Below are 57671 nucleotides of genomic sequence, written 5' to 3'. Positions count from 1 at the left end.
AAATTACAATCATTATTTTAATCACCACGATACTCATTCTCTGTATCATCAACCTTTACCTCAGTTTCCGCGACGAGAAAAGAAGCCGGGAAAACCAAGAGCAATATATCCATCACATCGTTCACGACTTGAAACGTCCCGTGGAGAATCAGATCAAAGCGAATTACCTCCTACGCCATCTGCAAGGAGAAGCACAAGCAAAAATCATCGAACAACGAGAACGGGAATCAAAAGAAATGTTGCGTTCCATTAACAGAATGTTGCTCCAATCTACTGACGCACACGGCTTACGATTGAACCCGAAAGAATTCAACTTACAGGAGATGCTTGAAACGTTAGCCCAGCCCGACCGATGGAGCATGGAAGAAGGTAAGGGATTCCACATCCGCTCCCGCTTCCTCGTGTCCGACAAGATGATTACCGGAGATCCAAACTTCCTGCATGCCGTTTTCCAAAACCTCATTGACAATTCTTTGAAATACTCAAAGGAACAAACGGAAATTATTATCACCTGTAGCGACTCGGGTGATAAACACGTGCGAATAGAAATAAAAGACAACGGACTGGGAATTAGCCCCGAAGCCTTGAAACACATATTTGAGCGTTATCACCGGGGAGACCATCAAGAGAACAAAAAAATCAAGGGACACGGGCAAGGCCTGTACTACGTCCGGCAGATTATTAAAGCTCACCGGGGTAAAATCAATATAGAAAGCACCTTAGGAGAAGGGACAACAATTATCATTACATTGCCGAAAACTATCAAAAAGAAAAATCACTGACAAGATGGAAAACAAAGCGCAAATCAAAGTCTTATACGCGGAAAATGATAAGGAAGGAGCCGATTTAACCCGGGCAATCCTCGAACTGCACGATTATTTCGTTGAGATCGCCCCCGACGGGAAGAAAGCATGGGAAGCCTATAAAAAAGAGAAGCCGGACATCCTGCTCTTAGACCTTGATATGCCTGAAATAGACGGCTTGGAACTCACCCGGCTTATCCGTGAAAAAGACCCCGGGACTCACATTATCATCTACACCTCGCACGCCAAACAGGAAAACGAGATCGCTGTCCTTGACGCCGGTGCCGACGAATTTTTCGGCAAAGATAAAGAGCCCGAAATGTTAGTAAAACATCTCAACCGCCTTCGGGAAAGGATCGTGAAGAAACTAAACAGCCCGAACTTATATCAACTTTCTCGCTACACCACTTACAACAGTACGACTCGTGTGATAACCATTCGGAGCGAGAGGAGGCAAATGCCAAGGGTGGACGGTCGCTTCCTGCACTTGCTGTGCGTCAAAAATCACGAAATCGCCGATAAAGACTTTCTTATTCAAGGGATATGGGGTAAAGCAAGCGCCAACAAAGAATCCGAACTAAAAAAATATGCCAGCCGGGTACGATTGTACTTGAATGCAGATCCCACGTTGCAAATCGAATGTCGGGACGGAGGATACATTCTCCTCTCCCTAGAGCAGTAATATCCCCAATTATACACCGACACCATGAGTGTTTAAGATGTATTGCTACCCTAAACCTACATGAATTCAGGAGGAATACCACATCACTTCCGGTGCAGTAGTACTTGAAAAGTTATTTATAAGCTATTAATTCCCTATTAAAACGCTATTGTTGTATAGGGTTTTAATAGCGTTTTAATAGGGAACTAATAGCGTTTTACACGGAAGTGAAGCGGAATTCATATGGAATTGCACCGAAATTCACCATGGTAATGAAGAGTATTACACCATGCCTTGATTTTAGATTCCACACGTTTGCCAATGCTATTTTTAACTCGAAATTTAAAGAAACTCCTCCGGCACTTCGTGCCACCTCCTCTATAAACAGAGGAGGAGCTGGAATACCACCCCTGATGCAGGAAAAGCAACCTGCAACTTGCCGAAGGCAAATGCAACCTGTAACTTGCAACTCGCCGCAGGCGAATCAATGAATCCCGGTGCGCCCGAGTTTCTCGTTCAACTTGCGGCGGATGGTGTTGATGGCATTTTTGCGGCGGAGAAGCTCCATGATCTGTTGGGGATCGGGGTTATTTTGCGATTCGAGGATACGATTGTCGATGTCACGGGAGAGCATTTCCACCCGACGCATCTTGTAGTTATCCAGAATTTTCGGGAGAAGCTCGGCAAGCTTCATTTGCTCGGTTTCGACGTAATTATCCATCTTGTACCAGATTTTACTCAACTCGTAGGGCTCGCTTAAAATGTTGGCAGCGACGGTGCTAATCTTGATATCCGGGTGGGCGATGAAATAACGAGCCGGAATAAAGGAAGGCGACTCGTATTGCTGTTGGTATTCGGTCTGAATGACACGAAACAGGGGATTCAATAGTTCCAGATCATCTTCAGCCAATTCGCGAACGATAAATTCTCCCACGGAAACACTACGCATGAAACCGTTGTGTTCCTCCTCGTATAATTCGTTGTTGCCGAACAACAGCAAGTAACGAACGAGTACACTTTCCTCCAAATCACAGGGAGTGGCACCCCGCACGGGAGTAGTCGTAACCTGTATTTCGGGGACAGCTGAAGCGGAGTTTTTAACAGGTTGTTCCTCGTTTTTTAAACGTACTTTGGCGATCTCCGTGTAAAGCACCCGTTCCTCGACGTCCAACTGGTGGGCGGTTTCCCGCACGTAGACCGAACGCACGATGTTATCGGGTATCTTGGCAATACTTCGCACGATGTCGGTAATCAGGCGTGCCCGTTCCACGGGATCATCCCCGGCAGAGCCTAAAAGCAGCTTCGTTTTGAAGTTGATAAAGTCCGTTTCATTGTTAGCGATAAAGTCTGCCAAGTCACGCGGCGTGTGACTCCGGGCAAATGAATCGGGGTCTTCGCCGTCCGGGAGTAACAATACCCGCACGTTCAACCCTTCCTCAAGCACGAGGTCGATACCCCGGAGAGATGCCTTGATTCCGGCAGCATCCCCGTCGTAAATGATCGTGACGTTAGGTGTCAGACGGCGAATCAGACGTATCTGCTCGATCGTGAGCGAGGTACCGGAAGAAGCCACCACGTTCTCGATACCCTTGGCATGAAAGGAGATGACGTCAGTGTATCCCTCCACCAGAATACAACGGTCTTGTTGCACGATCGACTTCTTCGCGAAAAAGATACCGTAGAGGGTTTTACTCTTGTGGTATATCTCGGATTCGGGGGAATTGAGGTATTTCGATATCTTCTTGTCGGTAGTCATGGTACGCCCGCCGAAAGCGATAACCTTCCCCGCAAGGTCCTGCACGGGGAACATCACGCGGGCACGGAAACGGTCGAAAAGTCCCCGGTCGTTCTCGATAGTGAGTCCCGTTTTCACGAGAAATTCCTGCTTGTATCCTTTTTCCTGTGCCGCTTTGGTGAAAGCACCCCACGCCTCGGGATTATACCCCAAACCGAATTTACGGATCATCTCGTCGCTGATACCCCGCTGGCGGAGATAACCCAAGCCGACGGAACGCCCCTCGTCAGTGTTCCAAAGCTGATACTGGAAATACTCGTTGGCGTAAGCGGACACGATAAGCATACTTTCGCGCTCGGTCTGTTCCCGCCGCTGTTCGGGGGTAAGCTCTTTTTCCTCGACGGGAATATGATATTTCTCGGCCAAATATTTCAACGCCTCGACGTAAGACATCTGCTCGTGCTCCATAATGAAATTCACGGCATTCCCCCCCTTCCCGCAACCGAAGCATTTATATATGCCTTTTGCCGGGGAAACGGTAAACGAACCCGTCTTCTCGTTGTGGAACGGACATAATCCCAAGTAATTGACTCCCCGCTTTTTCAAGCTCACGAAGTCAGAAACCACCTCGTATATATCCGCCGCGTCAAAGATTTTCTGTATTGTAGCCTGATCAATCATACGACAAAGATAGGTATTATGGAATTGAAAATTGAAAATTGAAAATTGAAAATGATGTATTAGTATTAAAATCTCTGAAAAGTTACGCCGCCCAAGCGTTTTAACAATACTTTAACATGTTTGTAGTATTAGTGGAACGATATTTGTATACTTTTGCATGCGGAAACGTTTTGAGGTTACATCGTTTCCGTGTACAACAATTAAATAGATCACCTATGGATGAGAATATGAATCAGAAAGAGGAGCTTTTAGTGGCCATCTCGGATCTTTTCCTAAGATTCGGGCTGAGAAGTACCTCCATGGATGATATAGCGAACCATTTGAAAATTTCGAAGAAAACGCTCTATCAACAATTTGCCAATAAAGACGACGTGGTAGAGCAAGTGATGCTATACAGGAGACGGGAAAGAATAAAAAGTGTCGAGGTGAAAGAGTTGGAAAACTTGAACCCGATCGAAGTGATCAGCCGGATACGGGATTTCATGGAAAGTGACTTGGGCAGCCGATTGCCCGCCAATTATTTCGACATGAGAAAATACCACCCCGCCGTGTACCAAAGAATAGCCGAGAAGGAAGAGAACGTGACGAAACAATTTCTGGTCTCCCTGCTGGATGACGGAATGAAAAAGAAGTATTTCAGGGAGGATATCGACAAGGAGTTGCAATTGTATTTGCTAGGCAAACAGTTACACTTTTTGAGGGACCCGGATATCGTCGGTAAGCTCGAATACCCTCTTTCGGTAATCATCACGACGATTTTTATCAATTTTGTTTACGCTATATCCACGGAAAAAGGTATAAAAGAGTATGAACGATTAAAAAATGAGTCAAAACAAGTGAAAGAGAAGTAAATTTATCCTACCGAAGTTTTTTTTGGTATGAGATTTGTATTGAGAGAAAAAACGCGTGAGAATTTCCCGGAAAATATAAATAATTAAAAACTATAATCTATGAAAAAAGGAATGACACTCTTCCTACTAATGCTTATCGTGCCTTGGATGCTTCACGCACAAGAAGCACCGCAAACGATCTCGCTGCAACAAGCAGTAGAGTTTGCCATCAAGCACAACAAAGAATTACAGGCCTCGCAGATGAACATCGAGCTGTACCGCCAAAAGGTTCGGGAATCCGTATCACAGGGATTGCCACAGATTAACGGTACAATGACGTACACCACGAATTTCGGGTACAAGATGGACTTTGGCGGACAAACTATCAAAATGAAAGACCAGTCGAATCTCGGAGTCAGCCTGCAACAATTGTTGTTCAGTGGTGAATGGATACTGGGAATGCAGACCAGTAAGATTGCCGTGAGAATGACGGAACAAGAAGTTGAATCATCGGAACTGGATATCGTCGAGAATATCTATAATTCATATTACACGGTACTCGTGACGGAACGGATGTTGGAAATCCTGCGCCAGAACCTGGAGAATATGAACGAGATTTACAAGCACACGGAAAACATGTATAACGCCGGAACGGTTGAAATCACCGATGTAGACCAAATCCGTATCAACGTGGGACAGCTGAAAAACAGCATGCTGTCAATGGAAAGAACCGTAGCGGTGAACTACAACCTGTTGCGCCTGCAACTCGGATTGGAAGCCGGGGCCCCGGTTAAACTTTCGGACGGGTTGGAAGTGTTCCTCGATAACGACAAATCCAGCCGTCTGTACTTGGAAAAATTCGATATCAACAACAACGTGAGCTATCAGTTGATCAACACGCAAACCGAGTTGAACAAGAAGTTGCTGGGCATCGAGAAATGGAGTTACGCTCCCACGATCGCCGGTTCGTACAATTTCAATTACAAGATTTTGAAACCGGCTCTGGACATGAGCCCGAAGCACACGGCAGGCTTGACCATGAATATCCCGATCTTCTCGGGTATGCAGCGCGACTCCAAAGTAAAACAAGCTAAAATCACGCTGGAGCAAACTTACTTGCAGAAGAGCCTGTTGGAAGACCAGTTGAACGTGCAGGACGAGCAATTGAAATTCAACTTGAAAAATGCCATGGAGAATTACAGTTTGCAAAAAGAGAATATCGACGTTGCCACGCGGGTATTGCAGAACTACCAGAGGAAATACGAACAAGGGGCTGTATCCAGTTTGGATCTGACTCAAGCAAACACGAACTACCTGCAGGCAGAAACAAATTACACGGAGGCCGTTCTCACGTTGTTGCAAGCACAGGTAAGTCTGGAAAAATTGTATAACCAACTTCCGCGATAAACAACTTTGAATAATAAAAACAAAAAAGAAATACAATGGTAAAGAATCTTATTCTATCGACAATAGCGTTAGCTATGCTTGCCGGTTGCTCCGGTAACAAAGATAAAGCGTCACAAAAAGACGTTGACGAAGCTATTCCCGTGAAGGTGCAAAAACTGGAAAGAACGGATATAGCCAAAACCTTGGATTACGCCGCCAACTTGGAAGCCGACAAACAGGTTTTCTATGCCCCGGCAGCCACGGGAAGAATTGAAAAGATTTACGTTGAAGTAGGCGACCGGATCAAGAAAGGACAACTGTTGGTCGAAATGGATAAAACAAACCTTATCCAAGCCGAAGTTCAATTGAAAAACTTGGAAACGGAATACAATCGTGCCGTTCAGTTGAATAAAACGGGAAGTATTTCCAAACAGGCTTATGATGCAGCCGTAACCCAATACGAGGTGGCAAAATCAAACGTGGCATTCTTGAAAGAGAACACGCGCATGGAGGCTCCTTTTGACGGTATCGTTACCGGGAAATATTTCGAGGACAAGGAACTTTACACCGGCGGTTCGTTCGGTGGAGCGACGAAGCCTTCTGTCATCGCTATCGAGAAAATCAACCCGGTAAAGGCATACGTGAATTTGTCCGAGCAATATTACCTAACCGTGAAACCCGGAACGAAAGTTCAATTGAAGAGCAATATTTATCCCGACCGTGTGTTCGAGGGTACGGTAAGCATTGTTTACCCGAGCATCGACCCGGCTTCCAGAACGTTCACCGTTGAGGTCAAAATACCGAATAGTGACGAAGCGTTAAGACCGGGTATGTACGGAACTATCAATTTCTTCATCGGTAACACGGAAACCGTGGTTGCCCCGGCTATCGCCGTGTTGAAACTACAAGGTTCTAACGACCGCTACGTGTTCTTGAACAAGGACGGTAAGGCAAAACGCGTGGCAGTGAAACTCGGCAGACGTTTCGAGGATCAGGTAGAATTGATCAGTAACGACATTCACGAGGGTGACGAACTTGTTGTTGTCGGACAAGGTAGATTGGTGGACGGTTCTCCGATTTCTATCACGAAATAAATCATTTGGATCGCGGATTTACCCTCGAGCTAAAATTTAAAATCTAAAATTTAAAATTCGAAATATGAGTATATACAATACAGCGGTCAATAAACCCATTTCTACCTTAATGGTTTTCCTTGCCATCATGGTATTGGGTATTGCCTCTTATATACAATTGCCGGTGGACCAGTACCCCAAAATGGACCCGCCTTACATCACGGTAATGGCTACCTACCCGGGTGCGAATGCCGCGGATATTGAAGAGAACGTTGCCAAAATCCTCGAGGACCAGTTGAACTCGGTGGACGACTTGAAAGAAATGACTTCCACTTCCTACGATAACCTGGCCGTCGTGTCACTGGAGTTCGAATGGGAAGTAAACCTTGACGAAGCATCTAATGACGTGCGGGATGCCGTGGATAAAGCGATGAACAACCTTCCGGATGACATCGACCGCCCCACGATCATGCGTTTCAACACGTCGATGATGCCTATCTTGATATACGCTATCACGGCAGAAGAGTCCTACCCCGGTATCGACAAGATTCTGGACGATAAGTTAATCACCCGGTTGAACCGCGTGGACGGAGTAGCATCCGTTATCGTTGCCGGAGCCCCGGAACGTGTGGTTTACGTGGATCTTGACCCAAACAAACTGGACGCTTATAACTTGACGCTGGAACAGATCGGTAGTAAGATTCTCGCGGAGAACAAGGACATTTCTTCCGGTAACGTGAAAATGGGTGACATGGACTATACCCTACGCGTGGAAGGAGAATTCGAGGAAAGTGACCAGATCAAGAATATTGTACTGGGAACCCAAAACAACAAGATTATTTACTTACGCGACGTGGCAAACGTTCGTGATACCTTGAAAGATATTACCCTTGAACAATCCATCAACAGAGGTCGGGGTGGTGTATTGATGGTAACTAAACAAACGGACGCGAATGCCGTTGCCGTGGCAAAACAAGCTAAAAAAGAGATCGAGCAAACCTTGAAAGAGTTGCCGACAGATATCAAATTCCAGATCATCTCGGATAACTCGGACTTTATCGTTAAGTCCATCAACAACTTGCAGGACTCTTTGATGTACGCTTTGATTTTCGTGGTTTTGGTTGTGTTCCTGTTCTTGGGACGCTGGCGTGCTACTTTTATCATCGCGCTGACAATCCCGATTTCTTTGATTGTTGCCTTTATCTACTTGTTCGCGACAGGAGAATCATTGAATATCATCTCACTGTCGTCCCTCTCTATTGCAATCGGTATGGTGGTGGACGACGCCATCGTGGTACTGGAAAACGTCACGAAACATATCGACCGCGGTAGCCGTCCGCGTGAAGCGGCAAAATACGGTACGAACGAGGTTTGGTTGTCTGTAATCGTGACCACGCTGGTTACCGTAGCCGTGTTCTTCCCGTTGACGCTGGTAAGCGGTATGACAGGTATCCTGTTCAAGCAATTGGGTTGGATCGTTTGTATCACGGTATGTACTTCAACCGTAACGGCTATCTCGTTAACCCCGATGCTTTGTTCTCAATTGATGAAGATTCAAGAAAAGACGGACGGCAAAAAATTCAGTTTCTATCATTTCGTTTCCCGGATGCTAGAGAAATTGGATAACGTGTACGAACGTTTGATCCGTTGGGTACTTGTTCACAAATCGGTAACTATCATATCTATGTTCTTGTTATTCGGAGCCTCCCTGTTCCTGATGAAATTTATCAAGACGGACTTTATGCCCCAGAATGACCAGAATTACATGAACGTGTATGTAAAAATGCAATCCGGTCAACGCGTAGAGATAACGAAAAAAGTGGCGTTGGATATAGACTCGGTGATTCGCAATAGCATCCCGGAAGTCACGTTGATCAACCTTTCATACGGTAGCGAAGAAGAAGCTTCTTTCGCTTCGATGATGAACAGCACGGGTAATAACATCTTGAACATGCGTATTAGAACGGTAGATATCAAAGAACGTAAACGCAGCGTGTTCGAGATTGCCGACCAAGTACGCGGTATCTTGAAACAATTCCCTGACATCTTGCAATACACTGTAACCACATCAAGCGGCGGGTCGATGAGTAGCAACTCTGTCGATATCGAAATCATGGGACATGATTTTAACACGACGACCAATCTGGCTCACAAAATTGCCACTGAAGCCCGCTCCATCCCCGGTGCAGAAGATATCAAGGTCAGCCGCGACGAGGATAAATCGGAACTCCGCGTAGTACTGGATCAAGATAAACTGGCCCGCCACGGGTTGACAACTTCCGAGGTCGGTTCGTACTTGCGTAACCGCATCTACGGGTACCGGAATAGTAAATACAAAGAAAACGGTGAGGAATATGATATTATTGTACGTTTCGACGAAAAATATCGTTCAACCTTGTCCGAGATCGAGAATATCATTATTATTGACGGTAAAGGAGAAAAGGTTCGTTTACAAGAACTCGGAACGATTGAGGAGTTTTTCTCTCCACCAAACATCGAGCGCAAGAGTAAACAGCGTATCCTGAAAGTATCTATCACCCCGGCAGCAGGAGTAGCATTGGGAGATATAGCGCAAGCGGCACAAACGCTTATCAATAACTTGGAAGACGTTCCGCAAGACGTAACCTTGTACATCGGAGGTAGTTTCGAGGACCAACAGGAATCGTTCGGCTCTTTGGTTATGTTGTTGTTACTGTCATTGATGCTGGTATACATCGTGATGGCAGCACAGTTTGAGTCATTTAAGATGCCGTTTATCATCATGTTGGCTATCCCGTTCGCGTTTACCGGTGTGATCCTCGCCTTGTTGCTCACGAACACGACACTGAGTATCGTTGCCGCCTTGGGAGCCGTTATGTTGGTGGGTATCGTGACAAAGAACGGTATCGTGCTGATCGACTTTATCAACTTGATGCGTGAACGCGGCATCCGCTTGTACGATGCTATCGCCCAAGCTTGTCGTTCTCGTTTGCGTCCGGTATTGATGACATCGTTGACGACTATTCTGGGTATGGTGCCGATGGCATTGAGCGTGGGTGAAGGTTCTGAAACATGGCGCCCGATGGGTATCGCCGTGATCGGTGGTATGATTTTCTCCACGATCATCACCATGATTATCGTGCCCGCCGTATACGCGGCCATGGACAAGAGCGGAAGCCGTGACAAACAGAAAAACCTCAGAAAACAATTCAAGTTCATGAGTGATTTCGACGCGGAAAGAGATCTCCCGAAGAAAAAATAAATCACATTTATGATTTTAGATTTACGATTTTGAAAAGACCCGTCCGGTTGCTAATCGTAAATCTAAAATCAAAAATTAAACATAGTCAATATGAAAAAAGCAGTATTTATCACATATAACCAAGCCTTGACAGAGCGTGTCGCTTATATCCTTGACCAATTGCAAGTGCGGGGATTCACGCAATGGCCGTTAGTCAACGGGGCAGGGACCACGGATGGCGAGCCCAGAATGGGTAGCCATACATGGCCGGAAATGAACTCCGCCACTTTAACCGTTGTTGAAGAAGAGATGGTTCCCTTGATTCTGAAATACGTCAAGAATCTGGACGAGGTAAACAAAGAAAACGGAATCCGGGCTTTCGTCTGGGATATCACGGATATGTATTAAAAAAAGAGCCTTTCGGCTCTTTTTTTTTAATCTGCATCTAACGATTTGAATCCTTTCCCCAATATCTCTTTAGAATCTATCACGTTGATAAAGGCTTCCGGATCGATTTCACGAATCTTGTGACGCAAAACCATCATCTCCCGGCGAGTCAGAATAGTGTAAATAACATCCCTTTGTTCACCCTTGTAAGCCCCGATGGCAGGTAATAAAGTCGCCCCTCGGTTGATGTCGTTCAAGATAACATTCTTCACGTTTTCGACTTCTTTCGTCACGATCATCAATGTCTTGTGAACGGAAGCTCCTTCCACTATCAAATCGATTACTTTACCCTCGATAAAGACAATAATCCAAGAGTACATCGGCAATCGCCAATCACCGAAAGCAACAACGGTTGAAAGCGTGATAGTACAATCCACGATGATAACCAAAGTACCCAAAGAAATATGGGTATACTTGTTCAAAATCATCGAGATAATATCCGACCCCCCGGACGTGGCACGAGCTTTAAAAATCATACCGATACCGATACCGTAAACAATACCCCCGAAAATGGCAGAAAGCAATTGCTCGTTCAACATCGTACGATCTGCGATGCCCGGTTCCAAAAGAGCGTCATACCCGTAAACATAGTGTATCAGACGCATGAATGCCGGAATGGCAAAGGTGCAAATGATGGTTTTTACCCCGAACATTCCTCCCAAGAAATAAATCCCCAAAAGCAACAAGGGTACATCCATGCATAAGGCCGCAATCTCGGTTTCCCATCCCCACAAGTGATGGAATACCATTGACAAACCGTAAGTTCCTCCCGGTGCAAAACCATAAGGCTCGGCAAACATCACCGCCCCTAACGCAAATACAAAACAACCACCTAACAACCAACCGTAGGTGATAAAGAAATCTTTAGAGAATAATTTCTCCTTAGTTACAAATCCCATACTAAATTTATTTATTATTCGACGTATTAATCGCACTCGTTAACGGCACAAAAGTACAACTTGTTTTCGACTTTTTACAACGTTTTCGCGGCTTGCAAAATTACCGTATCACACTATATATCAATACAATAAAAATTAAATGACTCGCATAATTATACAATCCGCTTCATAATTATACAAAAACCAAAAAAGTCCTTCAGAAATAATTTTCAATTCTCCATTTTCAATTTTCAATTATTTTCCCTACGTTTGTGAATGTATTGGAGAGTTAATGTTAGTCGTAACATTACAAGGGAATCCCGTGAGAGTCGGGAACTGTACCCGCAGCTGTAAGCTTCATAACTTTAGTCTCTACTGCCACTGTCTGTACATAGATGGGAAGGCGACGAAAAGGAAGCAAGTCAGAAAACCTGCCAAGACGTAACTGTTTATGTGGCTTTCGGGAATTGAAGCTGGCAAGAGTTTTATTTCCAACAAGCATTGTTCTGTGAATAAGTGAGCACGTAATTGGATGTAAAATATCTCTGCCAACTTGTTTTACGTTGAATTTACAAGCTCACTTATTTTTATAGACTACCCGTAAAATTCTTTCACCAGCGACAAAATCGCATCCGGAACCAAGCCGGTAATATCTTTCTTTTGAATAATCATTTCCCGGATTTCTGTCGCGGACAAGGGAAACAAAGGAGCATCTATCATCCGCATTCCCGGGAATTGCCCGACAGTCACGTCTATTCCTAACCGGGGATACACGAAAATAGGGCAATGTTGCACGATCCAACGATAGTCTTTCCACTTCGTAAAATTCTCGACATTATCCCCACCAATGACCAAAACGAATTCCCGCCCCGGGTATTTCTCGAACAATAAATGCAGTGTATCCACCGTGTAAGAGGGTTTAGGCATGGTGAACTCAATGTCACAGGCTCGCATCCGGGGATCGTCGGCAATAGCTGCCTCAACAATTCGCAGACGGTCTGCCTCCAACAAAAGGAACCGATTGATTTTAAAAGGATTACAGGGACTGATAACAAACCATACCTCGTCGCACAATTTATTATCCAATAAATAGCGGGCAATTCCCACGTGACCGTTATGGATCGGGTTGAACGAACCGAAAAAAAGAGCCGTCACGGGCTGCCTGTATCCCTTTTCATCCTGCACCGCCATAACTATTTCAAAAAATCTCTTACCGCTTTTTCCGCCTGCTCCAGAGCACTTTCCAGCTTATCGTTCACTACGACGATATCAAATTTATCGGCAAAGGTCATTTCATATTCCGCTTTCGCCACCCGCTCCTCGATCTTCTCCGCGGAATCGGTACCCCGGGACTCTAATCGCTGACGTAAAACCTCCACGGATGGCGCTTGCACAAAAATAGAAAGAGCCCGTTCCCCGAATATCTTCTTGATATTCACGCCCCCGACAACATCCACGTCGAATACGACCGTATGCCCCTTCGCCCAAATCCTTTCCAACTCGCTCTTCAGTGTCCCGTAATAACAACCCGGATAAACCTGTTCCCACTCCAAAAAATCATCCTTATCGATCTTCTGTCTAAATTCATCCGTCGAAAAGAAATAATATTCCTTCCCATGCCGCTCTTCCCCTCTCGGCGATCTGCACGTCGCTGAAATCGAAAATTCCAATCCCAAACCCCGGGAGAGCAGATAATTCACAATAGTACTTTTCCCGGAACCACTGGGAGCTGAGAAAATAATCACTTTTTTCATTATTAATTATAAGTCTATAAGGTCCATAAAGTCCATAAGGTCTATAAGGTCCTTCTTTGTTAATCTAACATTTTTATAAAATTCGATAACATTTTGGAGATTCTTTCTGTTTCCAAAATCAAATCGGCACAAGTATTCTTTTCTATATAATCCAATTCTTTGGCTAATATTAACATTGAACGAACCTCTCCACAAGATCCTTTAGCAACAAAAAGGAAGTGCTTAAATTCTTTATCTGATCGACGTTCAAAACCTTCTGCAACATTATTCATGACAGAAACAGCAGCCCGTTGTATCTGATCTTTAAAACCATAGTCCTTTATTGGAGCCAACAATTTATAAATATTTTTTGTTAACTCCTTAGCTTTCTGCCAAGCAAGAATTTCTTCAAATCTCTCTATTTTCATGACCTTATGGACTTTATGGACCTTACAGACCTTACGGACTTATAACACATTAAGGCTCTGTTCTTTTATCTTTTCAAGTTCATCTTTCATGCGGACGACGAGCTTTTGAATGTCGTGATCGTTAGCCTTGGAACCCATGGTGTTGATTTCACGACCGATTTCTTGGGCTATAAATCCGAGTTTACGACCGGGAGCAACTTCTTTCTCGACAGTTTCGATAAAGTATTTACAATGGTTGGCAAGACGAACTTTCTCTTCCGTGATATCAAGTTTCTCAAGATAATAGATGATTTCCTGCTCTAAACGGTTCTCGTCGATATTTTTGATTTCGCCCCACTCTTTCATTTTGTCCTGCAAACGCTGTTTAATCGTCACCACGCGTTGTTTCTCGAAGCGGGGGACTTCGGCAGATAGACTCTTGATTAAATCTACACGTTTCAATATATCGGCAATCAATACCTTTCCCTCCTGTACGCGGAATTGATCCACGTCGGACAAGGCTTTCTCGATAGCACTTCTCAAAGCATTCCAAGCTTCCTCATCCAATTCATCCATCTTCACCTGCATGGTATCCGGGAAACGCATCACGGTTTGTAGTAATTCCCCTTTATCTATCTCAATACCCAAAGACGAAGCCACCTCGTTCATCTGGTTGTAATATTGTTTCACCACCGCCTGATTCACCGCGACTCCTTTTTCTTCCTCCGCGTTATCAAAATAGATATACATATCCACCTTACCGCGTTCCAACACATTTTTAATCATATTCCGGATCTCGATATCTTTCTCCTTGTAAAGACTCGGGGTTCTAAGATTAATATCCAATTGCTTTGAATTCAAGCTTTTTACTTCGACAATTACTTTCTTCGTTCCGTAGTCTGCTGTTGCTTTACCGAAACCGGTCATTGATTTTATCATACGTTCTTGTTTTTTATACAAACATTTAAGCACAAAAGTAAGGCTTTTTTTGAAAACCGACGTCGAATATTTACCTTTGTTGAGTTTTAAACACTACATAATGGAAACAAATCGTCTCTCTACCTTCCAAAAAGGAGTTGTCGGCGTACAATTTCTTTTCGTCGCTTTCGGTTCTACCGTACTCGTTCCTCTACTTGTCGGGCTTGACCCGTCCACCGCGCTTCTCACGGCAGGAATCGGGACATTGCTTTTCCACCTTGTGACCAAAGGTATCGTACCTATCTTCCTCGGCAGTAGTTTCGCTTTTATCGCTCCCATCATAAAAGCCGCGGAATTGTACGGCATGGCAGGAGCTCTCTCCGGCATGGTTGCCGTGGGTGCGGTATATGGAGTCATGAGTCTGCTCGTCAAATGGCGAGGCACGGACTTTATAAAAAGACTGTTTCCCCCGATTGTTATCGGTCCGGTCATTATTCTGATCGGGTTATCTCTCGCCGGAGCCGGCGTGAAAATGGCTAGCGAGAATTGGATTCTTGCCCTAACCGCTCTCGTCACCGCTGTCGTTGTTTCTTTGAAAGGAAGAGGACTTTTAAAACTAATCCCTATTTTTTGCGGGATTATCGTGGGCTATCTCGTGGCATTTTTCTTTTATGGCATAGACACGACTCCCGTAAAGGAAGCCCCGTGGTTTTCCTTGCCTCAATTTATAACCCCGGATTTCTCGTGGGAAGCCATTCTGTTTATGATACCCGTGGCCATCGCTCCCGTCATCGAGCATATCGGGGATGTCTACGCCGTGAATAGCGTCACGGGCAAAGATTTTATCAAGAATCCCGGGTTACACCGCACCTTGCTGGGTGACGGTATTGCCTGTGTATTTGCCGGACTCATCGGCGGTCCCCCGGTAACAACTTACTCGGAAGTAACAGGCGCCGTTTCCTTGACGAAAGTAACCAGCCCGGCAGTCATCCGGATTGCCGCTGTTACAGGTATTATTTTCTCTATTTTCGGTAAAATAAGCGCTTTCTTGAAATCCATCCCCGCCCCCGTGCTGGGTGGTATCATGTTACTCCTTTTCGGCACTATCGCTTCACTGGGCATGAGCAACCTGATCCAAAACAAAGTGGATCTCTCGAAAACCAGAAATATGATTGTCGTTTCCCTCATCCTGACTTTCGGTATCGGCGGTGCCGCCTTCCAATGGGGCAACTTTTCCATGTCGGGAATCGGACTTGCCGCTTTACTCGGAGTCGTACTTAACTTGATTTTACCACAAGAAACCACGAAATAGAGTTTATAAAGTTCATAAGGTTTGTAAAGTTCATAAAATTACGGGAGTCCTTCGGACAATATTTATCGGTAGCTTATGCTGCCGTAGATAAAGCGCCCGCAGTGTCTATATACTTTATAAACCTTATGAACTTTATAAACCGATCTATTCTTAACAATTAAGTATCTGTGCTGTAACAAAAGATTCACAATATCAGCGGAAATTGCGGTCGTAAAAAGATAGAAAACAGATTACTTAAATGAATAGAAAATGAAAAACTTATTTCTAACAACAATTTTAATGTTAGCTGTTATTTTCAACAGCAACGCGACGAATGGGGAAACCACTCCCAACAAAAAAGTATCTATCTCGGGAGCCGGGGCTACCTTCCCTCTTCCGTTCTACAACCTAGCATTCAAGACCTATCAGGACAAAACCGGGAATTCCGTCACTTACGGGGGAATCGGCAGCGGTGGAGGTATCCGCAGCCTGAAAGATAAAATCGTGGATTTCGGAGGTTCGGATGCTTACCTTTCAGACAAAGAAATGAGCGAAATGCCCGCCGCGGTGATCCACATCCCGACTTGTATGGGAGCCGTGGTGTTAGCCTACAATCTTCCGGGAGTAGATAATCTGAAATTAACCGGAGAGATAGTGGCAGACATTTACATGGGTAAAATCACCAAATGGAACGACAGCCGCATTGCCGCTATCAACCCCGGAGTAAATTTACCCGACAAAGACATGAGTCCCGTGTATCGCTCAGACGGTAGTGGAACCACTTTCGTGTTCAGTGACTATATGACCAAAATCAGCCCGGAATGGGCAGAAAAAATCGGTACCGGAAAATCATTGAAATGGCCGGCAGGAATGGCAGCTAAAGGCAATCCGGGTGTTGCCGGGGTAATCAGCCAGACCGTGGGTTCTATCGGTTACGTGGGTTCCGAGTACGCCTTTGCCATGAAAATCCAATTCGCGCAAATGAAAAATGCAGCCGGAAAGTTCATCAACCCGAACACGGAAAGTATCTCCGCCGCCGCCAAAGGAGACATGCCCGCCGACACCCGCACGATGATTACCAATTCCACCGCACCGGATGCTTACCCGATCAGCTGCTTTACATGGATTCTCCTGTACAAGGAACAAGCCTATGCCAACAGGAGTCTGGCACAAGCAGAAGAAACGCTAAAACTTTTAGATTGGATGTTGGATTCGGAAGCACAATCCATGACCACGAAAGTAAACTACTCCCCGCTTCCTGCCAAAGCCGTGAAAAACGCGAAAGCATTACTGAAGTCGGTTACCTATAATGGAAAACCGATTTTATAATAAATCCACACGATACCATATCACAAAGAGAGTATCTCTGTCATCGAGATACTCTCTTTTTTTATAACAAGAAAATCACTATCTTTGCACCCTAATTTAGAGTTTTACACCCGAATGAAGAACATTAGAAATTTCTGTATCATAGCGCATATTGATCATGGCAAGAGTACTCTTGCCGACCGTTTGTTGGAAACGACAGGGACTGTCGTGGGGAAAGATTTGCAAGCACAAGTGCTTGACGATATGGACTTGGAGCGAGAACGGGGAATTACCATCAAGAGCCATGCTATACAGATGGACTACAATTATAAAGGCGAAAAATACGTCCTTAACTTGATTGATACCCCGGGACACGTGGACTTCTCGTACGAGGTTTCACGCTCGATAGCCGCTTGCGAAGGAGCTTTGCTGATTGTGGATGCCACTCAGGGGATTCAAGCACAGACGATATCGAACCTCTATCTCGCCATCGACAATAACCTGGAGATTATCCCGGTACTCAATAAAATGGATATGCCGAACGCCATGCCCGAAGAGGTAAAGGACCAGATCGAGGAATTGCTCGGTTGCGACCGGGAAGATATCCTTGAGGCTAGCGGAAAAACGGGATTGGGTGTGGACAAAATTCTGGAAGCCGTGGTCGAACGGATTCCGGCTCCCACGGGAGATCCGGACGCTCCCCTTCAAGCTCTGGTTTTCGACTCGGAATTCAATTCATTCCGGGGGATTATTACCTATTGCCGGATCATGAACGGCAGCTTGAAGAAAGGTGATAAAGTGAAATTTGTCAGTACAGCCAAAGAGTACGATGCTGACGAGATTGGAGTATTGCGTCTGGAACAGGAACCCCGTAACGAATTATGCACCGGGGACGTGGGATATATTATCTCGGGAATTAAAACTTCGTCTGAAGTAAAAGTCGGTGATACCATCACCCATGTCAGTCGCCCGTGTGAAACCGCGATCGAGGGATTCGAAGAGGTGAAACCTATGGTTTTTGCCGGAATTTATCCCATTGATTCGGAAGATTATGAAGACTTGCGTACTTCTATCGAGAAATTGCAATTAAACGATGCCTCGTTAACCTTTGAGCCGGAATCTTCTGCCGCCTTGGGCTTCGGGTTCCGTTGCGGATTCTTGGGCATGTTGCACATGGAAATCGTGCAGGAACGCCTCGACCGCGAGTTCGACATGAACGTTATCACCACGGTTCCCAACGTAATGTATATCGCCCACACTACAAAAGGCGAATCCTTCGAGATGCACAACCCCTCGGATATGCCGTCACCTACCGTACTGGATTATATCGAGGAACCTTATATCAAGGCACAAATCATCACCCCCACGGATTATATCGGACAAATCATGACGCTTTGTCTCGGTAAACGCGGGATATTAATAAAGCAACATTACCTGACCGGAAACCGTATCGAGTTGAATTACGAGATGCCACTGGCTGAAATCGTCTTCGACTTCTACGACAAACTGAAAAGTATCACGAAAGGATATGCCTCTTTCGACTATTTCCAGATCGGCTATCGTCGGGCAAATCTGGTGAAACTGGATATCCTGCTCAACGGTGAATCCGTGGACGCCCTGTCCGCCCTTATCCATTTCGACAATGCTTACTCCTTCGGGAAGCGCATTTGCGAGAAATTGAAAGAACTGATTCCCCGCCAGCAATTCGATATCGCCATACAGGCTGCTATTGGAGCGAAGATTATATCTCGCGAAACAATCAAGGCCGTCCGCAAGGACGTGACGGCAAAATGCTACGGCGGTGATATCTCCCGTAAACGTAAACTATTGGAAAAACAGAAAAAAGGAAAGAAGCGAATGAAACAAATCGGTAACGTCGAAGTGCCGCAGAAAGCATTCCTTGCCGTACTGAAACTGGATTAGAAAATAAAAATGGTGTGTTTTGAAGAACACACCATTTTTATTTTCTAAACCAACCCTTTAGCATCCCGATAGCCCGGTGTTTCGTGTTATACACGGTACGAATACTCATCCGTAACTTCTCGGCTATCTCTTCCGCCTCGAAACCCGACAGATAAAGTTTCATCACTTTCCCCCCGGGATCAGGAATCCGCTCGACATATTCCAACAATGAAGCCCCCAGTTCACTTTCCACGATATCATTCTCAAAACCGCCATTCAATTCTGCCACACTTTTATATTTCCGCTCCACTTCCAAATGATTCACGTAATTCCTGTAACCATTTTTGATCGCGACAAACAGGAAAGCCTTTATTTTCAAAAAACTGTCAAAAGTAATATCCGTCCGCTCCCAGAGATTACAGAACACATCCTGCACCACATCATCCGGTTCCATAGAAGTAGTCGCGTAAAGACGCCTCGCGTAAGTATGAAGTTCCGTGAAATATTTCATATACACGGAAGTAAAAGCCGAAGTATCACGTTGATTAAAACGTGTTAACAAAACCGTAAGCTCATCATCATTCCTGCAAGGATCCATACACGACACTTTGATATTTTCCTCCTCAAAGTTAGAAAAAAATTACAAATCTCATAGTATCTATACAAGTTATTCCAAAATTATACTATTCTCGTTTCTTCCATCGTCGCTTCACCCAAGCCACTGCTATCGAACTCACGATTCCTCCCACGATACTAACCATGCCGGCAAACAAGTGATCTGCCACCTGCGACAACACCGAGTTAAAACTCAACGTTATAAACATTCCTATCACAAAATAATCCATACAATTGAAAATTGAAAGTTAAAAACAAAAGGGCTCCAGCCGCCCAAAAGCGAAGCCCCGTGCGGCTGGAATCACCCAATCTAAAATCAGAAATCAAGAAATCAGTAAGCTGTCCGACGCCCTTTTCCCGTTTTTCAACGTGGCAAAACAATACACCTTCACGTTCGTGTTGTCCCACTCTTCCGGGAGCGCACAACTCGTGCTGCCACTCTCGCCACGCTCTCTCAACGCCACCAGTCTCGCCCGTCCCCGTGTCGTCTCGTACAATACACCATACACCTTGTCCTCCGTGGAAGCGTACCCGTCCTCCTCTTCCTGTACTTCCTGCGTAAACTGGTACTTCTTACTCTCCTCGTCGTACGTTACCGTTACCTTCGGCGGGTTCACCAACCCGGTAGCAACCAGCAATTTCTCAAAATCTACTGTCGCCACGTTCTTCTCGTCCACCGTTACGGCTTTCTGATTCGACGCCACGAACGCGTTCGACGTCGTCCCCTTCCCGATCCCCACGAAGCCTTTCTGCACGATCGGCAATAAACTCTGGGATAACTGTACTAACGTTTTCATCCTCGCCCGCTGTGCCAAAGCCTCCGGCGTCGGGTTATCCTTCCGGGAGAATATCTTCGCCTTCGCGATGTTCTTCTTCCTCGTGTAACACAACGTGATGTTACCAACTGATTTTCTCGCTTTACCTAACAAATAAGAATTAAATTCTGCCATAAAATAATTGAAAATTGAAAGTTGAAAATTGAAAATGAACTGCTCCCTCAACTTCACGAACCAAATAATATAAGGTAATTCAGCTCTCCCTCTGTTTATAGAGGGAGTACGGCGAAGCCGGGAGGGAGTTCAATCTAAAATTTAAAATCTAAAATCATAAATCATTCCCTCAGCGCAGATTCCAGTGCCGGTCCCGGGTCGATTTTCCTTGTCGTGATAGCCGAATGTCCCACCACGTCTTTGATCGGGTAATATTCTTCCAGCACTTCGCATACCTTCATCAATGCTTGTACCTGTACCCTCGTGTAACGATGCCAGTAAGTTAATTTCCCGTTCGAGTCATGGGTGTAAACCTCCTCCGGCGGAACGCTCCGTCCACACTCGGCAATAAACAACCCTTCACGTAACCGCAATAAGCCGAGATTATCCAGCTCGATCCCTATGGAATAACGATTCAGTCCCGAACGCCCCGCGTACCAACTCCGTCCGGCATGCCACGCTTCCGTGTCAAACGGCACCAGTTGAATAATCTTACCCTCCCGCCCGATCACCAGATGTGCCGAAGCGTTCACGTCAGGCCTTGTCAGATAGATTGCTGCAGCCTCGCTACCTGCCGCAGCCGTGTAATGCAATACAATCATATCCGGCCCTACAAGTTTACGCGTGTTTTTGGCGCACACCAGATGACTCACCCCGTCTCCCACCAAACGGTGGTTGACAATTGAAAATTGAGAATTGAAAATTGAAAATGAACTCATAAATCGTAAATCTAAAATCAAAAATTAGAAGCGTTTTTTTCCCGTGAAGGCTTGCACGATTTTCTCCCCGCTTCTCCCCATCACGTAGCCGCCTAACCCGATCTCCAACAAATCCCAGAATCGGGAGGTATCATCAAGTATCGGCAAACTCACGAATGTTCCCACCAGCACGATCACCGCGAACGTTAACATCACCATCGGGCGCCACGATCGTTGCAACCACGTACCCCGAGCTTCCTCTAGCAGAACTGCCGACCGGGCTTCCATCACCCGTTGTTCCCACTCCACGAAAACACGCATCAAATCCGTTTCCAGTTGTTTCTTCTCCCTTGCCGGGAGTGTCAGGCGGTCGACCACCTCGCCAACCGCACTGACCACACCCTTTACTCCTTCCACCACCTGAATCCCGCGAGAATACTATTCTTTACCTCTGCCTCGAAGTAAAACTTCTTGTTTCCCATTCTCCGCACGGGGATAGCAAACAATTTCTCGTAACGGCGCAAAGTATTAGCAGAGATACCCATCGCCTTGCAAACTTCCGCCGCGGTCATCAACCTGTGCGACACGTTCGCCGCCGTTTCTATCGCCAACCGAACCTCTTGCCGGTACTCTTTCAGTTGCCGCAGCAACAATAGGGACATTTCTCCCCCTTTTTCATTTTTGTTAACTACTCTTGCCATGTTAATTGAAAATTGAAAGTTGAAAATTGAAAATGTAAATCACTGAATCAATAAATCATAAATCTTAAATTCGAATGTATTGGCTCCCCGAATACGCCTTCCCCTCTTTCTCCCGGAAAAAGCTGTACAAATGTGCCGCCGTACCCCGTTTCCTTTCCAGCCGGAATGTTGCTTTCCCGTCACCTCTCGTTGCCCCGTCGATTTCAACAAACACGGGCGTGAAAGAACGATTCCCGTACAGCACGACCACCACCAGACTATCATCCACCCGTGCCGAGGGCAAGCTAGGACCATTCTCCCATGTCAACGTCACGGTATCATCATCCCCGACCATCGCCGACAAATGATCCACCTTTTGCATCATACCCACGGCCAATTGCAAGCGGGAGAAATCGCCAATCTTGCCATCCGGACGGAAAACCATCATGTTCACCTTCATAAAAAAATTGAAACCGTTCGCTCCCGATTCTCCCACCGCCACTTTCCACGCATCCCGGAGGACAGTTTCCACCAAACATTGATAAAAACGGGTCGCCACTCTCAAACGGGAACGATTTTCCTGCTGATGCGAAGTGTTCGCGTCAAGATACCCCGCGGGCATACTTCTCACCCGGCTCGTCCGCCCAACCCGATAAAAAATAGCGTTTCCCACTTTCCCTTGAATTGTACTGTTCGTTATTGCCATATTCGTTTATTTTTCATTTAACGATACAAAAATAACTCGCCATACAAGCGTCAACAACTCTATTTTCCCTTTGAACGAAACGTTCTTCCCCTTGTCACGAAACTTCTTCCCTTTTGATTACCTCGTGCCCACCACCACACGAATAAAATAACACATTCTCATGAAATACCCTCCAACTAACACCGCAATCCCCTTTCACGCCCGCTTCACTCCCGGTACAAAGACGCCCGTGAGCGGCTTTGCACCGACTTTGTACCGGCTTTAAAGCGTCAATATTCCCTTTTCTCCACGGGATTTTTCCCCATTTACAACGGGATTCCCTATAATGAATATTTACTCTATCACCTTCCAATCATCCACGGTCCCCGTTTCGGAAGAGAAGCTAACTCCTACACAATAAAGTCGACGGTGATCCTCCAAGTAAGGCAGGGCATACCCCTTTTCCTCGATCTGCTGCAAGGCCGCATCCGCAGTGCCATCCAGTTTAAATTCAAAGATGTAAATATAATCGTTTGTCTCGATAACACAATCCACACGTCCTTCACTCTGTTGCTTTTCCGTGTAAACCGTGTAAACACTAATCAAACGCAACAATAAATAGAAAGTATAATGGAAATAACGCTCCCGTTCCCGTTCGTTCTCCTTGCGGCGCATCGTGTAAGGAATACTACTCAAAAAAGAGGTTAGCAAACGACGGAATTGTTCCGTATCGCCTCTTTTCAAAGCACGAACACCTGTCCGTATCCACGAGTCGGCAGCGATTCCCGGTTTCAAGTAATCCGCCAGCACTAGACTCACGAACCCCTCCTTCACCTCGTTGTTTGGGAAATCAAGCAAATAGGTTCCATCTTCACTGTCATACTTCTTCACTGTCAGGTAACCACTTTGGTAGATCATCGGCAACGGCTTCTCCACGTCTGCCTTGTAATCCTCGAATTCCCGGGGATCATAATATCGACCCGTCAACTCGTCAAGATTCTCACGGGCGTGCTCCAACAGACGGATGAGATAAGTCGGTGTTCCACTCCGGAACCAATAATCCCGAATCGCTTTCGAATCCAAAGCATTCAACAGACTAAATGGGTTATAGATATCCACTAATCGAGTACCAAAATGATAGCCGTCATACTGATTTTTCAATCGCTGTTCCACCTCCCCGTGAGTCAACTGCAATTCTTCCGCCATCTCCGCGATAGAGCCCGTGAAATAACGCTCGATCTCCTCCCTCGTGATCCCGCAAAGCGACTCGTAGCGACTATCCATACTAATATCTTTCGGCTGATTAAAGCCACTGAACACGCTTACTTGGGAAAATTTCGTCACCCCCGTCAAGAAAACGAATTGCAAGTGCTCGTCAGCCGCCTTGAACACCGAGTAAAAACCTTTCAGCACGTTACGGTTACGCTCTTCTAGCAACATCCGGTTTGCCCCCACCACCGTCTCCAAGCCCGTGTCTAGCACGTCCAAAATGGGCTTATCATACTCATCTATCAATACCACGACACGACACCCTGTGCGCTCATGTACTTGCTCCAGCAATCGAATAAAACGATCACCAACTACCGGGCTTTTCCCCTTCTCTACTTGCCAATCTTCCTCCCATCTTGAAACGTAATCGTCAAGCACGTGCTCTAACGTTCCCTCTCGGGTAAAATCACGACCGTTGAAATCGATATGAAATACCGGGTACTCCAACCAATCTTTCTCCAACCTGTCGATCGCCAATCCCTTGAAAAGTTCTTTCCGCCCCAAAAAGTAATTCTTCAACGTGGATACCAAAAGGCTCTTACCGAAACGACGGGGACGACTTAAGAAATAAATTTTTCCTTCTTTCACTAACGAGTAAATCAAGGCAGTTTTATCCACGTAGACATAACCGTCCTCTATGATCTGGTCAAAGCTCTGCATTCCTATCGGGTACTTCATAGCCAAACTACTTTTAAGGTTGTTATCACAAAGATAGTACAAATATTTTAATCTTTGGTTGTAATCCACGACCGGGGTTCCCCGCCAGTGGACTCATTCCCCGGGCGGGTTTATACTAATAATTAAAAATTACTCTTTATCCTCTTTTTTATCCAATCGTTTGGACGTGTCCTCCAAAATATTAAACACTTCAGTCAACTCTTTCCGATAGGGTTTACTGACGGGTATCAGTTTTCCACCGACACGGACCACCGAAGTGCCGAAAAAAGCGTCAACGTGAAGCAAGTTTACAAGATAGCTCTGGTGTACCCGGGCGAAAAATTGCCACGGTAATTTACGTTCCAACGCTAACAAGGGACTTGTTACCGTGAGCCGGGTACCGTCTTTCAAATAAACATGACAATAACTCCTCGATGCCTCCACCAAAAGGATGTCGACATAAAGGTATCTCTGGCGACACTCGCCATTCAATATAAAAAGCCCGCGATTGATTCTACGGGCCGGTCTTACAGGTGCCGATCCACCTCGTGCATTCTTTTCCATAGATTTATAGATTTTATGCCCTCGGAAAGAAGCACCGGCGGGTACACCCGACTATCTTTTATTCCATCTACTTGATACTAGGTCAATCTTCCTCGTTAACCCAAAACCAAAAATAAGGGGGAAGTCCATTTTCTCGACTCCCCCCTAGCACGCACCAATTATGAAAACACGATTACTTCCTCTTGCTCTTTTTCAACAATTTTGCCACCGTGTCACGAAGGGCATCCCCGCGGAGGCCTTTCGCCACGATACGGTTCTCCGCGTCAACGAGGAATGTTGCCGGGAGTTCGTGTACCATGTAAAGACGGGCGATCGGGGAGGCGAAGCCTTGCAAGTCCGAGCCGTTCGTCCACACCATCCCGTCCATCCCGACGGCGTTGCGCCACTCACCACGATTCTCGTCGAGCGAGATGCTGACAATTTCCAGACCCAGCGGGCGGTATTGCAGGTAAAGTTTCACGAGGTCGGTGTTGTCCTGACGACAGAGAGGGTTCGTTGAAACCCAGAAGTACACTAGCTTCAACTTGGCGGGAAGGTCATGCAACGAGAAAGTGTTCCCGTCGGGCTTCTCCGTGGTGAAGTTAGGAGCCATCTCGCCAATGGCTAGTTTCTCGTACTGCTCGATGGCGGCAGCGATTCGCTTGCCGGGAACGGTAGCACGGGCTGTCTCACCGAGAAGATTGTACTTCGAGCGCAAGCCCTCTTCCGTTTCACCGCTGATGCCGAGGGCGATCACGTGCGCCGTGGCGTACTCGTCGGGATTCGCCTTGATCAATTCCAATGTAGCCTTCATTGATGCCTCGTAGGCCTTGTTCACACGGTCTTGCAAGGCTTGGACATTCGCCCCGGGCTGTTGAGCTTCTGCCGCCACTTTCGCTTGTTCTGCCATGAAAGACTGGCTAATCCGGGTGAAGCGGGTCAATAATTCCTGTTGTTTACCACCTTGAATTAATGCCCCGGCACCACTCACGTTCACCATGAAGTTAGCGTTCTCGAGAATCAAAGGAAGCATCCCGTCCCCATTCTCCAGCATAAGGTAAGCCGCCACGGGTTGATTTACCTTACCCGTGAAAGTGAATACCCCGTTGTTAATCATCGTTGCTGCCAATGTTTCGGGTTTACCGCTTTCCTCGCTTACCAGTAACATTTTTCCATCCGCGATCCCGTTCACTTTACCGCTGATTTGATAGCCCTCTTGGGCTTTACAAGCGATAGTGATACCTATCACTAAAACGAATAGTAATAAAATTTTCCTCATAATTCTAAAGTTGTTATATCAATCACACTTCTACCATTATCCCTATTTCCCCAACAATTCCGCGATCTTTTTTTCCAGCGTCTTTCCCCGGAGATTCTTGGCGACAATACGATTATTTTCGTCCAGTAACACGGTGTGAGGAATACCCCGCACAAGGTAACGGGCGGAAATTCCCTTTTGCTCGTCCATGATATTAGGCCAAGTCATTTTCTCGTCCTGCATGGCTTTCAGCCAGTCCGGAACTTTCGTGTCTAGCGATACACCGATGATCTCCAAACCTGCTTCACGGTATTTTTTGTAGATTTTCACCACGTTAGGCATTTCTTGACGACAGGGGGCGCACCATGATGCCCAAAAGTCCACTAATTTCAACTTTGCCTTGATACCATGCAAGGATACACTTTCCCCTCCCGACGTGGTACCCGTGAAATCCGGTGCCACGGAACCCAGTTCCACTTGCTTGAACAGGGCCAATTGTTGGACGATCGCCTGACCATAAAGACTATTTTTCGCCGGTTCGCCCAACTTATCATAAACGTTTTTCAACGAGGAATAATCCATTTCTCCCATGCTGGAAACAAGCATAAAGGCGGTCACGGGCGAATCCTTGTAAACCCGGAATAACTCCGCTTGTTTCACTTTCATTTCTTCCATCACTTCTTGGAACTGCTGTTGCAATGCTTGCAACTTCATTTGGTTCTGCTGACCGTAAGCGGCACGGGTTTCTTGTTCCACGCGCATTTTCTCTCGGGCAATAATTTGCTGTATCTCATTATATTGATTCAATATCTTTTGAGACTCTCCACCTCCCTGCACTTCAATACCCTTTTCTCCCGCCACTACCGTGTATTCCAAATTCTCGAGCATCAGCGTGGCTACCGGTTGTTGCTCCGCCGTCAATATATAGGCGTGAATCACTCCATCGACACACCCGGCAAACTCGAACTCTCCATTTACCATCACGGCCTCGTCCAGTTTAACCAAACCTTCCGCTCCGGTTGTCGCTAACACGAGGTCGCCCCCGAGAGTACCTCCCAAGTGTCCAGTAATTTTAAAGCCCTCTTGCGCCACGCTTGCCACGTACGCACAAACGGTCAACAGTATAGACAATCCTATTTTTTTCATCATCTTTATTGCATTATTCTCTGCCAATTCTATCTTTTTCTACAAGAAAACGGTTCCCTCTTCCGGTATTCGGGTCGTATCCTGTTTTTGCATATAAAAAAAATTCACATTACCATAAACACACGGAACACCTTGGCGTCTCATGTTAACGAAAAGATCCCAGTTTTCTTCTCCGCTTCTACCTTTTCCCACAATTTCTGCCAAAGTCTCTTTCACTTGCTTATTCGTTGGACGACGAAAAACGAAATTTTCAATATCCAATCTCTTTTCCATTACACGATCGTAAATCATCTGCAACTCTTCCTCTTTCACCACATCAAGCATAACCGAAGGTATTTTAAAATAGACGGAAAGTATTTTCCCCTGGTTGTTCACAAACGCGTGGGCTTCAAAGTAGTTCTCGTACAACTTATTCCAATTCTTTTCATTTTCTTTTAAACGCTTCACTAACGTTTCAGGAATCAATGACCACCATTCTTCAAACAAATAATACGAGTTCATCTCTTTACCCAAAGCTCTCATGCGTTTTTCATATTCCACAGACTCTTTATACAACATGAAATCTCGTTTTTCCGGGACATCTAACTTCATGTGAATCAACCAATCAATAAGACTATCTGTCGGTTGCATAACACGATAGTCCACGTATATGTCTTTCGAGAGTACCTCTTGTCTTATCGAATCAAACGTTTGCTCAAAATTTTCTGTCGGAACAATCCAATTACTGTACCTTTTGAAATTCTTAAATGACTGTTTTTGTGCACATACATCAAACACAACTGATATTAACGTCAAACACAATACTATTATTTTCATGATATATTCTTTAAGATTAGTGAAACTAATTAACTACTCGTCCGCCCAAAAAATAAAACAAAAAACTGGGCTCATAATTTGGTTTTACTCCTGAATACTTTTCTTTAAAAAAATCATTAAACAGTTTCCGCAAAAGTTCTTTGTTAAAAGTATAATTTCCCAAAGCTGCCTCTCGAATGAAATCTGCATATACCTTGTTATCGTTTCCTCCTTCTAAATGTATTCGGACATCCCCTCGCATCCGTTGTTGAATAATATCATAAATCATCAAAACTTCATATTCCATAAAAAGCTCGTTATTTACTGTAGGTCTCACAGTAGCCAATTCACATTGAAAAACATGCAATAATTCATGTAGCAAAACTCTTTCACTCATTATCAACGATTCATGACAGAAAAAAATCATTCTTTCACGTGAGTCATAATATCCATCTTTACCCCATCTATAATCCGTTTTATCATAATCAGTTGCATCTATACCAAATCTTAATTTGAATAACCCCTGTTTTTCCAGTTTAATAAACAAATTATACGACATATTGTATAAAACAGATTCCTTTACTATTAACTCCTGTCCCAACATGCTCATCAATGCTATTTCTCGTTTATCCAAATATCTCCTTTTCCCCCAAATAGTTGCGCCATTGGTTTTTTCACAAAGAGTATCAAATTTAAAAGGTTTTTCATCATACAGCATTATATCTTCATCATCAAGAAAAGTATCCTCAAACAACATTCCCTGGTAACAGCCACACCACAAACACGTGAAGCAAGCTATTATTACATATTTTATATTTTTCATCATAACATTGTTAATAGTTATTATTTCTGTATAGCAATCACCTCCACACTCAAGAAAAAGCATTTCCTGCCCCGCACGGGGCAGGAAATGCAAGCACCCGAAATTTAGATTATTCGACCGTACACGGGATAAACTTACCCAAACGCAAACAGTATTTCATTTGAGAAGCAATTTTACCAACCGGGAGATTCGACATACTCAAACGGATATACCGCACAGGAGTACGCATCTCTTCCGGCACCAGAACATACGTTTCCTCCCCGGGAGTATTCCCGATAGTAACGTTCCCGTCCGTGTAATTGGCATTTGTCCAAGTATAACTGTCACTTGAAAATTCTATTTTCACGTTCGACAACAAGTAAGCCTCATCACCATTCTCATTACGAGTAGGCTGCCCCACCTTGAAACCTTCCACAACCCGCGAAGTTTTCATGTCAAAAGTCACGGTAACGATACCCGCACCTAACGTTTCTCCCGGCTCGAAATACACCTCTTCCTCACTCCCGGACACTACCCGCGGACCGTCGAAAAGCAAATTGGCCACCCCGTTGTTCTTGTAACCGTTATGCAAGGTATCGGAACAAGTCATCACCCACCCTGTGGTATCCAACGGCGTGAATATCGGTTTGCTCGATAAATTGCTACTTCCTTTCTCCTCCAACTCCAAATTAGTTAATTTACCGGACTCTTTATACGCTTTGAGCAAAGGGGTTGCAAACCTATCTTTCCCGAAAAAATAGTGCGTATTATACCGTTCCACCGTGAAATCAGGTCGGGTATCTTTCAAGAATTGCAACATCACCAACCCCACGTATTCATCCGTGGTGCTGTGATTCGTTTCAACGTATTTTGTATTCATGTAGCGATTCTTACCAAGAACGACTTTCTTCAAATTCGGGAGATACATCAAATCCTGCATGGAAGGCATATCGTAATCTATTTCCAAGGTTTCCAACTCATCTACCCGACTTTCCCAACTCGAACCATACAAACCCCGCATCAGTTGCATGAAGGCCGAAGACCACAATCTCTCGTTCAAATCCAACGTTTCGTCCTTGAAATCTATTTCATCCACACATTCCGGCAATTTACCCTTTCTTTTCACGGTAATCGGTTGATTGAAATCGATGTCCACCCCTTCCTCGTCCGGCAACAAAAAAAGATAGTCGCGTCCCAATTTTACCTCAGTCATACCCCAATACTTGTAAGAAAGTGTATCATTCGAATGTGCTTTCATGTCCCACTCGTGTTCATTCCCCGCCTTATCCTTGAAACATAACAACATCTCCTTGACATCCTCGTTACTTTGATCAAGTAGCAATGCCAATTTATCTCCCATACGACTAAAAGCGGTAACCCCCCGCGAGAACGAACGCAAATTCTCGTGCTCGTAGGAGTACGGCCGACCGTATTTCTCCTCCACCAGTGACTCCCTGCCATCGTCTGTCACGTTGTTTATCCGCACCGTGTACATGGCATCTACCAAATTTTCAATGTAAACGGTATCCATCAAATCATCGCTATCCGGGTCGCACGGGTCCGCGAACATCTCACCTGCACCTTTATCCGATTTCCAACTGATTTTCACTTTTTTCACCCCGGCATCGATGTTGTGTTTCCACACCACCTGCAATCGTTCCCAACCCGGGTTCACGCTCACGCTGTCACATTTACCCACGTAGCGGACAATCCCATCTTTGGTAAACTCGCTGTATGTATCCTCCAGGCTCTCGCTGCAACTCGCAATCAAGAACGCGGAGAACAATCCAATCGCATTATATAGTTTTCTTATCATAACTGTCTTTTTAATATTCCTTCTTTACAAATACTTCCAACTCGTCGAACGTGATGTACTCCATCAGATTCTCTTCATTTCCATTCGGATACATCCAACCCAAGTTGTTACTCGTCCACGTGTCCTCCACGACGAAGAATACATAACGGAAAGCCTCTCCGAAAAAGTTGCATTTCATATCCAATGAAATAGGTTCCGCTTCCTCGAATTCCTGATCTGTTCTATTTCTGTATGCATCTTTCATATAATCCATCGGACCGGATTGGAAATCCGAGTAACGGCACCAGGCATTGTCATAGAAATTAGACCATTTCGGGTCCTCTTCCAACTTGTAAAGCATCGTACACTCGTTAAGAGGCACTTTGGTTGGATCTGCCGCGTTCGTCCCGTACACTTTGATTTTTGCCGGCAAGCGGGAGGTGTAAACTCCATGCCACAAGTTAGCCACAAACATATCCATATTCGGATTAGGATTCGTGGGATTAGGGTAATAGTTTCCATGGTACAAGAAAGCATCACCACGCAACATGGCAGGCACCTTCGGGGTCCCGAAATCTATGATAAAACGCTCATTGAACGCGTAGGGACCAGCCACAAAAGTACCAAATTTGTAGAAATCCCTTTTCTGATAATTTTTCCTGTAATTCGCCCCTTTCTTTTGCCCGTCGAAAAGATATTTCACGCCGATCTGATGAGCCTCATCCTCGATTTTCAACGACTCCGGGAAAGAGAATGTAAAATATTCCGGTGCCAACGGCTCCATGGTCAAATACTCAATACCTTCATAAGTTTGCACTTTCACCGTGTTGCCCTCGAAATCATCCGTGCGTACAATCACTTTCAAATTCGCCACGTTCTGTTTTATTTCAAAATTCAGCGTATCACCACCTTCAGCGATAGGATAACTTCCCAGTAAGATATTATCCTCCCGTTGCGTGGCGGGATTTATCCCGACGTAAAAAATATGCACGGTTCCTTCCACGGTAGTCGGTGAAGAATAAATAATGTTGAATCCTCCACCCCAGAACGGGTTCACGCTCAAATTCTCGAACAGAGCCACCGTGGCGGCAGTTCCCGTGTTGAAAGTCATTTTCAACGAGGCTGATTCCTCCAGAGCATTATTGAGGAAAGTCAGTTGCACCGGCACGTCAGCACGCGCTTCCGTGAAACCGTTTAACAACAAGGTATCCGTCAAGTAACTACCCTCTTTCACCAAGTGTCGCCCGTAAGCATCCTTATAGCGGGCTCGTATCCTGAAAATATCCATATTGTCGGACAATCGGTAACGCATTACCGCACCCCCGGGTATCGGGTCAAAGGAGATTTTCCGAAATTCCACCGGCACGTCGAACCCGACTTCATCGTCATCGCTACAAGCAAAGAAAAGGAAAAGTACCGGCAATAAAAATAATATTCTTTGTATCATAATTTCAAATTTTAAATTTTAATTGAGTTTACAATCTAAAATCGTAAATCTACAATCGCAAATCCATCTACCATCCCGGGTTTTGCACACAACCGGCAGTCTGCACCTCCTCGCTTCGGATAGGCCAGAAATAATCACGCGGAGCAACAAACGTGTTACCGGAATAAACTTCTACCGGACCACGCCCGTTGTTATAGAAATCGTTGGCATTATTGGCTATCACGTTCCACCCCAAGGATTTCTCGTTCAGTTCCACATTCGCGGCTTTCCAACGACGCAAATTCCAAAATCTGAATCCCTCGAAAGCAAACTCGATGTTCCACTCCTGACGGATAATTTCGCGCATACCCGTTTTGGATTTCACCTTGCCCGGATCACGGGCACCTTTCCAAGCTTCCTCCACATCCGGAATCCCGGCACGACGACGCACCTCGTTCAAATATTTGTACACCTCCGCATCGGGAGCCGTCTTGCACTCGTTTAACGCCTCGGCGGCAATAAGGTACATCTCCGCTAACCGGAATATAGCAGCAGGTCGTTCCCCCAAACTGGTCAAACCACCCTGATGCGCGTTAAGAGTCGCAGTAGATGCAGTTCCTTTCTTCAAGTAATACCCGGTGATATTTTGTGGGGTACTCGCGGACAAACGTCTTTCAACCAGTCCAAAATCCTCTCCTTGATACATTTCTATCAAATACACGTTATTGGTTTCGGTTCCCAAACGCCAATAACAACGATCTGCCACTATGTCTGCATAAAAACGGGGTTCGCGACGACGATGCAGGTTCAATACCGGCTCATTCAACGCCACCACATCGACATATTTCGGATCCGTTTCCACGCTAAGAGCATACGGATTACCGGCCCCAACCCACTTCAAATCCTGATTGATAGGTAAACCGTTCTCCGTGTAGAACATCTCCACCATTTTCATGCTTGGCGCGAAACAAGCTCCCGGCAACGTGTGGTTCGAACCGTCTGAGAATTTAGGCAATATGAGTTTAAACCAATCCATATCACTACCATCCATCAACCTGATCATATACAACGCTTCATCACTCCTCCAGCCATATGTCTGGGTAGATTTTTCAATATCAAGCATGCACGATTGCAAAGGCGTATTCGCGATATTACCTTCAATTAAAGCGGCGGAACCCGCATCATGACAAAAGTCTATGACATCAATAGCCGCTTGGGCTGCCCGTTCCCATTTTTGGGGGTCGGGAGTACTGCTAAACAACGGTTCTCCATTTTTATTCACGAAATTGGTATAATCGGAATTACCGTTGAAAAGATCGGATGCTTGATAACACAATGCCCGTGCTTTCAATGCCATCACCGCTTCCTTGTTAAAATACCCTCTTCGATCTGTCTTTTTTGCCAGACGCGATGGAAGTAAATCAACAACCTCATCACACAAACGTACGATGTAATTGAAGCAAGTATCCACATGGCTACGAGGCAATTTCAATGATTCCACATCCTGATTCGGGTCAAACGAATCAGGAACAATCATCACCGGCCCGTAGCGACGCACCAATTCCAAATAATAATAAGCCTTCAAAGCAATCACCTCCGCTTTCCACTCGCTCTTATCTTTAGCGGGCAAATTATACACGTTATCTATACGGGTAATAAAATGGTTACATATCGAGATTTGCGTGTAAAAATCATTCCGGGCTGGTCCTGACTGAAGTGTAACTACATTCAACCACGTGTCGGCGTAAGGAGCAAACACGTTCTGTCTTCCGCCAATAATATCCAACCCCACGGGATGACTGGACGCACGCGAATTCCTCAAATAATTGTCGGCAACCAATTCGTCTGTTCCCGAGTAAGCCACATCGTTATACCGCTCATATATTTTTTGCATGTAGGTATAAGCACTTTGCAACCAAACGTAAGCCTGGTCATAGGTTTCAAATTCCGAATCAATCGTGGCGATATCCTCTTCCGGCACCACGTCCAGCCAACTGTCACAAGAGGCGAGCATCAAGAAAGGAATAAACAAATAAGCAAATAGACGCTTCATTTTATTTCTGATTTTAAGTTAGAAACTGATATTAACACCCAAAGCGTAAGTCTTTTGAATGGGATAATTGAACGCGTTTCCTCCCAATTCCACGTCCCACAACTTGAAGTTTGAAATCAAGAAGGGATTGTTGGCACGGACAAAAAACTTCACATTCTGCATACGCATTTTTTGACGAAGCGCCTGTGGCAAATTGTACGCCAATTCCAAGGCGGTACAACGCAAGAATCGGCACTCCCGCATGAAGTAGGTAGAACGGCGCGCATCCGTGAGGTTAGCGTCCCAATCCTCCTGCTTGTTATAATCGGTAACATTTCCCACGGAAAGACGAGGCCAAAACGGGTGATTGCTTGCATTTTTTTCCGTCCAGTGACTCTTGTATATCTCTTTTAGCATGGCTCGATCATTCTCGAACGGGGATAAAGATTTCGGGTTGATAAAGAAACTCCGTTTGCCGGAACCTTGGAACGCGAAACTAAACTCCCAGTTCTTGTAATTGACGAATCCGCTAAAGCCATACACCATACGCGGTGTTTCAGGGAAACCTATATGCACGGCATCGTTCACGTCAATCACGCCATTCCCATCCACGTCCCGGTAACGGATGTCACCCGGCAAGATTCCGGTTTTCGCTTGCGGAGAATTATCAATTTCCGCTTGATCGCAGAACAGCCCGTCGGCAATGTATCCCACCCGTTGAGAAATCTCGTGACCTGTTTTCAACTGCCAGTACGGCTTATCCTTTGCTTCATCCAATTCCTTGTAAATCGCTTTATTGTAAGTAAAGGTTCCATTCAATATAACCCAAAAATCTTTCGTGAAAGCGTGTTGCACTTTAGCGGCAAGATCTATACCGCGAGCCCGAACTTTACCCAAGTTGTCCAATGGATTCACCTCCACGCCCACGTGCGCGGGGATAGAGAGGCGTCGTTCGATGATGTTGTGGCGCACCTCTTGGTAAATATCGAGATTAACCTCCAAGATATCCTTGAAGAAACGGGTTTCAATACCGAGGTTCACCTGCTCGGAAATTTCCCATTTCACATCCGGATCCCCATAGTTCTTGATTTCTTTACGACTTATTCTCTCTGGGTTTCCCGGTTCAGTGTTTGCATATTCCGGACCATATATAATTTCCGGCATATACACGAAACGAGGATCTTTGATAATACCATCGTTACCCACTTTACCCCAAGAGCCTCGGATTTTCAAGAAAGACACCCATTGGCTGACACCTCCTTGCATAAAGCGTTCCTTGGAAGCGATCCACGCCCCACTAAGAGCCGGGAAAAAACCCATCCGGTTGTTTTTGGTAAAACGCTCGGAACCATTATATCCAAAAGTTGCCTCGATGAAGTAACGATCCATGAACCCATAGCTACCGCGCATGGAAAAACTCAAGTTTCGTTGTTCAAAACTACCGAACAAATTACCCACGGGAGCGGAATTTGCCTGTAACGCTTGGAATACCGCGGTCAATGAAGTTTGATGCAAGGAAGCATCATCTCCGCCCCATGCCGCGGTGTGAAGCAAACTACCCTCGTACACCAACTGCGTGGAAGACGTTGATGCGGAACCTCCAAAAGGCTGTTCCAACGTCCGGCGTCCATTAGATAACAATGTCAACTTGTGCTCACCTGTCTCGAAATCATAACCACCATTTTCCGCATCCAAAGCATAATAAAACGGCGTGACTTCAAAAGCATTCATCTCGTACCCGGTCTTTGACATAGAAGCACTTGCCCTCAATTCCAACCCCTTTAACAGAGAACCTAAATTATAAATACACTCTATTCTGGTCGTCGCGCTATAACGACTCCGGTCTTGATAGGCACTCTGGATTTTCGCGTATGGATTGAGGGATACGGTGTTATCTACCCGTTTACCCCCGAAACGTAAGTGTGGCCACCCGTGTTCGAAATCACCGGGATAAGTTGGAGCAAAATCCACCGGCGAAGCGTTGAACGCGTAATAGTAGACCGATTGCACGTCCGATTGCCCCGAGCCAAAGAAAGGTCCATGGTATTTATCGTAATTCATGCTGGCATTGACCAACATACGAAGACCGGTACTCAAATTCACGTTCAAGTTGATACGTGATGAAAGGGTGGAGTTCTTGACGTTCACGTCGAACTGGTTCAACCGGTCAGTTTTTAACATCCCTTGGTCGTTCACGTAGTTGACGGACGCGTAATATTGCACCGCCTCGGAACCTCCCCGCACGTTCACGCCCACGCGGTGGTTCACGGAACAATCTTTGAACAAGGTTTTGAACCAATCGTTCGCCGGGTACACCCAAGAGGGATAATCCTTACTACCCGTGCGCTCGATGCGGGTCAAGGAGTACTGTGGCGTGGCTCCCGGGTTACGTGCCAGTAACGCCTCGTTGTACATGCGCATATAGGTTTGAGGATCCACCACGTCGATTTTATCCGTTGGCATGGAAGCTACCGCCTCGTAGCGCACAGAAGTGTAAACACTTCCTGCTTCTCCCTTCTTCGAGGTCACAATAATCACCCCATTCGCCCCACGAGCTCCGTACATCGCCGTGGCGGCGGCATCTTTCAACACGGAAAAACTCTCGATGTCTTCCGGTGCCATACGCGACAAATCCAAACGAGAGGATTCTACCCCGTCAATTAACACCAAAGGCTCGGAAGCCCCATTGGACGAACTAATACCCCGGATGTAAAACTTCGTGTTCATTTCCTCCTCGGTCAAGGCACCGGGGGCTCCACCTGTTTGCCAACCGACAATACCGGCTATTTTTCCGGTAAGACTTGCCGTCAAGTCACTGCTGGACGATTTCAAATCCATGGGGCGAATAGTGGTAATGGAACTTGTTACACTCTCTTTCTTCTGTGTACCGAAAGCAACAACTTGAACTTCTTCGAGGTTCTCCTCCGTAGGAACCAAACGAACATTCAATTTTTCTTTCCCCTTGATTTCAACAGTCTTTGTTTCAAAACCAATAAAGGAAACCCGTAAAATATCTTCCGGTTTCGCATCAATGGAATATTGTCCCTCTGCATCAGAGGCCACTCCTCTGGTTGTCCCGTGAATCACGACAGTTGCTCCCGCTACAGGATTTCCCTTTTCATCCACAATACGACCTTTCACGGTGATCATGTCCTTTTTATCCGCCACTTGGGCTTTCTCCTGTCTTGCCATGATTAGAATCAAATCCCCCTCGATCTGGTAAGTGTATCGAGTATTTTTCAACAATACGGTTAGAGCCGAATCGACACTTACGTTACGCACGTTAATTGTAAAACGCTCGTTTTGAACTGCATTTCGGCTATCCCTGAATCCATAAGCAAGCCCCGTTTGTTGCTTTATCTCTGACAAGATGTAAGTTAAATTCCTGTCTATAATATTCAATGTGACTTTCTTTTCGTCCTTTTGTTGCACGCCCACGTTACTCGACGACACGGAAGCAGCTAATCGCACAGGACTCCATAACATCGGCATAAACATGATAAACACACCGATGATAACTTTATTACCCCTAATTTTGTTCATTACTTCTTTTTTTTCCATATATTTGTAAGAATATTAGATGTAAACGTTTTGACTAACGTTTATTACTCGTCACGACCGAAGGCATCTGACCTGCGAAATCAATCCTTACGGCAGTGGCTCAAAAGGGAATCCACTCTCAGCGGATTCTCTTCTTTATTTGATTTCAATCAATCTATATAGTAAGCACCTCCTTCTTTTTTAACGTTTTTATCCAAGATCAACCCAAGGGCTTTCATCACCCAATCGATCGTGGAAGACTTGTCAAACTCAAGACTACATGATTGTCCTTCCAATCCCGGCGCGAGGCGAATATCCACCCCGTACCATTGGGATATATCAAAGACTATTTTATCCAGTCTCATTCCATTGTACTTGAAACTATTCCCTAGCCAAGCGATGTAATCCGCGGGATCTACTTTTTCAACCCGAGTAACACTATCCCGCATCGTGAACACGGCACGTTGGTTCGGCACGATCATCGTTTCCGTTCCCCCGGCTATCATACCAATGCTTCCCTCTACCAGAACAGCCTCGGAAAAAGCAAGTTTTTCACTATAAAACAGATTGAATCGCGTGCCATAGACCTTCACTCGTGTCCCCCCGGCTTTCACGACAAAAGGGGCATCGGATTTCCGCACGTCAAAATAACCTTCTCCTTTCAACTCCACCTGCCGAACAGAATCACGAAATTCCTCCGGGAATCGCAATTCACTCCCCGCATTCAGCATGACCGTGGAACCGTCTGCCAATTGCACGTTATAGGTATACCCGGCAGGAATTACCATTCGAACAATTCGGACGGGCTTTTCCACTGGGTCAGGATTCTCTCCGGACAATTCCTCTCGTTTCTTGTCACCCACGATATACACGTTTCCCTCCTCTTTCACTTCCAAAGTATCTAACGAGAGGATCGCATCATTCTCTTCAGTCGTGATTAACGTCGGTACCTTTATCTCCGCCATGTTGATCAAGGAAGCCTTCTCCATCACTCGCTCCTCTTCAGGCAACATCGTTGTTACCATGAAAAACAACACGACCGCCGCCACCACGGAACTCCCCGCGTACAACCAAAGACGGGATGCTCTTTTCTTCCGCTCCAATCCCCGCAATCTTACCTGCAATTTTTCCCCCATCTTCTCCTTGTCCATCCGTGCTATCTGATGTATCTCCTCTACCATCCGTTCCACGACATCCGTCCCCGTCTGCATCCCTTCCTCTTCTTCGGTAAACTCTATCTCACGCGAGAGAATTTCCTTTTTCATCGACTCCGTCCGCTCAATTGCCTTCTCGGCAATCTCCAAATCTTTTCTCTCTTTATTATCCAATTTCTTCATATATTTTTGTCATGCTTTTATTATAAAACAGTTTTCTCCGCTCATTTTTACCTGAGGAGAGTCGTATTTAATATAGTTTAACATCTTGTGTAAAAAAGGTATGTTTGTTAAACGAAAGAATTCTCGCAAATTGCTCATAAGTTGAGCAAAATTCATCTAAAATTGCTCATTTATTGAGCAATTTTTCACAAAAGACGATATAGAATTTGCATCCGGCAATATCATACCGCTCTGGCATTTCAGGTTCAATTATTAGACTTGCCTCCGTTTTGAAACAAAATTGAGGTCAACTTGCCTCCGATTTGAAACAAAAATAGGGTCAACTTGCCTCCGATTTGAAACATTTTTGTATATTTGCAACTGATAATCAACACACAAGCAATTATGTTCAAAAGAGACATTTTAACAGCTTTAAAACAATGGATGAACGATTCCCACCGTAAACCTTTAGTACTACGAGGAGCTCGCCAAGTCGGTAAAACAACATTGATCCACCAATTCGGAGAAGAATTTGATAACTACCTGTATTTGAACTTAGAAAAAAAAGAAGCTGGAGATATTTTTGAACTACCCCTTCCACTCAAAGATCTATTGCCTTTAATCTTTGCCCATTGTGGAAAAACACGCAAAGAAGGACACACGTTGTTATTTATCGATGAAATTCAGAATTCTGCAAAAGCAGTTTCTCTCCTACGCTACTTTTATGAAGAATTACCGGAGATACACGTGATTGCTGCCGGTTCTTTACTCGAAAATATAGTCGACATTCATACTTCATTTCCGGTAGGGCGAGTAGAATACCTTGCCTTACACCCTTGTTCATTTCGGGAATTTTTACGGGCCACGGGAAACGAAACATTACTTACCGTACTGGAACACACGGAGGCGACGACAGCTTTTCACGATCGCTTAATGACACTGTTCAATATCTACACGTTGATTGGCGGAATGCCCGAAGTCGTACAACTTTACGCGGAACGAAAAGATATCCTATCACTTAACAACATATACGAAACCCTGTTGCAAGGCTACCGGGATGACGTGGAAAAATACACCCGAGGTAAACAACTTCCCGAGGTTGTACGTTTTTTACTGAAAGAGGGATGGAGTATGGCAGGTCAGACCATCACGTTAGGCCGGTTCGCAGGGTCGACTTACAGTGCCAGAGAAATCGGCGAAGCATTTCGCCTACTCGAAAAAGCCATGTTGACAGAATTGGTTTATCCCACCACATCAACAGAAGTTCCCGCGATACCCGAACAAAAACGAATGCCTAAATTAATCTGGTTAGATACCGGTTTGGTTAATTACGCCGCACAGGTACAAAAGGAAATACTCGGGAGCAAAGACATTCTCGATGCCTGGCGAGGGAATATCGCAGAACACGTTGTAGCGCAAGAATTATTAACTTTAACAAACAAGGTAAGCCAAAGGCGTAACTTCTGGACCCGTAGCAAAAGCGAATCCCCTGCGGAAGTCGATTTCATCTGGATACAGGATTCCATGATTTATCCGATTGAAGTCAAATCCGGACACAATGCACATTTACGGTCCTTGCATTCATTCTTAGATCGCTCTCCACAAACAATGGCTATACGGGTATGGTCACAACCTTATTCCATTGACACGATTCAAACCCCGAACGGGAAAACAGGCAAACTCATTAATTTGCCTTTTTACCTCGTGGGACAATTACCAAATATCATCGAAAAAGAATCTCTTTCACAAAAATAAAACACCATGAAAAATACCATCATATTCAACGCCCGCATCCTCACCATGAACGAAAACATGGAGGTGATTAAAAACGGTTCTATTCTGATAGAAAAAAATTGTATCAAAGAAATTCGTGACGGTAAAATCGAGATGCCCGATGCCGAATATTTCGACGCGGAAGGCATGATCGTAATGCCCGGATTCGTGAACACGCACACGCACGTGCCGATGACCATGTTACGCGGGTACGCCGACGACCTTCCCCTTCACACGTGGCTAAACGACCATATCTTCCCGGCAGAGGCCCGTATGGTGACACCGGAGAATGTTGCCGTGGCTACCCGGCTGGCCTTTATTGAAATGATCAAATCGGGTACGACCTGTTTCAACGACATGTACTTCTTCGAGGATATTATCGCCGCGGAAGCCAAGAAAGCCGGAATCCGTGCCGTTATCGGCGAATCGCTCATAGACTTCCCGACTCCCAGTTTTCACACGCTCGACGAGGGTATTGCCCGCTGTGAATCCCTCGTGCAGCAATGGTACGGGAACGACCTGATCCACCCGACGGTTTGCGCCCACTCGCCATATACCTGTTCGAAACAAACCCTGAGAAAAGCAAAAGATATAACGGAAAAATACAATATTCCCCTTCACATTCACGTGGCCGAAACCCGCAAAGAAGTAGAGGACGTCACGACACAAACAGGTGCCTCCCCTGCCGAGTATCTCTACTCGATCGGCTTACTTGATCGAAACGTGATTGCCGCTCATTCCGTTTGGCTCAACCCGAAAGAAATCGAATTATATGCCCGGACACACACCTCCGTGGCGCATTGCCCGAAAAGCAATCTAAAACTCGCCAGCGGAATCGCCGACACGGACGCCTACCTGAAAGCAGGGGTAAACGTGAGCATCGGGACCGACGGCACGGCAAGCAACAACACGCTGGACATGGTCGAAGAAACACGCTTCGCCGCCCTTCTCCCCAAGGGAACACGTTACAACCCGGAAGCAGTCAGCGCCCGCACCGCCCTTCGCATGGCAACCATCAACGGGGCTAGAGCCTTGGGATTAGGTCATTTGACCGGAAGCCTCGAAACAGGTAAACGGGCAGACCTCATCGTGATTCACGCCGACGCCAGCAACATGATTCCCGTGTACGACGAGTACTCTGCCATCGTGTACGCGGCGAACAGCAAGAACATCCGTTCCTCCATGGTCAACGGCAAATGGATCATGCGAAACCGTGAAGTTCTGAACATCGACAAGGCGGCAACACTGGATACCATGAAACATCTTGTGAATGAGGCTGAAAAACGCAACAAATAATTTTCAACTTTCAATTTTCAATTTTCAATTAAATACGTTAGTTTTGCAGACCTTTTTATAAAGAAAGGAGTTTATAAACACTATAAACCCAAATAGATATGGAGAATAAAAATTATGGAGGACTCGACAGCGAGTTTACGGCATACGAAACAGCCGAGATTGTAGTATTACCAGTACCTTACGACGGGACAAGCACGTGGTTGAAGGGAGCGGACAAAGGTCCCGACGCGATTCTTGAAGCGTCGGCAAACATGGAACTCTACGATATCGAAACGGATTCCGAAGTTTACACCCGCGGCATCGCGACATTAGACCCGGTAACGGAAGCCTCTTCTCCCGAAGCCATGTCTCAAGAAGTGGAAAAACAAGTTGATAAAATTCTGACAGATAAAAAATTCCCCGTGATACTGGGAGGGGAGCACTCCGTGAGTATCGGGGCATTCCGGGCTTTTGCAAAACACTATGACAAATTTTCCGTCCTGCAATTGGATGCACACTCCGATATGCGCAGCGAATACGAGGGTTCCACCCACAACCACGCCTGCGTGATGGCCCGTGCCAAAGAAGTGGCTACCGTTGCACAAGTAGGCATCAGAAGTTCCGCTATCGAGGAAAAGGAAAACATCATGCCCGACCGTATTTTTTACGCTCACGACCTGCATGATGCCAAAGAGGGCAACAACTGGATGTACATGGTATCCCAGAAATTGCATGACAACGTTTATATCACGATCGACTTGGACGTTTTCGATCCCGCTATTCTTCCGGCCACGGGAACCCCGGAACCAGACGGATTGTATTACCGGGAAGTATTGAATTTCCTGAAACTGATCAACGAGCGCCACAACATCATCGGTTTGGACGTGGTAGAACTTTGCCCCAACGAAATCAATAGATCATCCGATTTCCTTGCAAGCAAACTGATCTACCAGATATTGAGCATGAGGTTTCAAAACCAATGAAACAATTTACGATTTATGATTTACGATTTATGATTCAAAAAAGCGTAAGCCTTGTGCGGTTGGAATCCAAAATCTAAAATCATAAATCACAAATAAAGAAATTGAGTCAATAAGGTCCTCATAATTGTACCTTATATTTTTAAATAAATAAAATGGAAAAGAAAGATTTATTAAAAGACACTATCAAACACATCGACATCAAATCGTATGACTCAACCCAATTGATCGACGCGATGCGCGATATGTCCTTCACCTCTCGCGATACTGCCAGAGCAACTGATATCCTGATGATGATGGTTGGAGAGAAAGAGTGTACTAATATTCTTACCATTGCCGGAAGTACAAGTGCTGCCGGATGTATGCAGGTATACGTGGATATGGTTCGCAACAAAATGGTTGACGTGGTAGTTTCTACCGGAGCATCTATCATCGACATGGACTTGTTCGAGGCTCTGGGTTTCAAACACTACAAGGGACACCAGGACGTGCCTGACATGCAATTGAGAGAACTTTACATTGACCGTATTTACGATACGTTCATCGACGAGGAGGAATTACAAGCTTGCGACCACACGACTTACGAGATCGCCAACAACTTGGAACCCCGTCCTTATTCATCACGTGAATTTATCTGGGAAATCGGGAAATGGTTACACGAGGGACACGCCGTGAAAAAAGACAGCTTGATCCAAACTTGCTATGAATGTGGTGTACCCATCTTCTGCCCGGCATTCTCAGACTGTAGCGCGGGATTCGGTATCGGTAAACACCAATGGGAACACCCCGACAAACACCTGTCGATTGACTCGGTAAAGGACTTCGTTGAACTGACCCAAATCAAGATCAAGGCTGGTACTACCGGACTGTTCATGGTCGGTGGCGGAACCCCGAAGAACTTCGCACAAGACACCGTAGTCTGTGCTGAAATCTTAGGTTTCGACGTGCCTATGCACAAATACGCCATCCAAATCACCGTGGCTGACGTTCGCGACGGAGCATGCTCTTCTTCAACCTTGAAAGAAGCCTGCTCTTGGGGTAAAGTCGACGTTACCTACGAGCAAATGGTTTATGCCGAAGGCACAACCGTTATCCCCGCAATCGCAAGTTACGTTTATCACAACGGTCCTTGGAAAGAAAGAGAATATAAAAATTGGAATAAATTATTCCAAAAATAATACAAGAGGGCGTGTTTTGACATGCCCTCTCGTCCGTAAAGCCTAAAAGTCCATAAGGGCGTAAGGTCAACGCGCGAGTAGTCTGCATTTCATCATATTGAATATCGTTACTTTATTGGATTGTAGACTTTATAGACCTTAGGAGCCGAAGACTCGACTTTATGAACTTTATAGACTAGAGGTGTGTTTTGACACACCTCTCTTTTTTATTCCCCCGAATGTATCTTGACTAAAATCGAACATTTCTCCCCTCCACGATTAACTGTTTTATAAATACCTCACCCGTGTACTCACTCATGCACGAAAGAGCAAGAGCATACAGCGTAAACAAGTGGAATTGATACATGAATCAAGTATTAAACCTGTATCAATTCCGCATTACTCCCGTGTAAAATACTATATATTCCCTGTAGGTTCGCTGTAGCAACACTGTGTATGTACAGCGTTGCTACAGCGAATCTACAGGGAATCTACAATATTTTTTATGCTATTGCACCAGAATTAATACCCTAGTAATCCATAATTCATTTAGGAACACGGCAGTTCCTCTATAGAAATTCCTACTTTCCCGAAAATGTTTTATCTTTACTCACTCTAAGGGAACATGGAAAACAGGAAGATTATTCATATCGACATGGACGCCTTTTACGCTTCCATCGAGCAACGCGACCACCCGGAATACCGGGGCAAACCGCTTGCCGTGGGAAGGGCAGAGAAAAGGGGAGTCGTGGCAGCCGCCAGTTACGAGGCTCGCCGCCACGGCATACACTCCGCCATGTCGTCGATGAAAGCTAAAGAACTTTGCCCGGAATTGATTTTCGTACCCTCCCGTATGGAACATTACAAATCCGTTTCCCGCCAGATTCATGAAATATTTCGGGAATATACCGACATCATCGAACCATTGGCACTCGACGAAGCGTTCCTCGACGTCACGGAGAACAAAAAAGGCATCCCGCTTGCCGTGGACGTTGCCCGGGAAATAAAACGGGAAATAAAAGAAAAACTAGGGCTAATCGCCTCCGCGGGTGTTTCCTACAACAAATTCCTCGCGAAGATTGCTTCCGATTACCGCAAGCCGGATGGACTATACACAATACATCCCGAACGAGCGGACAGTTTCATATCGAAGTTACCCATTGAAGCTTTCTGGGGCATCGGGAAAGTTACCGCCCGCAAGATGCATTCCCTTGGAATACACACGGGGACGGAACTTCGCCGCTGTTCCTTGGCTTTCCTGACCCGCAACTTCGGGAAAAACGGGGCTCTATACCACGACTTCGCCCACGGGATAGACCCGCGAATCGTGTCCCCCGAACGCATACGCAAATCTGTCGGGTGCGAGTACACTTTCGAGAAAGATTTGACGAAGTACATGGAAATCATTATCGAACTTTACCAGGTGACTGTAGAACTTGTACACAGGATAGAAACATCTGGTTTCAAGGGACATACATTGACATTGAAAATCAAGTTCCACGACTTTACCCAAAAGACACACAGTGTCACCGTGCCACATGACCTGCACACGCTGAAAGAAATACTCCCCCTGGCAAAAAAATTACTCCGTGAACTGGAACTTTCTGAATTTAGAATTAGACTTGTAGGACTCTCTGTATCAAATAATTTCGAAGAAAAAGACATCAACACACCCTTGCAATTAAGGTTTAATTTCGATTAATTACGAAACCTTTACGTTCTATTAGCGTATATAGGCATACAATTTGAATGAATTATCATGTAACCGAAACTTAACGGAAACGTTACTCGGTCGCGATAAAAACCTGATACTTTTGTATCAGTATTCAAAGAGAGACTTCGATTTTTTTTCATAAATTTGTTATTGGTATTTTGGGTCCCCGCTGAGACAGCGCGGACCATTTTTATTTTATCTTCATGTATCTTCGGTTAGTGGCATAACTTCAACTAAAAAAATTATTTTTTCCCGTTTATCTTGAAACCTTTCTCGGAAAAATACGTTTAGCACTATAGATTACAATGATTAATCTATATATAATGGAATTTTAACGGAAAGAATTTTCATATATAAAGAAAAGCCGATACCTTTGTACCGGATTTCAAAAGAGACTTCGATTTTTTTTCATAAATTTGTTATTGGTTGCCTCCTGCTGTGACAGCACGAGGCTTTTTTTCTTCTGACGTTGCTAAGCTATAAAATCTTTTTTTACCCACAAACGTTTGCGCCTCATTTAATAGTGTTAAATATCATATTTCATACAACACACTGATTTTCAATATTAATATTTTGCACTTTAACATTCCCGGGTTCTATTTTCACATATATAAAAAGAACGTGCCCGTATCCATAACAAGATAACCGACACGCTCTTTGTATTTAATAAAATAATCTCGTTCTATTCCAAGTAAGTGTACCCGTACAACCCGGAACGGTAATTTGACAAGAATTCACGTCCTTCTTCGGCAGTAATGATTCCTTTCTTCACGGAACTCGTTACCCATACCTCGACGGTACGAGCCATTCTCTTCGGCATAAACTGCACGTATTCCAACACATCTGCGACGGTTTCCCCCTCGATGACCTTATCAATCACGTACTCGTCACCTTTCACCTTAATATGAACGGCATTCGTGTCCCCGAACAAGTTGTGCAAATCTCCCAGAATCTCCTGGTAAGCCCCAACGAGGAATACCCCGAAATAATAAGGTTCCTTCCCGTTCAAGTCATGCACCGGAAGGTGGTACGAGAAATTACGCGTAGAGATAAAATTATCTATCTTCCCGTCGGAGTCGCAAGTGATATCCTGCAAAGTTGCCGATTTCGTCGGTTGTTCATTTAAACGGGAAATCGGTATGATCGGGAAAATCTGGTCTATCGCCCATGAATCAGGCAACGACTGGAACAACGAGAAATTACAGAAATATTTATCCGGCAATAACTTGGAGATTTTCTTTAATTCGTCCGGTGAATGTTTCGTGTTCACCGCCATATCATATACATCACGGGCTACCGACCAGAACAAACGTTCGATTTGGGCACGGGTATGCAAATCAATCAACCCGAGATTGAACAATCCCAAGCCATCCTCGCGTATCTGCATGGCATCATGCCACGTTTCGATTAAGCGGGGCTGGTTCAAGTTCTCCCAAAGGTCATACAATTCTTTCACCAGTTCATGGGCATCCTCGGCAATCTCCTCGTTCTCGTCAAAAGCCGGCAGGCTCGTGCTTGCCAATGCCTCGAAAATCAACACGGAGTGATGCGCCGTCAAGGAGCGTCCCGACTCGGTAATGATATTCGGCTGTTCCAATTCATTCTTCTCGCAAGCATCCACCAGAGCGGAAACGGCATCGTTCACGTACTCTTGAATCGAGTAGTTCATGCTATTGCCACTTGTAGCGGAACGGGTCCCGTCATAATCGACACCCAGTCCGCCCCCGATGTCGACGAAACGTATATTGTATCCCATGTTTTTTAATTGCACGTAGAATTGGGATGCCTCTTTCAATGCCGTTTTGATACGGCGGATGTTCGTCACCTGACTTCCGATATGGAAATGAATCAGTTTCAAGCAATCGGTCATCTTGTTCTTTTGCAGGACGTCGAGCGCTTCCAGCAATTCACTGGAGTTCAAACCGAACTTGCTGACGTCACCCCCGGACTCTTCCCACTTTCCGCTACCGGAACTTGCCAATTTAATCCGGATGCCGATGTTCGGGCGAATTTTCAGGCGCTTGGATATAGCGGCTATATTCCTCAACTCGTTCAACTTCTCGACCACGAGGTAAATATTCCGCCCCATCTTCTGTGCCAACAAGGCCAGCTCGATGTAGTTCTCGTCCTTGTACCCGTTACAGATAATCATGGCATCATCGTCAATATCGATGGATAGCACGGCGTGCAGTTCCGGTTTGGAACCAGCCTCAAGACCGATATTATATTTCGTCCCATGACTTACAATCTCCTCCACGACCGGACGCATCTGGTTCACCTTGATCGGGTAAATTATAAAATTTTTCCCCGTGTAACCATATTCCGTGGCAGCCGCCTGGAAACAACTTGAGATTTTTTCGATCCGGTTATCCAGAATATCTGGGAACCGTAATAACACGGGAGCGGACACATCTCTCACCTGAAGTTCCTCCATCAATTCTTTGATGTCAATCCTTGGTCCTCCTACTTTCGGTGTTACCGTCACGTGTCCTTTCTCGTTAATCGAAAAATAGTTCAGCCCCCAACCGTTGATATTGTACAGTTCTGCTGAATCGTCAATGCTCCATTTTCTCATTTCTATTCTAAAGATCTTTAAGGTTGATTGTCCCGCAAAGCTACAATATATTTTTATATATGAGTTTATAAAGTTCATAAAGTTTGTAAGGTTTATAAAGTAACGGGTGTCCTTCGGACTATACCTATCGGCAGCCATGCTGTCGTGGATAATAAACTTTATAAACTGATTGCTTCCTACAAGTTTTGAATTTCCCGTATCCCATCACGGGTAATCATCAGACGGAAACGCCTGTAATCGACGTTTCCCTCGTGTCGCAATTGAATCAGGAAATTGACGTAGTAAATTTTCTCTCCCTTGATTGCCGTGTAACCCGAATCCCCCTCCGGAACATAAAGTTCATAAGCGTGCTCATCCATCTTCCGGGCAAAATTTCCCAAATCAAAGCGGATAATCTCGTTTACTCCCGAAATGTCATATTGACTATATTCACCTAAAATTTCCGCATCCAACTGTATCCACTTGCGGTAGAGAATAATCTTCTCACCCGCGTACCGGTTGTCGGCAGCCAAGAGATCAGTACGTGCCCGTCGGTTAATAATTTCTTCCGGCACCTTATTTTCCGATATAAAATCCACCCCGTCTTTGATCTGACCGACCACCTTATCCCCCATACTGATCTTCGTTTTCCGGTCAAAATAATTCTTTCCCAAGCGATGGGCAAAATAGAATCGCATCAATTCCTTGATCCTGTCTTTCAACATATAACTCACGACCAAAGCCACGAACAAGGGCATGGTAAAATTGCCGTACTTCTTTTGAAACGAGAACGCGATTACCGTGGCAAATATCATCGAGAGCCCGGCTGCCAGACTATAATATATCTGCTCGACCAATACCCCGTCCCGTTTTTTCGATGCCTTCAAGAAAAGATCACTTTCCGCATATTTCTTCAATATCCCCCGCCGATAAATCACCGTCCGGTTCTGATCCCGACTATCTTTCTCCGCTACCAGATAACCATGCTTCTTCTTGTAGGCTATCTCTTCATGCACCAGTTCCAGCAATTTCTCCTTCTCTTGCTCGTAACACTTCACGTCAAACTCTTTCAACCCGTCCAATAAACGAAACGTGTGAAACTCGAGCAAGTTGGAAAGATACTCGTCCCCGAAAGAAAAATAGTTCAACGCTTCTTTCGGCAATCCCTGTACATGAACAATCTTTTTCAACTCCCGATAACGACGGGCAATAATCCGAACACAAGCTACATAGTGCCCTACCATCAATCCCCGTTCATTCCCTTCCACCTCGTGATGAATCGCCTTATTCACGCTCCCCCGCAAGGCGCTTTTGAATATCGAGGTGAACATCTTGATTTGGTATTCGTAAGTTTCGACAGACTCCCTCGTGCGTTCCTCTACCAGATGTTGAAACGCATCCTCCAGAAACACGAAAGGGGTCCACTCACCCTCTGCGATTTCCTCCAACGAATAAATCGGGGTAATTAGCCTCACGTTAGAACGCACGTCCTTGTAAAAATCATCTTTCGAGTAAGTTGATGCACTGATACCAAGACTATGAGGCACGAAAAACCACGTGTCCATTCTGAACTCGTTCTCCTCCCGATCACGATCTACCACGTAACCGACCTTAAACTCCACGGAGTACCTGTCATGTAGCTTTACCTGAATATCAATCATAACGAATCTACATCCTAAAATCGTTATGCAATGTACGTATTATTTTCGAGAATATAAAAAACAGAAAGAACGCCTTCACAAGCGTTCTTTCCTATTTGGTCGAGATGACTGGACTTGAACCAGCGGCCTCCACGTCCCGAACGTGGCGCGCTACCAACTGCGCTACATCTCGTTTCCGTTTTGCGAGGGCAAAGATAATAAAAGTATCAATTATAATCACTATATTTGTGGAAATTTTTTTAGCAAACAATTTTTTTCTTGATATGGATACTATAAGACAAAATAAAGTAGGGCGTTTGATACAACGAGATTTAAGCGAAATGTTTCAGAAAGAGTGTAAAGAATACACCGGAGGTGCAATGTTATCCGTTACTGCCGTGCGAGTTAGCCCTGACATGTCGTATGCCCGGGTCTACTTGAGTATTTTCCCGTCCGAACTCGCGGAGAAAGTATTAGGTATTCTGGACGAGAAAAATAAAAACATCCGTTTTATCCTCGGGAAAAAAATCGGAAAGCAAACGCGTATCATCCCGGAATTACGTTTCTTCGTGGATGACAGCTTGGACTATATAGATAAAATAGACAATCTATTGAAGCAATAGAAAACCGTCCACGATGAAACTGTCGATATTCATTGCCCGGAGGTACCTGTTCTCGAAAAAGAAACAGAACGCCATAAACATTATTTCTATCATCAGTATGGTAGGAGTTATGATAGGCACGACCGCGTTGATTGTCGTACTTTCCGTGTTCAATGGCATCGACACGTTACTCACCACAGTAACAGACAGCTTCACTCCCGACCTGACGGTTTCTCCCGCGCAAGGAAAATTCGTCGCCACCGACTCCCTGCTGCTGGAACAGTTGGAAAACATGCCCGGCATCGCGTCTTTCGATGCCGTCGTGGAAGAAAATTCACTGGTAAAATTCGGTGATAAACTTGTCCCCGTGATAGTGAAAGGAGTCGAGGAAGATTACGCCCTCCACGCGGGAATTGCCCCCACCATCATTAGCGGGAAATTCAGTCTTGAAGAAGAAGACAAACCGACCGTGGTACTCGGGTACGGTATTGCCGCCGCCTTGCGAACCCGCCTTGGCATGCAATCACCGGTAACATTCTATTACCCGGACAAAACCGCATCGTCGGCATCCATGTCTGCATTGAACAGTCAAAGGATATACCCGATTGGAATATTCTCCGCGCAACAGGATATCGACGGGAAATACGTGATTACCGGAATAGAAACCGCGAGAAAATTATTCGGGGTTCCGGGTGAAATATCCAAAATAGAGATTAAAGTGAAAAATCCTGACAACCTCGCGTCTTTTAAAACATCACTCGCGACGAAAGTGGGAACAAAATACAAGGTACTCGACAAGTATGACCTCAACCGTTCGTTTTATGCCATGATGAAATCCGAGAAACTCGCGGTATTCCTAATCTTGTTGTTTATCCTACTGATTGCCTCATTCAATATCGTGGGCTCCGTTTCAATGTTGATTATAGACAAGAAAGAAGATATTGGCGTCTATCAAGCCCTGGGAATGACAAAAAAGAAACTCGTTTCAATCTTTAAACTGGAGGGGAACCTAATCACGGGAGTCGGGGCTTTCGCCGGACTTATCATCGGAACCGGACTTTGCCTGCTGCAAGAATATTACGGTTTCATTACCCTCGGTAACGGCAGTTACATCATCAACGCTTACCCCGTGAAAGTCGTTGCCTCGGATATATTGATTATCATGCTCACGGTCATTGCCATCGGGTACATCGCCTCGCATTTCCCGGTACGATACCTCGTGAATAAAATTGTCAAATCGTAAATGATATATAGTATGTATAAACTTCTGATACTCTCGTTCACGCTTGCCCTTTTCACGCTTCCATCCACGGGACAGGAAAAAGAGCGTATCGTGTTGATAGAAACCAGCATGGGCAATCTCAAGGCAAAATTATACAACGACACCCCGATTCACCGGGATAACTTTATTGAATTAGCGAAATCCGGTCAGTATGACGGGACGCTATTTTACCGGGTAATCAAAGACTTCATCATACAAGGCGGTTCCGCGGACAGCCGTAACGCGGTTGCCGGTCAGGAACTGGGATATGGTAGAGAAATCACGATTGATGCCGAAATCAAACCGCACCACTACCATAAAAAAGGAGCTTTGGCTGCTCCCCGGCAACCGGACGAAACAAACCCGCTCAAGAAATCGGATATCTCGCAATTCTATTTCACCGTCGGGAGAAAATACCCGCCGGAAGAACTGGAGCATATCGAGAAATCGGTAAACGTGCCCATCAAGAGGGCTATCCAGAATAAATACTATACCCCGGAGAAAAAAGCGATTCTGGATTCTTTAAAAGCACAGAAGAACGTACCGGAATTCCGGAAAATAGCCAACAAAATCAAGGCGGACATCGCCCGTGACTGGGAAAACAACACTGAAAAACTCTTCATGGACGAGGCTAAAAAACAAGCATACACGACAGAGGGCGGCGCACACAGTCTGGACGGCGAATACACGGTGTTCGGGGAATTGATTGAAGGTTTTGACATTCTTGACAAAATCGCCGCTTTACAAACAGATAAAAAGAACCGCCCGTTAAAAGACGTGAGAATAATTCGAGTAAAAATAATTGAATAATGATAGCACACAAACACGTATTATTATGGTGTAATCTTCTATGGGCAGGCGTTATCTTTTTCTTATGCGCCATTCCCTCGAGTTCCATACCGGACCCCAAATTGAATATCCCGCATTTGGATAAGGTCGTCCATTTCGGCATGTTCTTCATCATGTCCGTCTTCCTATGCGATGCCTTACGCCATAAACTATCCTCACGTGCCTGCTACTTGATTGCCATCGGGTTCAGTTTCGCGTATGGCGGCTTAATAGAGATACTTCAATACAAATATTTCCATCGAGGGGGCGACTGGTGGGATTTGCTCGCCGATGTACTCGGCGGAATTACGGGATGTTTATTATATCCCACGGCAAAAAAAATAATGGATAAACTTGTAGCCCGTTTCTGTAAAAATATTCGAGATAAAAATTGAAGTTCTCGAATAATTGAAATGTATCAGACTTTTTTATTACATTTGCAAACCAAGGATTTCAAATTTTTGAGAAGATGTTAGATAAGATTAAACAACTCCGTGATGAAATAGCAAACTTCCAAGCCGGTAGCTTGGAAGAAGTAGAGCAATTTAGAATCAAGCATTTAAGCAAGAAAGGTTCTATCGCCGCTCTTTTTGACGATTTCAAAAGCGTTCCCGTGGACCAGAAAAAGGCTGTCGGACAGGAGTTGAACGTGTTGAAGAATACGGCTTTAGCGAAAGTAAACGAACTGAAAGAATTGTTGAGTAACGCCGAAGAGGGACTCAGCGGGATGGATTTAACCATGCCGGGCAATCCCATGAAACTCGGAACTCGTCATCCTCTGTCTATCGTTAAAAACGAAATTCTAGCCATCTTCAGCAGACTTGGTTTTACCGTGTCCGAGGGACCCGAAATAGAAGACGACTGGCATAATTTCTCCGCATTGAACTTCCCGGAAGAACATCCGGCACGCGACATGCAAGACACGTTCTTCATCCAGAAAAATCCCGATATCGTGCTTCACACGCATACCTCATCCGTGCAGGTACGCGACATGGAAGCACATCAACCGCCCATTCGTTTGGTTACCCCGGGACGGGTGTTCCGCAACGAGGCGATTTCGGCGCGGGCACACTGTATTTTCCACCAGATTGAGGCACTTTATATCGACGAAAACGTTTCTTTCGCCGACTTGAAGCAAACCCTCACCTACTTTGCAAAAGAACTGTTCGGTGCGGACACACGAATCCGTCTGCGTCCCTCGTTCTTCCCGTTCACCGAACCGTCGGCAGAAATGGACGTATCCTGTACATTGTGCCACGGGAAAGGCTGTAACGTATGCAAAGGCACGGGTTGGTTAGAAATCTTAGGTTGTGGAATGGTTGACCCCAACGTACTCGAACTAAACGGTATCGACAAAGAAAAATATACCGGATTTGCGTTGGGAATGGGAATCGAACGTATCACGATGTTGAAATACGGCATCAAAGACATACGTCTTTTCTTCGAGAACGACATCCGCTTCCTTGAACAATTTTCGGCCGCAGGCAAATAATATATAAACACAACACAAGAGAGATGAGGATGCCGTTCACGCGGCTCCTCATTTTTTTTCACCCAAAACGCTTTATATGAAAAAAACGATTCTTTTGCTACTCGTCGCCCTTTTCCCTGTCATCTCGGGATGTAAAGCACAATCTCCCGTATCGGAAGAAGATAAAGCAATCCTCTCCCGGTTTTTCGAGTATGCCTCGGGAAAAGAATTACATCGGCTTCCCGTGAACGAACGAATCGTTGCTATCGGTCAATTCTTTATCAATACCCCCTACAAAGGCGGCAGCCTCGAAATCAACCCGAAAGAACAACTCGTCGTGAACCTGCGGGAATTCGACTGTGTGACATTCACGGATAACGTGCTTGCCTTGGCTCTACTAAAAGAATATACCCCTCGACAGACAGAGGACTACTTGAAGAATTTACAAAAGATTCGCTACCGGGACGGTAAAATCACCGACTACACTGCCCGGCTTCATTACTCCACCGATTGGTTGTACGAGATGAGTCTGGACAGCATTGTAAAAGACGTCACCTTGGAAAACGGAGGCATCCCCTTCCCCAACAAAGTGGGTTTCATTTCCCGAAACTGGCAGAAATATCCCGCCCTCAAACAAGATTCCCTTCTCGCGGGAAAAATGCTCCGGATAGAGAACAATATAAACCTCCGGAAATACCATTATATCCCCAAGGACAAGGTATCCGCCGCGACCGAACAAATCCAACCGGGGGATATCCTGCTCATCACGACAGACAAGAAAGGGCTCGACACCGCCCACGTGGGAATAGCCATAGAACAAAACGGGCAGATTTACCTGCTCCACGCGTCACTTTCCGCCAAGAAAGTGGTCATTTCAGAAGTACCCCTCTCCGAATACTTGCAAGGCATTCGCTCTCATTCCGGAATAATAATTGCCCGTCCCTATCAATTTTAAATGTAATTAACATCCAAAACGCCATCTAACACGTATATTTGGTCAAATAATTGTAATAACATTTGATATAGATCGTGGAATTTGAATATAAACCTAAAATCAAAAGAATATGAGAAAAGTATTTATCGGAACACTTGTCGTGTTAACCATAGCGATATTAAACGGATGCGGTAGCCGGAAAATAGCCCGGGTAGACCCAAGCGAAACAATAGACCTCAGCGGACGTTGGAACGATAGCGACTCCCGCATGGTGTCAGACGAGATGATTGGCGACCTACTGACATCCGCATGGATACCCCGCTACTTGAAAGCAAATGACAAACGCCCGGTAGTCGTGGTCGGATTAGTCGAAAACAAGAGCCACGAACACATCAACTCGGAAACCTTCATCAAGGATGTCGAGAAAGCCATTATTCGTGACGGCAACATCCGTCTGGTCGTGGCAGGAGAGAAACGAAACGAGCTACGAAAAGAACGTGCCGAACAACAAGACTACGCCTCCCCCGAAACCACCAAGAAATGGGGTAAAGAACTGGGCGCCGATTTTATCCTGCAAGGCACCATCAACAGCATCGTGGACTCGTACAAAAAGCAAAAAGTGGTAACCTATCAAATCGACTTGCAACTCACCAACATCGAAACCAATGAAGTGGTATGGATGGGCGACAAGAAGATAAAGAAACATATCACGGATAGAGTATTTTAGTTCATAAGGTCATAAAGTCCATAAGGTCCATAAAGTCGAAGAAAAACATGATTAACAATCATCATCTACCTAATAAAAAAGAGCAAGGAATTTCTCGTGGAAATTCCCGACCTTATAGACCTTATGGACTTTATAGACTTTACGGACTCATTATCATCCTCTTCCTCTTTTCCGGGTGTGCCACGTGGTACCAACGCACGGCTGAATTCCAATCGGCAGTGACTGCCGGCAACTTCGAAAAGGCAAACAAGCTACTGGATAAAGATAAAAAACAAGCCACCGGGAAAAACCGGATTCTTTATTACTTGAACAAGGGATACGTGGAGTTCATGCTCGGGCAACCCGAGAATAGTAACAAGTACTTTGAAACCGCCGAAAACTTGATTGACGAGCAACACCGCAATCTCGGGGCAGAAGCGGCAGCCTTGGTAACGAATCCCGAAACGCGTCCCTACCAACCGGAAGACTTCGAGGTAATCATGATTAATTTCTACAAGGCATTGAATTATCTTGACCTGAATGACATGGAAGGTGCGCTGGTAGAAGTCCGGAAAATAAACATCAAACTCAATCAACTGAACGACAAGTATCCCGACCACAAGAACCGTTATCAGCGGGACGCTTTCGCCCACTTGCTCATGGGATTGATTTACGATGCATCGGGCGACGCCAACAACGCTTTCATCGCCTACCGTAACGCTTACGAGGTATATCAATCCGACTACGTAAAGAACTTCAGCGTACAAGCCCCGGAACAATTAAAACAAGACTTGATGCGCACCGCGTACAATTGCGGCTTCACGGCAGAATTGAAGCAATACGAGAAAGAGTTCAACACCACTTACAAACATACCCCTGCCCCCGCGAACGGGCAACTCGTCTTTTTCTGGCTGAACGGGATGGGACCCGTAAAAGCGGAGTGGAGTATCAATTTCGCCAAACAGAAAAGAGGCGACGGGGCTATCGTGTTCCACAACGACGAATTCGGATTCGCCTTCCCTTTCTTTTTCGACTCCCGCTACTCGGATTCCGACCGCCAAAGCATTGCCGACCTGCAAATGCTAAGAGTCGCCTTCCCCAAATACATGGAACGCCCGCCCTTGTACGCCAAAGGCTCTCTCGTGCTTGATGCCAAAACCTATCCCTTGGAAATTGCCGAAAACATCAACGAGATTGCATTCAAAACCTTACGTGACCGTATGGTACGCGAATTTTCCACGTCACTCTTGCGTGTCG

General features: G+C 45.4%; 49 protein-coding genes, 1 tRNA gene and 1 riboswitch (2 of these 51 running past the window's edge). Of the genes, 23 read left to right on the top strand and 27 right to left on the bottom strand.

What is annotated here, in order from left to right:
• Both L0M98_RS22715 and L0M98_RS17215 read left to right on the top strand, forming a co-directional pair.
• On the top strand, positions 1-782 hold the 3' portion of the coding sequence (locus L0M98_RS22715; RefSeq protein WP_227217046.1) for a sensor histidine kinase. The gene continues 400 nt to the left of window position 1, outside the view; 782 of the gene's 1182 nt are visible here — the last part of the coding sequence; the start codon falls outside the window, past its left edge; the stop codon is at positions 780-782.
• Between the two features lie 4 nt (positions 783-786).
• Positions 787-1485: a response regulator transcription factor gene (locus L0M98_RS17215; protein WP_227217045.1), complete on the top strand. Its 699-nt coding sequence runs from the start codon at positions 787-789 to the stop codon at positions 1483-1485.
• A 463-nt stretch (positions 1486-1948) separates the two neighbouring features.
• On the opposite strand, the gene dnaG is transcribed toward L0M98_RS17215, so the two are convergent.
• Positions 1949-3880: a DNA primase gene (gene dnaG, locus L0M98_RS17210; protein ID WP_227217044.1), complete on the bottom strand. Its 1932-nt coding sequence runs from the start codon at positions 3878-3880 to the stop codon at positions 1949-1951.
• Positions 3881-4095: 215 nt separating this feature from the next.
• Here dnaG and L0M98_RS17205 point away from each other — a divergent pair, with 215 nt between their 5' ends.
• The 5 genes from L0M98_RS17205 to L0M98_RS17185 all read left to right on the top strand — a co-directional run bounded on the left by L0M98_RS17205 (position 4096) and on the right by L0M98_RS17185 (position 10797).
• Positions 4096-4731 carry a TetR/AcrR family transcriptional regulator gene (locus L0M98_RS17205; RefSeq protein WP_186974798.1) on the top strand — a complete coding sequence of 212 codons (636 nt, stop codon included), beginning with the start codon at positions 4096-4098 and terminating at the stop codon, positions 4729-4731.
• 99 nt (positions 4732-4830) lie between these two features.
• The gene (locus tag L0M98_RS17200) at positions 4831-6117 is read left to right on the top strand and encodes a TolC family protein (RefSeq protein ID WP_227217043.1); all 1287 of its coding nucleotides are present in this window, start codon (positions 4831-4833) and stop codon (positions 6115-6117) included.
• Between the two features lie 35 nt (positions 6118-6152).
• Positions 6153-7190: an efflux RND transporter periplasmic adaptor subunit gene (locus L0M98_RS17195; RefSeq protein WP_227217042.1), complete on the top strand. Its 1038-nt coding sequence runs from the start codon at positions 6153-6155 to the stop codon at positions 7188-7190.
• A 64-nt stretch (positions 7191-7254) separates the two neighbouring features.
• A complete protein-coding gene (locus L0M98_RS17190; protein ID WP_227217041.1) occupies positions 7255-10410 on the top strand; it encodes an efflux RND transporter permease subunit in 3156 nt (1051 codons plus the stop codon).
• A 90-nt stretch (positions 10411-10500) separates the two neighbouring features.
• Positions 10501-10797, top strand: coding sequence for a PG0541 family transporter-associated protein (locus L0M98_RS17185; protein ID WP_227217040.1), 297 nt, complete (start codon positions 10501-10503; stop codon positions 10795-10797).
• Positions 10798-10823: 26 nt separating this feature from the next.
• Here L0M98_RS17185 and L0M98_RS17180 read toward each other — a convergent pair whose 3' ends face one another.
• From L0M98_RS17180 to L0M98_RS17160, 5 genes are all read right to left on the bottom strand, one after another.
• Positions 10824-11735: a YitT family protein gene (locus L0M98_RS17180; protein WP_227217039.1), complete on the bottom strand. Its 912-nt coding sequence runs from the start codon at positions 11733-11735 to the stop codon at positions 10824-10826.
• A 244-nt stretch (positions 11736-11979) separates the two neighbouring features.
• Positions 11980-12167: riboswitch (cobalamin riboswitch) on the top strand.
• A gap of 141 nt (positions 12168-12308) precedes the next feature.
• Positions 12309-12905, bottom strand: coding sequence for a nicotinate (nicotinamide) nucleotide adenylyltransferase (nadD, locus tag L0M98_RS17175; protein WP_227217038.1), 597 nt, complete (start codon positions 12903-12905; stop codon positions 12309-12311).
• Positions 12906-12907: 2 nt separating this feature from the next.
• Positions 12908-13468 (bottom strand): guanylate kinase, encoded by a 561-nt coding sequence (gmk, locus tag L0M98_RS17170; protein ID WP_186974804.1) that lies wholly within the window; start codon positions 13466-13468, stop codon positions 12908-12910.
• 59 nt (positions 13469-13527) lie between these two features.
• Complete coding sequence (locus tag L0M98_RS17165) at positions 13528-13875, bottom strand: four helix bundle protein (protein ID WP_186974805.1); 348 nt, start codon at positions 13873-13875, stop codon at positions 13528-13530.
• Between the two features lie 39 nt (positions 13876-13914).
• Positions 13915-14793 (bottom strand): YicC/YloC family endoribonuclease, encoded by an 879-nt coding sequence (locus tag L0M98_RS17160; protein WP_099291231.1) that lies wholly within the window; start codon positions 14791-14793, stop codon positions 13915-13917.
• Positions 14794-14893: 100 nt separating this feature from the next.
• Here L0M98_RS17160 and L0M98_RS17155 point away from each other — a divergent pair, with 100 nt between their 5' ends.
• The 3 genes from L0M98_RS17155 (at position 14894) to lepA (ending at position 19294) form a co-directional block, all read left to right on the top strand.
• Positions 14894-16084 carry a uracil-xanthine permease family protein gene (locus L0M98_RS17155; protein ID WP_186974806.1) on the top strand — a complete coding sequence of 397 codons (1191 nt, stop codon included), beginning with the start codon at positions 14894-14896 and terminating at the stop codon, positions 16082-16084.
• 249 nt (positions 16085-16333) lie between these two features.
• Positions 16334-17392 (top strand): phosphate ABC transporter substrate-binding protein PstS, encoded by a 1059-nt coding sequence (gene pstS, locus L0M98_RS17150; RefSeq protein WP_227217037.1) that lies wholly within the window; start codon positions 16334-16336, stop codon positions 17390-17392.
• 114 nt (positions 17393-17506) lie between these two features.
• Positions 17507-19294, top strand: a complete 1788-nt coding sequence (gene lepA / locus L0M98_RS17145; protein ID WP_099291853.1) for a translation elongation factor 4 — start codon at positions 17507-17509, stop codon at positions 19292-19294.
• Positions 19295-19331: 37 nt separating this feature from the next.
• Here lepA and L0M98_RS17140 read toward each other — a convergent pair whose 3' ends face one another.
• The 18 genes from L0M98_RS17140 to L0M98_RS17055 all read right to left on the bottom strand — a co-directional run bounded on the left by L0M98_RS17140 (position 19332) and on the right by L0M98_RS17055 (position 39540).
• The gene (locus L0M98_RS17140) at positions 19332-19871 is read right to left on the bottom strand and encodes an RNA polymerase sigma factor (RefSeq protein ID WP_227217036.1); all 540 of its coding nucleotides are present in this window, start codon (positions 19869-19871) and stop codon (positions 19332-19334) included.
• 85 nt (positions 19872-19956) lie between these two features.
• Positions 19957-20118 carry a hypothetical protein gene (locus L0M98_RS17135; RefSeq protein ID WP_227217035.1) on the bottom strand — a complete coding sequence of 54 codons (162 nt, stop codon included), beginning with the start codon at positions 20116-20118 and terminating at the stop codon, positions 19957-19959.
• Positions 20119-20211: 93 nt separating this feature from the next.
• Complete coding sequence (locus L0M98_RS17130) at positions 20212-20838, bottom strand: DUF6266 family protein (RefSeq protein ID WP_227217034.1); 627 nt, start codon at positions 20836-20838, stop codon at positions 20212-20214.
• 161 nt (positions 20839-20999) lie between these two features.
• Positions 21000-21596, bottom strand: a complete 597-nt coding sequence (locus L0M98_RS17125) for an N-acetylmuramoyl-L-alanine amidase (protein WP_237961781.1) — start codon at positions 21594-21596, stop codon at positions 21000-21002.
• A 24-nt stretch (positions 21597-21620) separates the two neighbouring features.
• Entirely contained in the window at positions 21621-21995 is a 375-nt protein-coding gene (locus L0M98_RS17120) for a 3TM-type holin (RefSeq protein ID WP_227217032.1), read from the bottom strand.
• Positions 21980-22276: a MerR family transcriptional regulator gene (locus L0M98_RS22710; protein WP_141560910.1), complete on the bottom strand. Its 297-nt coding sequence runs from the start codon at positions 22274-22276 to the stop codon at positions 21980-21982. Before L0M98_RS22710 ends, L0M98_RS17120 begins: the two co-directional genes overlap by 16 nt.
• Before the next feature lie 64 nt (positions 22277-22340).
• Positions 22341-22961: a DUF6266 family protein gene (locus tag L0M98_RS17110; protein WP_227217031.1), complete on the bottom strand. Its 621-nt coding sequence runs from the start codon at positions 22959-22961 to the stop codon at positions 22341-22343.
• Positions 22962-23294: 333 nt separating this feature from the next.
• Positions 23295-24887, bottom strand: coding sequence for an ATP-binding protein (locus tag L0M98_RS17105; RefSeq protein WP_227217030.1), 1593 nt, complete (start codon positions 24885-24887; stop codon positions 23295-23297).
• Positions 24888-25016: 129 nt separating this feature from the next.
• On the bottom strand, positions 25017-25430 hold the full coding sequence (locus tag L0M98_RS17100; RefSeq protein ID WP_227217029.1) for a LytR/AlgR family response regulator transcription factor: 414 nt from the start codon (positions 25428-25430) through the stop codon (positions 25017-25019).
• 172 nt (positions 25431-25602) lie between these two features.
• Positions 25603-26688, bottom strand: coding sequence for a TlpA disulfide reductase family protein (locus tag L0M98_RS17095; RefSeq protein ID WP_227217028.1), 1086 nt, complete (start codon positions 26686-26688; stop codon positions 25603-25605).
• Between the two features lie 42 nt (positions 26689-26730).
• Positions 26731-27816 carry a TlpA disulfide reductase family protein gene (locus L0M98_RS17090; protein WP_227217027.1) on the bottom strand — a complete coding sequence of 362 codons (1086 nt, stop codon included), beginning with the start codon at positions 27814-27816 and terminating at the stop codon, positions 26731-26733.
• Between the two features lie 36 nt (positions 27817-27852).
• The gene (locus L0M98_RS17085) at positions 27853-28629 is read right to left on the bottom strand and encodes a hypothetical protein (RefSeq protein ID WP_227217026.1); all 777 of its coding nucleotides are present in this window, start codon (positions 28627-28629) and stop codon (positions 27853-27855) included.
• Between the two features lie 25 nt (positions 28630-28654).
• A complete protein-coding gene (locus tag L0M98_RS17080) occupies positions 28655-29434 on the bottom strand; it encodes a hypothetical protein (protein ID WP_227217025.1) in 780 nt (259 codons plus the stop codon).
• Positions 29435-29540: 106 nt separating this feature from the next.
• Positions 29541-31226: a DUF4998 domain-containing protein gene (locus L0M98_RS17075; RefSeq protein ID WP_227217024.1), complete on the bottom strand. Its 1686-nt coding sequence runs from the start codon at positions 31224-31226 to the stop codon at positions 29541-29543.
• A 10-nt stretch (positions 31227-31236) separates the two neighbouring features.
• Positions 31237-32652 (bottom strand): DUF4959 domain-containing protein, encoded by a 1416-nt coding sequence (locus L0M98_RS17070; RefSeq protein WP_227217023.1) that lies wholly within the window; start codon positions 32650-32652, stop codon positions 31237-31239.
• Positions 32653-32719: 67 nt separating this feature from the next.
• On the bottom strand, positions 32720-34684 hold the full coding sequence (locus L0M98_RS17065) for a RagB/SusD family nutrient uptake outer membrane protein (protein ID WP_186974818.1): 1965 nt from the start codon (positions 34682-34684) through the stop codon (positions 32720-32722).
• Positions 34685-34702: 18 nt separating this feature from the next.
• On the bottom strand, positions 34703-38206 hold the full coding sequence (locus L0M98_RS17060) for a TonB-dependent receptor (protein WP_227217022.1): 3504 nt from the start codon (positions 38204-38206) through the stop codon (positions 34703-34705).
• A gap of 167 nt (positions 38207-38373) precedes the next feature.
• Entirely contained in the window at positions 38374-39540 is a 1167-nt protein-coding gene (locus tag L0M98_RS17055; protein WP_227217021.1) for a FecR family protein, read from the bottom strand.
• Positions 39541-39924: 384 nt separating this feature from the next.
• Here L0M98_RS17055 and L0M98_RS17050 point away from each other — a divergent pair, with 384 nt between their 5' ends.
• The 5 genes from L0M98_RS17050 (at position 39925) to dinB (ending at position 46406) form a co-directional block, all read left to right on the top strand.
• Positions 39925-41274, top strand: a complete 1350-nt coding sequence (locus L0M98_RS17050) for an ATP-binding protein (protein ID WP_227217020.1) — start codon at positions 39925-39927, stop codon at positions 41272-41274.
• A gap of 6 nt (positions 41275-41280) precedes the next feature.
• Entirely contained in the window at positions 41281-42588 is a 1308-nt protein-coding gene (locus tag L0M98_RS17045) for an amidohydrolase family protein (RefSeq protein ID WP_227217019.1), read from the top strand.
• A gap of 98 nt (positions 42589-42686) precedes the next feature.
• Positions 42687-43550: an agmatinase gene (gene speB, locus L0M98_RS17040; RefSeq protein WP_186974821.1), complete on the top strand. Its 864-nt coding sequence runs from the start codon at positions 42687-42689 to the stop codon at positions 43548-43550.
• A gap of 152 nt (positions 43551-43702) precedes the next feature.
• A complete protein-coding gene (locus L0M98_RS17035) occupies positions 43703-44725 on the top strand; it encodes a 1,9-bis(guanidino)-5-aza-nonane synthase (RefSeq protein WP_227217018.1) in 1023 nt (340 codons plus the stop codon).
• 604 nt (positions 44726-45329) lie between these two features.
• On the top strand, positions 45330-46406 hold the full coding sequence (dinB, locus tag L0M98_RS17030) for a DNA polymerase IV (RefSeq protein ID WP_227217017.1): 1077 nt from the start codon (positions 45330-45332) through the stop codon (positions 46404-46406).
• A gap of 694 nt (positions 46407-47100) precedes the next feature.
• Here the strand turns inward: dinB and speA are convergent.
• The 3 genes from speA to L0M98_RS17015 all read right to left on the bottom strand — a co-directional run bounded on the left by speA (position 47101) and on the right by L0M98_RS17015 (position 50805).
• A complete protein-coding gene (gene speA, locus L0M98_RS17025) occupies positions 47101-48993 on the bottom strand; it encodes a biosynthetic arginine decarboxylase (RefSeq protein WP_227217016.1) in 1893 nt (630 codons plus the stop codon).
• A 176-nt stretch (positions 48994-49169) separates the two neighbouring features.
• Positions 49170-50633 carry a hypothetical protein gene (locus tag L0M98_RS17020; protein WP_227217015.1) on the bottom strand — a complete coding sequence of 488 codons (1464 nt, stop codon included), beginning with the start codon at positions 50631-50633 and terminating at the stop codon, positions 49170-49172.
• A 96-nt stretch (positions 50634-50729) separates the two neighbouring features.
• Positions 50730-50805, bottom strand: a tRNA-Pro gene (locus L0M98_RS17015).
• 91 nt (positions 50806-50896) lie between these two features.
• Here L0M98_RS17015 and rbfA point away from each other — a divergent pair.
• The 8 genes from rbfA to L0M98_RS16975 form a co-directional block, all read left to right on the top strand.
• Positions 50897-51235 (top strand): 30S ribosome-binding factor RbfA, encoded by a 339-nt coding sequence (gene rbfA / locus L0M98_RS17010; RefSeq protein ID WP_099291857.1) that lies wholly within the window; start codon positions 50897-50899, stop codon positions 51233-51235.
• Between the two features lie 13 nt (positions 51236-51248).
• A complete protein-coding gene (locus tag L0M98_RS17005) occupies positions 51249-52457 on the top strand; it encodes an ABC transporter permease (protein ID WP_227217014.1) in 1209 nt (402 codons plus the stop codon).
• Between the two features lie 12 nt (positions 52458-52469).
• Positions 52470-53285 (top strand): peptidylprolyl isomerase, encoded by an 816-nt coding sequence (locus L0M98_RS17000; protein WP_186974825.1) that lies wholly within the window; start codon positions 52470-52472, stop codon positions 53283-53285.
• The gene (locus L0M98_RS16995) at positions 53285-53698 is read left to right on the top strand and encodes a VanZ family protein (RefSeq protein WP_227217013.1); all 414 of its coding nucleotides are present in this window, start codon (positions 53285-53287) and stop codon (positions 53696-53698) included. Before L0M98_RS17000 ends, L0M98_RS16995 begins: the two co-directional genes overlap by 1 nt.
• Before the next feature lie 74 nt (positions 53699-53772).
• Complete coding sequence (gene pheS, locus L0M98_RS16990) at positions 53773-54795, top strand: phenylalanine--tRNA ligase subunit alpha (protein ID WP_227217012.1); 1023 nt, start codon at positions 53773-53775, stop codon at positions 54793-54795.
• Positions 54796-54871: 76 nt separating this feature from the next.
• Positions 54872-55729, top strand: coding sequence for an N-acetylmuramoyl-L-alanine amidase-like domain-containing protein (locus L0M98_RS16985; protein ID WP_227217011.1), 858 nt, complete (start codon positions 54872-54874; stop codon positions 55727-55729).
• 109 nt (positions 55730-55838) lie between these two features.
• Positions 55839-56435 carry a penicillin-binding protein activator LpoB gene (locus L0M98_RS16980; protein ID WP_099291259.1) on the top strand — a complete coding sequence of 199 codons (597 nt, stop codon included), beginning with the start codon at positions 55839-55841 and terminating at the stop codon, positions 56433-56435.
• A gap of 47 nt (positions 56436-56482) precedes the next feature.
• Positions 56483-57671 carry the 5' portion of a COG3014 family protein gene (locus tag L0M98_RS16975; RefSeq protein ID WP_227217010.1) on the top strand. The gene runs 287 nt beyond the window's last position, so the window shows 1189 of its 1476 coding nt (coding positions 1-1189); it begins with the start codon at positions 56483-56485; its stop codon lies beyond the right edge, outside the window.

Source organism: Butyricimonas sp. DFI.6.44, from assembly GCF_022132345.1.
Taxonomy (GTDB): domain Bacteria; phylum Bacteroidota; class Bacteroidia; order Bacteroidales; family Marinifilaceae; genus Butyricimonas; species Butyricimonas muris.
Note: the sequence above shows the minus strand (reverse complement) of the source record. Positions and strands in the feature narration are given on the sequence as shown.

Bases quoted from the DNA above. Each gene is read 5' to 3' on its own strand.
- L0M98_RS17110 (WP_227217031.1), bottom strand. From the start codon at position 22,961: ATGGCAATAACGAACAGTACAATTCAAGGGAAAGTGGGAAACGCTATT.
- L0M98_RS22710 (WP_141560910.1), bottom strand. From the start codon at position 22,276: ATGGCAAGAGTAGTTAACAAAAATGAAAAAGGGGGAGAAATGTCCCTA.
- L0M98_RS17190 (WP_227217041.1), top strand. From the start codon at position 7,255: ATGAGTATATACAATACAGCGGTCAATAAACCCATTTCTACCTTAATG.
- L0M98_RS17160 (WP_099291231.1), bottom strand. From the start codon at position 14,793: ATGATAAAATCAATGACCGGTTTCGGTAAAGCAACAGCAGACTACGGA.
- L0M98_RS16980 (WP_099291259.1), top strand. From the start codon at position 55,839: ATGAGAAAAGTATTTATCGGAACACTTGTCGTGTTAACCATAGCGATA.
- L0M98_RS17050 (WP_227217020.1), top strand. From the start codon at position 39,925: ATGTTCAAAAGAGACATTTTAACAGCTTTAAAACAATGGATGAACGAT.
- L0M98_RS17165 (WP_186974805.1), bottom strand. From the start codon at position 13,875: ATGAAAATAGAGAGATTTGAAGAAATTCTTGCTTGGCAGAAAGCTAAG.
- pheS (WP_227217012.1), top strand. From the start codon at position 53,773: ATGTTAGATAAGATTAAACAACTCCGTGATGAAATAGCAAACTTCCAA.
- dinB (WP_227217017.1), top strand. From the start codon at position 45,330: ATGGAAAACAGGAAGATTATTCATATCGACATGGACGCCTTTTACGCT.
- L0M98_RS17085 (WP_227217026.1), bottom strand. From the start codon at position 28,629: ATGAAAATAATAGTATTGTGTTTGACGTTAATATCAGTTGTGTTTGAT.
- L0M98_RS17095 (WP_227217028.1), bottom strand. From the start codon at position 26,688: ATGAGGAAAATTTTATTACTATTCGTTTTAGTGATAGGTATCACTATC.
- L0M98_RS17075 (WP_227217024.1), bottom strand. From the start codon at position 31,226: ATGATAAGAAAACTATATAATGCGATTGGATTGTTCTCCGCGTTCTTG.
- pstS (WP_227217037.1), top strand. From the start codon at position 16,334: ATGAAAAACTTATTTCTAACAACAATTTTAATGTTAGCTGTTATTTTC.
- L0M98_RS17105 (WP_227217030.1), bottom strand. From the start codon at position 24,887: ATGAAGTACCCGATAGGAATGCAGAGCTTTGACCAGATCATAGAGGAC.
- L0M98_RS17035 (WP_227217018.1), top strand. From the start codon at position 43,703: ATGGAAAAGAAAGATTTATTAAAAGACACTATCAAACACATCGACATC.
- L0M98_RS17000 (WP_186974825.1), top strand. From the start codon at position 52,470: ATGTATAAACTTCTGATACTCTCGTTCACGCTTGCCCTTTTCACGCTT.
- L0M98_RS17070 (WP_227217023.1), bottom strand. From the start codon at position 32,652: ATGATACAAAGAATATTATTTTTATTGCCGGTACTTTTCCTTTTCTTT.
- L0M98_RS17155 (WP_186974806.1), top strand. From the start codon at position 14,894: ATGGAAACAAATCGTCTCTCTACCTTCCAAAAAGGAGTTGTCGGCGTA.
- L0M98_RS17020 (WP_227217015.1), bottom strand. From the start codon at position 50,633: ATGATTGATATTCAGGTAAAGCTACATGACAGGTACTCCGTGGAGTTT.
- L0M98_RS17090 (WP_227217027.1), bottom strand. From the start codon at position 27,816: ATGATGAAAAAAATAGGATTGTCTATACTGTTGACCGTTTGTGCGTAC.
- speB (WP_186974821.1), top strand. From the start codon at position 42,687: ATGGAGAATAAAAATTATGGAGGACTCGACAGCGAGTTTACGGCATAC.
- L0M98_RS17185 (WP_227217040.1), top strand. From the start codon at position 10,501: ATGAAAAAAGCAGTATTTATCACATATAACCAAGCCTTGACAGAGCGT.
- L0M98_RS17060 (WP_227217022.1), bottom strand. From the start codon at position 38,206: ATGAACAAAATTAGGGGTAATAAAGTTATCATCGGTGTGTTTATCATG.
- L0M98_RS17080 (WP_227217025.1), bottom strand. From the start codon at position 29,434: ATGATGAAAAATATAAAATATGTAATAATAGCTTGCTTCACGTGTTTG.
- L0M98_RS17065 (WP_186974818.1), bottom strand. From the start codon at position 34,684: ATGAAGCGTCTATTTGCTTATTTGTTTATTCCTTTCTTGATGCTCGCC.
- L0M98_RS17195 (WP_227217042.1), top strand. From the start codon at position 6,153: ATGGTAAAGAATCTTATTCTATCGACAATAGCGTTAGCTATGCTTGCC.
- L0M98_RS16995 (WP_227217013.1), top strand. From the start codon at position 53,285: ATGATAGCACACAAACACGTATTATTATGGTGTAATCTTCTATGGGCA.
- L0M98_RS17205 (WP_186974798.1), top strand. From the start codon at position 4,096: ATGGATGAGAATATGAATCAGAAAGAGGAGCTTTTAGTGGCCATCTCG.
- L0M98_RS17055 (WP_227217021.1), bottom strand. From the start codon at position 39,540: ATGAAGAAATTGGATAATAAAGAGAGAAAAGATTTGGAGATTGCCGAG.
- speA (WP_227217016.1), bottom strand. From the start codon at position 48,993: ATGAGAAAATGGAGCATTGACGATTCAGCAGAACTGTACAATATCAAC.
- L0M98_RS17045 (WP_227217019.1), top strand. From the start codon at position 41,281: ATGAAAAATACCATCATATTCAACGCCCGCATCCTCACCATGAACGAA.
- L0M98_RS17005 (WP_227217014.1), top strand. From the start codon at position 51,249: ATGAAACTGTCGATATTCATTGCCCGGAGGTACCTGTTCTCGAAAAAG.
- L0M98_RS17200 (WP_227217043.1), top strand. From the start codon at position 4,831: ATGAAAAAAGGAATGACACTCTTCCTACTAATGCTTATCGTGCCTTGG.
- L0M98_RS17125 (WP_237961781.1), bottom strand. From the start codon at position 21,596: ATGAGTTCATTTTCAATTTTCAATTCTCAATTTTCAATTGTCAACCAC.
- L0M98_RS16985 (WP_227217011.1), top strand. From the start codon at position 54,872: ATGAAAAAAACGATTCTTTTGCTACTCGTCGCCCTTTTCCCTGTCATC.
- L0M98_RS17180 (WP_227217039.1), bottom strand. From the start codon at position 11,735: ATGGGATTTGTAACTAAGGAGAAATTATTCTCTAAAGATTTCTTTATC.
- rbfA (WP_099291857.1), top strand. From the start codon at position 50,897: ATGGATACTATAAGACAAAATAAAGTAGGGCGTTTGATACAACGAGAT.
- dnaG (WP_227217044.1), bottom strand. From the start codon at position 3,880: ATGATTGATCAGGCTACAATACAGAAAATCTTTGACGCGGCGGATATA.
- nadD (WP_227217038.1), bottom strand. From the start codon at position 12,905: ATGGCGGTGCAGGATGAAAAGGGATACAGGCAGCCCGTGACGGCTCTT.
- lepA (WP_099291853.1), top strand. From the start codon at position 17,507: ATGAAGAACATTAGAAATTTCTGTATCATAGCGCATATTGATCATGGC.
- L0M98_RS17100 (WP_227217029.1), bottom strand. From the start codon at position 25,430: ATGGAAAAGAATGCACGAGGTGGATCGGCACCTGTAAGACCGGCCCGT.
- gmk (WP_186974804.1), bottom strand. From the start codon at position 13,468: ATGAAAAAAGTGATTATTTTCTCAGCTCCCAGTGGTTCCGGGAAAAGT.
- L0M98_RS17135 (WP_227217035.1), bottom strand. From the start codon at position 20,118: ATGGATTATTTTGTGATAGGAATGTTTATAACGTTGAGTTTTAACTCG.
- L0M98_RS17140 (WP_227217036.1), bottom strand. From the start codon at position 19,871: ATGGATCCTTGCAGGAATGATGATGAGCTTACGGTTTTGTTAACACGT.
- L0M98_RS17215 (WP_227217045.1), top strand. From the start codon at position 787: ATGGAAAACAAAGCGCAAATCAAAGTCTTATACGCGGAAAATGATAAG.
- L0M98_RS17130 (WP_227217034.1), bottom strand. From the start codon at position 20,838: ATGGCAGAATTTAATTCTTATTTGTTAGGTAAAGCGAGAAAATCAGTT.